Source organism: Pseudomonas imperatae, from assembly GCF_057128625.1.
Window position 1 is genome coordinate 56,721 of the sequence record NZ_JBSKHP010000022.1, and the last position, 55,807, is coordinate 112,527.

Below are 55,807 nucleotides of genomic sequence, written 5' to 3' on the forward strand. Positions count from 1 at the left end.
CAAGAGCGGCGGCAACCCGCTGTTCATCCAGCAGTTGGTGCGCACCTTGCTGGAAGAAAAACGCCTGGTGCCCCGGCCTGGCGGGCTCGGCTGGGCCTGGGACCAGCAGGCGCTGGAGGCCTGCCCGCTGGCCGACAACGTCGTCGACCTGCTGCTCACGCGCATGGCCCGCCTGCCGCGCCGCAGCCGTTGGCTGCTGGGGCTGCTGGCGCTGATCGGCACCCGCGCCGACCTGGCGCACATCGCCCACCTGGGCCGCCTGGCGCCGGCGCGCACGCGGCTGGCGCTGGCCCCGGCGCTGCAGGCCGGGCTGTTGCTGGGCGACGGCGAGGGCTGGTGCTTCAGCCACGACCGCGTGCGCGACACCGCCTACCACGCTATCGCTCCGCGCCTGCGCGCCTTGCAACACACGCGCCTGGCGCACCTGCTGATCCAGGCCATGGACGACAGCCGCGCGCCGGGCTACCTGTTCCGCATCGCCCTGCATATCCAGCAGTGCGCCCACGAACAGCTGCAGGAGGCCGACCTGCGGGTGTTCGTCGACGCCCTGCTGCGGGCGGCGCAGCGGGCCCGCGACAGCTCGACCTTGCCCTTCGCCCTGCAGTACCTGCGCCTGGCCCGCGAGCTGGCTGGCTGCCCGCGTTGGGTGCAGGCCCCGCAGCAGCGCGACGCCATGGACATGCTGTACGCCCAGTGCCTGATGAACAGCGCCGATTACGCCGGCGCCCATGCCTGCATCGACCAGATCCTCGATCGCGCCGACTCGCTGACCCAGGTGTCGGCCCTGTATGTGCTGAAGATCGAGGCGCTGTCGCTGGCCGACAACTACGCCGCCAGCCTGCACACCGGGCGCGCCGGCCTGGCGCTGTTCGGCATCGAATTCAGCGGCCATGACCGCGACCAGCTGCGCCTGCAGGTCAGCCAGGCCTTGGGCGACCGGCCGATCGACGCCTTGCTCGCGCACCAGGCGGTGAACAACTCCTTCATCGCCGCCGCCCTGGAGCTGATGGCGGCGATGATCATCCCGGCCATTCACGTGGAGCGCGAGCTGGCCTTGCCGCTGCTGGCGCGCATGCTGCAGATGACCGTGCGCCACGGCGTCAGCCCAGCGTCGGTGCCGGGCCTGGCCTGGTTCGGCGTGCTGCTGGCCGATGAATACGGCGCCTATGCAGAGGGCCAGCACTACGTCGAGGTGGCGGTGCGCCTGGAGCAGGCCCTGGGCCTGGGCAGCGGGCAAGTCTCCACGCAGCTGGCCTTGGGCCGCACCAGCGCCTGGACACGCTCGCTGGCGTTCTCGTTGGAGTGCGGCGAGCAGGCGTTCGCCGCTGGCCGCCGCGAGGGGCGGGCGGCGCTGAGCTGCTACGCGTGCCACCACATGGTCAGCATCCTGCTGGTGATGGGCGGCCCGCTTGCGCGCGTGGCCCAGCGCCTGGACGCAGCCCTGGGCGTGGCCGACGCTGCCGGTTTCGCCGACAGCCGCCTGCTGCTTGAAATCCAGCAGGCCTACGTGCGCGGCCTGCGGGATGCCGACAGCCCGGCGCACGGCGACCCGCTGCTGCCCTGGCAGGCCCGGGTCGAGGCCAGCAGCATGCTGCCCATCGGCTTCTTCTACTGGCTGTACCGCGGCCTGCTGGCCTTCACCCAGGGCCGCCATGAAGCCGCCCGCGACGATCTGGCACGCGCGGCCCAGCTCAAGGGCTGCATGGCCGCCCATGTGCACCTGGCGGACCTGGCGTGCTACTCGGCACTCAACCACGCCGCCCTGGCGGCCAGTGCCCACAGCCCGCTGGCGGCCATCCAGGGCCTGCAGCCGCCGTTGCACGAGCTGCGGCGCTGGGCGCAGCTCAACCCCCAGGCGTTCCTGGGCCGCGAACTGCTGGTGGAAGCCGAGATCGCCCGCCTGCAGGGCGACCTGCTGCGCGCCCTGCAGCTGCTGGAGGCGGCCATCGAGCAGGCGGCTGCCAGTGGCTGCGTGCCGGTGCTGGCCCTGGCGCACGAGCGCGCCGCCAACTGTCACCAGGCGCTGGGCCTGGCCAGCGCTGCCCGCAGCCACCGTTTCAGCGCCCGTGACGCCTACCAGCGCTGGGGTGCGTCAGGCAAGGTCGCGGCCCTGGAGGCCGCGCACCTGTACCTCAACAACAAGCCGCTGGACGCTCGCGCGTCCATCGACATGCTCAACGGCCAGCAGTACCTGGACCTGGTCTCGGTGACCAAGGCGTCCCAGGCGCTGTCGCGGGAAATCGTCTTCGAGCGCCTGGTGGAGACCCTGCTGGCCAACACCATCGTCCACGCCGGCGCGCGCAATGGCGCGTTGATCCTGGTGGAAGGCGGCGACCTGCTCAGTGTGGCCAGCGGCGCAACCGCCGAGGCCGGCGTGCGCGTGACCCTGCGCCAGCAGCCGGTGCAGCCGCGCAGCCTGCCGCTGTCGTTGCTGTACACGGTGATGCGCACCGGCCGTACGGTGGCGCTGGAGCAGGCCGGCGGCGACGCCGAGTTCGCCGACGACCCGTACTTTGCCGTGCAGGCCGCCGGCGCCGTGCTGTGCCTGCCGCTGCTCAAGCAGGGCGAGGTGATTGGCCTGCTGTACCTGGAGAACGCCCTGGCCTGCGGCGTGTTCAGCCACCCGCGGGTGGCGATGATCGAGTTGCTGGCGGCGCAGGCGGCCATCTCGTTGGAAACCGCGCGCCTGTATGCCCAGGTGCTGGAAGAGAACGCCCGGCGCCGCGACACCGAGGCGCAGTTGCGCACCAGCCAGGCGTTGTTGGCCATCGGCCAGAAAATCATTCGTTCCGGCTCGTTCCGCTGGGACGTTACCAGCGACCAATCGCAATGGTCGGATGAACTGTTCGCCGTGTGGGGGCTGCCGGTCGCGGCCACCGCCCCGGCGCCCGAGGTGCTGGCGCGCCGGGTGCACGCGGACGACGCCGAGCGTTTCAACGCCCAGTTGCTGTGGGCGCGGCAGACGCGCCTGCCGCTGCGCATGGCCTTCCGCATCACCCTGGACGATGGCGCCGTGCGCCACCTGGAGGCCCACGCCGAGCCTGCCGAGGACGGCGTGTACGTGGGCGTGACCACCGACGTCAGCGAGCGCCGTGCCACCGAGGCCGCGCTGCGCAGCGCCCGCGCCGAGCTGGCCCAGGTGCGCCAGAGCACGGTGATGGGCGAGCTGGCCGCCAGCATCGCCCACGAGATCAACCAGCCGCTGGCGTCCATCGTCACCAACGCCAGCGCCAGCGTGCGCTGGCTGCAGCGCGAGGTGCCGCAGGTGGGCGAGGCCCTGGAAGGCCTGCGCGACATTGCCCGTGACGGCCGCCGCGCTGCCGATATCATCCGTGCCTTGCAGGCGTTGGCGCGCCAGGAACCGGCCAGCCGCAGCTGGCTGTTGATCGACGAGCTGATCACCCAGGTGCTGCGCCTGCTGGCGGTGGAAACCGACGCCCAGCAGGTCACGGTGCACACCGCCTTGCAGGCGGCCGGGGTGCAGGTGCAGGTGGATGGCGTGCAGTTGCAGCAGGTGCTCTACAACCTGGTGGCCAACGCCGTGGAGGCCATGGCCAGCGTGCCGGCTGCCGCGCGGCGCCTGCAGGTGACGTCCAACGTACCGGTGGCCGGGCAGCTGGTGGTCATGGTGGAGGACAGCGGGCCGGGCATCAGCGTCGAAGATGAGGGCAAGGTGTTCAGCGCGTTCTTTACCACCAAGGCCAACGGCATGGGCATGGGGTTGGCCATCTGCCGTTCGATCATGGATGCCCAGGGCGGCACCCTGCACCTGCACCGGGGGCGGCAGGGGCAGACGGTGTTCGTGTTTACCTTGCCGTGTGCCGGCCTGGCGTGATGGCGGCGTGGAGCCCATCGCGACCAAGGTCGGCTCCTACGCCGGACAGGGGTAGGAGCCGACCTTGGTCGCGATGCAGGCGCTGCGTTACCCGCGGGCGAACGCCAGCAGGTCCTGGTTCAGCTGGTCCTTGTGGGTGAAATACACCGCATGCGGGGCGCCGGGGTAAACCTTCAGCTGCGCGCCGCGCACCAGCTCGGCCGCGGCCTTGCCGGTCACCTCGAAGCTCACCACCGCGTCGCCGTCGCCATGGATGACCAGGGTGGGGATGGTGATGCTGCGCAGGTCAGCGCGGAAGTCGGTCTCAGAGAACGCTGCCACGCAGTCATAGGTGCCCTTGAAACCGGCCTGCAGGGCCAGGAACTGGGTCCAGTCGAGCATCGGCTTGCCGACCTTGTTGGCGGGCTTGTCGCTGCCGGTGAACACCGGGCCGAAGGCGTCGAGGAAGCCGGCGCGGTCGTTCAACAGGCCGGCACGAATGCCGTCGAAAATCGCCGGGTCCATGCCCTCGGGGTGGTCGTCGCGGCGGCTCATCAGCGGCGTCACCGCGCTCACCAGCACCGCCTTGGCGATGCGCTGGCTGCCGTGGCGGCCCAGGTAGCGCGCCACTTCGCCGCCGCCCATGGAAAAGCCCACCAGGATGGCGTTGCTGATGTCCAGCTCGTCCAGCAACTGCTCCAGGTCATCGGCAAAGGTGTCGTAGTCATAGCCGGTCCACGGCTGGCTGGAACGGCCGAAACCACGACGGTCGTGGGCGATGACGCGGAAGCCGTTGGCCGCCAGGAAGTTCATCTGGTAGTCCCACATGTCGGCGTTCAGCGGCCAGCCGTGGCTGAGCACGATCGGTTGCCCGGTGCCCCAATCCTTGTAGTAGAGCTGCGTGCCGTCGGTGGTGGTCAAGTAAGCCATGTGCGAACGCCTCGGTAGGGGTATGGAATGGCCAACGCTAACGGGTCTGCCGGGGTAATTCCTTGGCCGAACCTTAATCGTTCTTAATTCAGAACATTTAAGGTGGCGGCAAGGACGTTGCGCGCACGCGCGGGGAGACTGGCAGCCTGGACCGTAGAAGGAATTCTTGCCCATGAACGCCCGTACCCATATCCCTGGTGGCCCGCTGGACCCGGTGACCCTCGACCTGCTGTTGACCCTGGCCGCTACCCTGGCCGACGCCGATACGCCGCAGCCCGAAGCCCTGCACCAGCATTCCAGTGCCCTGTGTGCGCACCTGCTGGTGCACTACGGCGACAGCGCCCCCGAGCCCCAGCGCCTGGCGCTGTCGCCCTGGCAGGCGCGGCGCGCCAAGCAGCTGATGCTGGAGCAGCTGGGCGGCAGCCCGTCGATCGCCGACATTGCCAGCGCCTGCTCGCTGTCGCGCAGCCATTTTTCCCGCGCGTTCAAGAAGACCACCGGGCAGTCGCCCCGGGACTGGCTGCAACAGGCGCGGCTGGAGCGGGCCAAGGCGTTGCTGGCCGACAAGGCCCTGTCCATCGCCCAGGTGGGCCTGGACTGCGGGTTCGCCGACCAGTCGCACTTCACCCGGGTGTTCACCCGGGCGACCGGCACCACGCCGTTCGCGTGGCGCCGGGCGCTGCCGCGTCAGGCGCTTACCAACTGAACTTGAGCTCCACGCCCAGGTAATTGCTGTCATGCCCACCGGCGTCGCGCAGGGTCTGCCCGGCGTCGTAGTGCACCGCTTCCACCGCACCGGCCAGGTTGGCGGTGAAGGCGTAGTCGGTGCGCAGTTGGGCATAGGCGCCAGTCCAGCGCTGGCCGGTGCCGGCGGTGTTGGCCACGGCAATAGTGGGCTGGGTGTACACCGCATCCTCGGTGGTCTGGCGCCACAGCAGGCCGATGGCAGTCTGCACGCTCAGGCCCGGTAGCGGCTTGACCGTCAGCGATGGCTTGACGTGGATCAGGTTGCTGTAGCCGGTGTAGCCCGCCAGGGTGAAGTAGTAGCCGTTGGGGAACAGCGGGTTGAAGGTGCCCACGCGGCCGTCGCCGGGGTGGCTGTCACCCGAGGCAACGTCCAGTTGCAGGCCCAGGCGCGGCGTCCAGGGCGTGCTGGCGAAGGTGTAGCCCACGCGGCTGCCGCCAGCCCAGGCGCGGATGTCCTTGCCGCCCACGCTGCCACCCTGGTACATGCCCTCCAGGTCCCAGTCCACCTGCGCGGCGGTGCCGGCGTAGCGGGCGTCGAAGATGGAACGGTTTTCACGGCCCGACGCGTCCAGGTACTGGGCCTCGTCGCGCTGGTACAGCGCGTAGTAGGCGGACAGTTCCTGGCTGCCGTTGACCAGCCGCTCCACCCGCAGCATGTCGAAGCGCACGGCCTGGCTGGAGGTGTCGTCGAAGTCCTGGTCGTCGCGGTACTGCACCGGGTGGCTGGCGATGCCGATGAAACGCCACTGCGCGGTTTCCCAGTCGGCCCACAGGGCGTCGAACGACTGGCGCACGTTGGGGCCGTCGCGCGAGGAGACGAAACGCTGCAGGTCGAAGGCAAAGTCCTGGCGACCAACGCGGGTTTTCAGGGTGCCACTGTCGTAGGCGTTGATGTATTCCAGGAACGCCAGGCGCAGGTCCAGGCGGTTCTGGTCGGCACCGCCAATGGTGGTCTTGTCGTAGGCGCGCACGTCCTCGAGCTGGGTGAACAGCCGCCAGTGCTCGTTGAAGTGCAGGTCGGCGTGCACCTGGAAGCGTTGCAGCAGGTAGTTGTCGCGCTTCACGCCCTTGGTGCCGAAGCCGTTGGCATCGTTCATTTCCAGGCGTTCGCGCAGGGTGGCCCCCAGGGACAGCCAGGCGCTGTCCCCCAGGGCAATGTACTTGAGGTCATCCAGTGGCTGGGTGCGCAGGGCCGGCGAGGCCAGCGCCGACCAGTCCTCCTGCCAGCGGTTGGCCTTGATGGCGGGGCGCGTGTCGTCGGCGGCAGCCAGCAGCGGCAGCAGCGCCAGCGACAGGCCGACGATTGGCCGCCTCACTGCTTGGCCAGGGCTTGGTGGATTTCAGCCACGTAGCCGCCCGGGAACTGCACCATGGCCGCCTGGCGGCCGTCGCTGCTGGCCGGTTGCACCAGCACGCTGGCGCCGCTGCCGGTGGCCTTCTGCAGGGTGGCGTTGAGGTCGGCGACTTCGTAGCCGGTGGTTTCGTGGCCGTAGGGGAAGGGCAGGTGGCCGTCGGTGACCAGCACGGTCATGCGGCCGAAGTCCGAGGTGATGCGCACGCGCTCGTAGGTGCCCTTGTCGCGGCCGATTTCGGCGCCCGGGGCGTGCTTGTCGTCCGCCACCACCTTGCCATGGGAGAAGGTGGTGAAGGCCTTGATGAAGGCGGGGGCGCGGTCTGCTGATACGTACACGCGGTTTTCCGGTACGTACTGGAACGCTGTGTAGTTGGGCGCGGTGTTGTGCCAGTAGAGCTGCATGTTCACGCCGCCCGGCCACTGCACCACGGCGTCGCGGCCGATGGGGTCGGGGAACGGCGCGACAATCACGTCGGCGCCGGCCTGGCGCGCCAGCTTGACGGCCTGGTCCATGTCCTTGACCAGGTAGCCGTTGCGCTCATGGCCGAACGGGTGCGGGATGGGCGTCTTGAAGCCGAACAGCGACACCGTGCCGGACGGCGTCTGCAGCAGCTGCGAGGTGGTGCTGCTGGGCGTGGGCGTGACGTCGGCCACCACCTGCGGGGTGCTCTTGCCGCCAAAGGTGGCGGTGAAGCTTTGCACGAAGGCATCGACGTCGGCGGGCGCCACGTACACGTGGCTGGTGTCGTACTGCGGGCCGACCGCAGGGCCGGTGGCGGCCAGCGCCGACAGCGGCGTGGCGATGGCGAGCATGAGCAGGGTATGACGCATGACAAACTCCAGAGAGGGGTAAGCGGATGGCGTCAGGGTGGCGGGTGGGGTAGATGAATAATTGAATGGGTGTGCTTTTGTGGCGCTGCAACCTGTAGCAGCGGCCCCAGGCCGCGTCCGATACGTTGTTGTGGGAGCTGGCTTGCCAGCGAGCTGTTGAGGCCCTAAAAACTCGCTGGCAAGCCAGCTCCCACAAAGACAGTTTCTGCTACGGAAATCCGTGTTTGGTTACTAAAAAACTGTAGGAAATGCCCTACAACTTCAGCGATAATCGTCCTACAGCTCGAAAAATGGCGCTTGCCGTGCTGGGTTTGAGTGGCTAATCTCGCTCCGCCGTTGCTTGTCAGCGGTCGGGTTTAGTAGCCCGTCAATCCAGATTTTCACGCTGCCAGCCTGCGGTTGCAGGCCTTGTCATGGCGGCTGTGCACAGGGCACTTCGGTGCGCTGGGTCCCTGGGTTCCCGGTCTACTAACCTGTCGTCACAGCCGCCACCCTTCGTTTAGTAGCGAAGGCTGTCGGCTCCCAGCAACCCAGGAGCTGTACCATGACCCCAGTTACCCCCGACCCACCCGACCTCACCACCGCCTTCCACCCCTTCGCCCCCAGCGAAGGCGAAATGCCCATCCTCGCCGTGCGCGAAGGCATGCCCCTGGAAGAGGTGCTCATCCACGCCTCCGGCTACCTCCGCAGCGCCAGCGCAGGCGCGTCCGAAATGGTCGAGAACTGTCCGCAGCACCTGCGCCCCCTGGCACGCAACATCGAGCACCTGGCGGAAATCGCCCGGGCGTTGGTGGAGGCCTCGATAACCGGCTTGCCAAAACAACCCTGACCCGTAGCAGCTGCCGCAGGCTGCGTCCGAAGCCAACGCGTGCGACGTGGGGCCGGGACGCGGCCTTCGGCCGCTGCTACAGGGGGTGTAGGGCTTGGGCGTGGTGCATGGCCAGGTGGCCGGTCTTGTCGCTTTTCACTTCGTATTGCGGTTCGGCTTTGGAGGCGGGGCGGTGTTTGCCCATGAACTCCACGTCGCGAACGTGCACCTTCACCACCTTGCCGTGAATTTCACCGGCTTCGGCGTTCCAGCGTACGGCGTCGCCTGCCTTGAATGCTTTCATTGCCTGTTCTCCAGATATTGCTAGGCCTGGTCGTATGACCCCTATGGCACGCGAATAGCACAATCATTCAAAACGCCGGCCCACAGTTATGCTTCACTATCGGGTCGCCAACCCCCAGCCCGTCAGGAGCCCGCCGCCCATGAACCGCAACGACCTGCGCCACGTCGACATGAACCTGCTGGTGCTGTTCGAAGCGCTGATGTTCGAACGCAACCTGACGCGCGTCGCTGAAAAGCACTTCATCGGCCAGCCGGCGGTGAGCGCCGCGCTGGGCCGGCTGCGGGACCTGTTCGATGACCCGTTGCTGATTCGCAACGGCCGCAGCATGGAGCCGACGCTGCGCGCGCTGGCGATCCTGGAAGAGCTGCGCCCGGCGCTGGACACCATTTCCGGCGCGGTCAGCCGTGCCAAGGATTTCGACCCCAGCACCAGCTGCGCCACCTTCCGCATCGGCCTGTCGGACGACGCCGAGTTCGGCCTGTTCCCGCCATTGCTGGCGCAGCTGCGCGAGGAGGCGCCGGGGATCATCATCGTCGTGCGCCGGGCCAACTACCTCTTGCTGCCGGCCATGCTCGCCAGCGGCGAAATTTCGGTGGGGGTGAGCTACACCACCGACCTGCCGGCCAACGCCAAGCGCCGCAAGCTGCGCGATATCGGCTGCAAGGTGCTGCGTGGCGACAGCGCGCCAGGGCCCTTGACCCTGGATGATTACTGCCAGCGGCCCCACGCCATGGTGTCGTTCTCGGGCGACCTGAGCGGCAACATCGACATGGACCTGGCCAAGGTCGGCCGCAGCCGCCGGGTGGTGCTGGGGGTGCCGCAGTTTCATGGCCTGCGGGCGCTGCTCAAGGGCAGCGACCTGATTGCCACGGTGCCCGACTACGCCGCCTGCGCGCTGGTGGAAGACGGCGTGCTGCGCGCCGACGAGCCGCCGTTCCCGATCGTGCCGGCGGAGCTGTCGATGGTGTGGAGCGGGGTGCACGACAACGACCCGGCCGAGCGCTGGTTGCGCGCCCATATCAGCCGAGTAATGGCGGCGCCGTTGCCATGAAGCACCCCGTACCGTAGCCGCTGCCGAAGGCTGCGCTGGCAGGTATGAACCCAGGAAATCTCCAGTGGGGCACGGGGCCAGCGCAGCCTGGCGGCAGCGGCTACGCGAAGGGCACACCCGTTCAAAACACAGCACGTCCGTGCAATAGGTCCGGCCGCAGGGCGCTCACTATAGGCGCTCCTGATCACCCGCCAAGGACCCTCGATGAGCCAGCGCCGCCATGACCCCACCGACCTTGCACTGCTGTGGCTGCGCGTGTGCGCCGCGGTGTTTTTGCTCAAGGTGCATGGCCTGCCCAAGCTGCTCGACTTCCACGCGCAACTGCAGCTGATCGAAGACCCGTTCCAGCTGGGCGCCGTGCCCACCCTGTGCCTGGCCATTTTCGCCGAGGTGCTGTGCCCGCTGCTGATCATCGCCGGCGTGCTGACCCGCCTGGCCTGCCTGCCGGTGCTGGCGGTGCTGCTGGTGGCGCTGGTGTTCGTGCACCCCGAATGGACCCTTGAACAGGGCCAGTTCGCCTGGCTGCTGCTGATTCTGTTTACCACGATTCTGATTGGCGGCCCCGGCCGGCTGGCGGTGGGCCTGCGCCTGCCCGCACCGCTGCGCTACGCCTGATTTTTCTTCCTTTCCAGGAGCTGCAATGAACGCCGAGCTGATTCTTCTCAATGGCAAGTTCCACACCGTCGACCGCCAGAACCCCACGGCCAGCGCCGTGGCCATCAAGGACGGGCGCTTCGTGGCCGTGGGCAGCGACGCCCAGGCCATGGCCTTCCGCGGCGCGGGCACCCAGGTCATCGATCTTAAAGGCCGCACCGTCATTCCGGGCCTCAACGACTCGCACCTGCACCTGATTCGCGGCGGCCTGAACTACAACCTGGAACTGCGCTGGGAAGGCGTGCCGTCGGTGGCCGACGCCCTGCGCATGCTCAAGGAGCAGGCCGACCGCACGCCCACGCCGCAATGGGTGCGTGTGGTGGGCGGCTGGAACGAATTCCAGTTCGCTGAAAAACGCATGCCCACCCTGCAGGAGCTGAACCAGGCCGCGCCCGACACCCCGGTGTTCGTGCTGCACCTGTATGACCGCGCCTTGCTCAACCGCGCGGCCCTGCGCGTGGTGGGCTACACCCGCGACACGCCGAACCCGCCCGGTGGCGAGATCCAGCGCGACGCCAACGGCGACCCTACCGGCATGCTGATTGCCCGGCCCAACGCCATGATCCTCTACGCCACCCTGGCCAAGGGGCCGAAGCTGCCGCTGGAATACCAGGTGAACTCCACCCGCCAGTTCATGCGCGAGCTGAACCGCCTGGGCCTGACCAGCGTGATCGACGCCGGCGGCGGTTTCCAGAACTACCCCGATGACTACCAGGTGATCGAGCAACTGGCCAAGGACGACCAGCTAACCGTGCGCATCGCCTACAACCTGTTCACCCAGAAGCCCAAGGAAGAGCTCACCGACTTCAAGAACTGGACCTCCAGCGTCAAGCTGCACCAGGGCGACGACTACCTGCGCCACAACGGCGCCGGCGAGATGCTGGTGTTCTCCGCCGCCGACTTCGAGGACTTCCTGGAGCCGCGCCCGGACCTGCCGCAAACCATGGAAGAAGAGCTGGAACCGGTGGTGCGCCACCTGGTGGAACAGCGCTGGCCGTTCCGCCTGCACGCCACCTATGACGAGTCGATCTCGCGCATGCTCGACGTGTTCGAGAAGGTCAACCGCGACATCCCGTTCAACGGCCTGCCGTGGTTCTTCGACCACGCCGAGACCATCTCGCCGAAGAACATCGAGCGCGTGCGCGCCCTCAACGGCGGCATCGCCATTCAGGACCGCATGGCGTTCCAGGGCGAGTATTTCGTCGACCGCTATGGCCAGCAGGCCGCCGAAGCCACGCCACCGATCAAGCGCATGCTGGCCGAGGGCGTACCGGTGGGCGCCGGCACCGATGCCACGCGGGTGTCCAGCTACAATCCTTGGACTTCGCTGTACTGGATGGTCAGCGGCCGCACCGTCGGCGGCCTGGCCTTGCAGCCTGAGGGCCTGCCACGTGAGACCGCGCTGGAGCTGTTCACCCACGGCAGCGCCTGGTTCTCGTCCGAACAGGGCAACAAGGGCCAGATCAAGATCGGCCAGCTGGCCGACCTGGCGGCGCTGTCGGCCGACTTCTTCGCGGTAGAAGAGGAGGCGATCAAATGGCTGGAGTCGGTGCTGACCGTGGTCGGCGGCAAAGTCGTGCACGCCGACGCCGAATTCTGCGACCTGGCGCCACCGCGCCTGCCGGTGGTGCCCGAGTGGTCGCCGGTGGTCAAGGTGCCGGGCCACTGGCGCCCGCAAGCGCCCATGGCGCAACAGGTGCACCACTGCAGCGGCCCGTGCGCGGTGCACGCCCATGGCCACGACCGGGCGCGCCAGTCCAACGCGCCAATCAGCGACTTCCAGGGCTTCTGGGGTGCGCTGGGCTGTTCCTGCTTCTCGTTCTGAATCCGTCAAACCACACGTTAGGAGTTCGTCATGAGCAACGCCCCTGTCTACAACCGCCTGAACAAAGATGACGCCGTAGTACTGCTGGTCGACCACCAGACCGGCCTGATCTCGCTGGTGCAGGATTTCTCGCCCAACGAGTTCAAGAACAACGTGCTGGCCCTGGCCGACTGCGCCAAGTTCTTCAACCTGCCGACCATCCTCACCACCAGCTTCGAAAACGGCCCGAACGGCCCACTGGTGCCCGAGCTGAAAGAGATGTTCCCGGACGCGCCGTACATCCCGCGCCCTGGCCAGATCAACGCCTGGGACAACGCCGACTTCGTCCAGGCCATCAAGGCCACCGGCCGCAAGCAGCTGATCATCGCCGGTGTGGTGACTGACGTGTGCGTGGCGTTCCCGACCCTGTCGGCACTGGCCGAAGGCTTTGACGTGTTCGTGGTGACCGACGCCTCGGGTACCTTCAACGACACCGTGCAACAGGCCGCCTGGGCACGCATGAGCGCCGCCGGTGCGCAGCTGATGAACTGGTTCGCCGTGGCCTGCGAGCTGCACCGCGACTGGCGCAACGACATCGAAGGCCTGGGCAACCTGCTGTCCCAGCGCCTGCCCAACTACCGCAACCTGATGAACAGCTACGTGGCGCTGACCGCCAAGAAGTAACACAAAGCCCCGTAGCAGCGGCCGCAGGCCGCGTCCCAGCCATTGAGTGAGACGCGGCCTGCGGCCGCTGCTACAGGGTTGCGCTTGCGATTATTGCTGGACAGGGTACTGTCGCCTGCTTGAGCACAGGCAATTGGCCCCTGGACATGAAACACGTTGCAATCGCGCTATACCCCGACTTCCTGCTGCTGGACATGGCCGGCCCGGTGGAGGTGTTCTCCATCGCCAACCGCTACCTGGCGCCTTGCCAGCACTACCGGATTTCCACCTTTGCCACGGCCCAGCGCAGCGTGCGCGCTTCCAGTGGCATTACCGTGCAGGCCGATCACCTGATCGAGCAGGCCTGCGCCGACGTCGACCTGCTGCTGGTGCCCGGCGGCCCCGGCGCCTACAACGCTCAGCACCCCGAGCTGGTGGCCTGGCTGCGCGCCGCCGCACAGACGGTGCAGGGCTATGGCTCGATCTGCACCGGCGCGTTCATTCTCGGCCACGCCGGCCTGCTCGACGACCACCGCGTCACCACCCACTGGCACTACACCGAACGGCTGATCAAGGCCTTCCCCAAGGCGCAGGTGGGCACCGAGGACATCTACATCCACGACCGCAAGCTGATCTCCTCGGGCGGGGTGACCGCGGGCATCGACCTGGCGCTGTCAGTGGTGGCCCATGACCACGGGCGCAAGGTGGCGCTGGACGTGGCCAAGGTGCTGCTGGTGCTGATGCGTCGCCAGGGCGACCAGGCGCAGTTCAGCCCGTTGGTGGCCGAGGTGGCCGCCCAGGACTCGCCGGTGACCCGCGTGCAGCACTACATCCTCGACCACCTGGAGCAGCCGCTGACCCTCGAACGCCTGGCCGAGGCGGCCGCGTTGAGCCCGCGCCACCTGAGCCGGGTGTTCACCCGCGACGTGGGCATGACGCCCATGGCGTTCATCCAGAACGCGCGCATCGACCGTGCGCGCAACCTGCTGGAAAGCACCGAGTTGCCCCTCAAGACCGTGGCGTTCAAGAGCGGTTTTGGCAGCGTGCGGCACATGCGCCTGCTGTTCAGCGAGCGGTTGGGGCGCAGCCCGGCGGAGTACCGCGCGCAGTTCAACTAACACTCGGATGGCCGGATAGGGCACCCGAATGACCGTCCTGCGCCCCTTGTCGTCGTACCACTGTCGGCAATGCCTGCCAAGATACTACCCAACCAGTACATAACGCGCGGGAGGCGGGCATGGGCGACATGGGGGTAATGGACGAGATCGCGCAGGCGCTGCGCGACAGCATGAGCCCCAGTGACCGGCTGGCCGGCTGGACCTTCCGCTGGACGGTACAGGACGGGCGTATCACCTGCAGCCAATGCCAGGCGTCGCAGTCGGCGAACCACCCGTGCGAGGCGTTCAGCCACCGGCCCGGGTGCGGGGCGCGCCGCGAGCAGGGCCCGTGGCAGGAGTTGGCGGGGTTGTTGGGGCGGTTGGCGGGGCAATGAACCCCGCCCAATGGCTCACGCCTCGCGCTGTTCGCGGGCCTGGCGCTCGGCCTTTTCCTTGCGATGGTTCTTCAGGTCCAGGCGCGCACCCCAGGCCATCACGGCGACGCCGATGAGCAGTAGCAGGACAAGTTGGCTGGTCGGCATGTGAATCTCCCTTGGAAAAAATCCCATTGGAACCCGTGGCCTGCGCTAAAACCAAACAGTTCACGGTTACATAATGTTTCGGCGTGCCCCGCGCCGGTGCAACTGGACGCCTGGGTACTGGCGCTCTTACACTGCGCCAGCCCCCCCTTGGTAGCCACAGGCGCACGCCATGACCATGCCCGAACAGCCCGCGCGCCGGCGTTTCCGTGATTCCGTCCAGCCCATTCCGGCGCACCTGCGCCCGGCGTTCGAAGCCTACGTGCTGGAGCATTACCGCAGCTTTCTGCTAGCCATCAACCTGATCGCCGCTGGCGCCTATTATTCCTACGTGTTTGCCGACGCTATCCTGATCCCGGACATGGCATGGGCCTCGGTGGTCACCCGCACCACGCTGGTGGCGGTGGGCCTGGTGAACATTTTCCTGGTGTTCCGTTTCAGCCGGAACCTGTTGCTGCTGGACCTGCTGATGCCGGTGCACGACCTGATCTGCGCGGTGGCCTGGTTCGAGCTGCTCAAGCGCAGCCATTCCCCCGACGTGCCGACGTTCCTTTACGCCTCGGTGATCTTCGTGCTGCTGTGCAACCTGGGTGTGCGCGTGTCGTTCAAGGGCACGCTGTGGATTTCCCTGGCCATCAGCGCGGTGGTGGTGGGCAACGTGGCGTTGCTGCACCCCGGCGATCCCAAGGCGCTGCTGGTGTTCGTGGTGGTGTACCTGCCGGTGCTGCTGTTCAGCCTGTTCATTGCCTGGACCAACATCACCAGCGTGCGCCGGGCCTTCCTGGCCGACCAGGAAGAGCGCTGGCAGCAGGCGCAACTCTACGACCTCAACCAGCGCCTGCAGGCCCTGGCCATCACTGACGCGCTGACCCGGGTGGGCAACCGCCGTGCCTTCGACCAGCACCTGAGCGAGCGCTGGGCGCTGATGGAACAGGTGGGGCAACGGTTCGGGTTGCTGCTGGTGGACATCGACTATTTCAAGCCCTTCAACGACCACTACGGCCACCAGGCCGGCGACCGCTGCCTGGCGGAGGTGGCGCGGGTGATGGCGGCGAGCGTGGGGCAGGGGCAGCTGTTCCGTTATGGCGGCGAAGAGTTCGCGATTCTGCTGCCGCTGGAAGGGCAGCCGCAGTTGCTGCTGGCTGCCGAGCGGCTGGCCAATGAGGTGCGGGGCTTGAAGATACTGCACCAGCATCGGCCTGATGGCCATGGGGTGCTGACGGTGAGCATCGGCGCGGCGCTGAGCGAGAATCCCGAGGCGGTGCAGCCCCAGGATCTGTTCGCGTTGTGTGACCGGTTGTTGTATCAGGCCAAGCAAGAGGGGCGTAACCGCTGCGCAGTGGCCTGATGACGCGGAGCTTTTGTGGGAGCTGGCTTGCCAGCGAGCTGTTGAGGCCCTAAAAGATCGCTGGCAAGCCAGCTCCCACAAAAAGCAGTCCCTGCTAACCGGTCTACGGATTAACCCAATTCTGCGGCCGCTCCCCGTTCAACGCCGCCAGCAGGTTATCCACCGCGCACCGCGCCATCGCCTCCCGCGTTTCATGGGTAGCCGAACCGATATGCGGGGTAGCCACCACGTTGTCCAGCTGCAGCAGCGGCGAGTTCGGGTCCACCGGCTCGCGCTCGAACACGTCCAGGCCGGCGGCGCGGATCTGGCCGGTTTGCAGGGCGTGGATCATGGCCTGTTCGTCCACTACCTTGCCGCGCGAGATGTTGACGAAGATGCTGTCAGGCCCCATCAGCTCGAACTCGCGGGCGCCGATCAGGCCGGTGGTCTCGGCGGTCAGCGGTAGGGTCAGGCAGATGAAGTCGGCTTCGCGCAGCAGTTCGTCGAGGCTGCAATGGCGGGCGCCGAAGCGCTGGTCCACGGCGGGCTTGGGCGAGTGGCTGTGGTAGATCACCGGCATGTTGAAGCCGAAATGCCCGCGCTGGGCCAACGCTTCGCCGATGCGGCCCATGCCGACGATGCCCAGGGTCTTGCCGTGCACGTCGGTGCCGAACTGCCTGGGGCCGACGCTGGCGGTCCACTGGCCGTTGCGCACCACGTTGGCCAGCTCCACTACGCGCCGGGCGGTGGCCAATATCAGCGCAAAGCCGGTGTCGGCGGTGGTCTCGGTGAGCACGTCGGGGGTGTTGGTAAGCTTCACGCCACGGCGGCTGAGGTCGGCGATGTCGTAGTTGTCGACGCCCACCGACACGCTGGAGACGGCTTCGAGATTGGGCGCCAGGTCCAGCAAGGCAGCGTCCAGTTTCAGGCTGGCGCCCAGCAGGCCGTGGGCCTGGGGCAGGGCTTCGCGCAGGCGCGCCAGGCCGTCGCTGGCCGGGTCTTCGATGTAGGTCACGTCCACCTGGTCGCCGAGGCGGGCGAGCAGGGCGGGGGACAGTTTCTTGTACAGCACCACGTGCTTTTTCATCAGGAACTCTCGACGTCAGGAATGGTGGGCAGTGAGGGGGCGGGTGCGGGCCACGACCTTGTCGCAGCCACCGGGGGCCAGCAATATCGTCAGCACCGCCGACAGCACCAGCGCGCCGCTCATCAGCAGGTACGAGGCACCGGGGTTGCCGGTTTCGCTGTTGAGGTAGCCCACAAGGTAGGAGCCAGCGAACGAGCCCAGGGCGCCCATGCTGTTGATCAGCGCCATGGCGCCGCCGGCGACGTTGGCAGGCAGCACTTCGGGGACGATGGCGAAGAACGGCCCGTAAGGGGCGTACATGCAAGCGCCGGCCAGCACCAGCAGGCCGTAGGACCACCAGAAGTGCTCGCTGCCCAGGGCATAGGAGCCATAGAACGCCAGGGCCGCCAGCAGCAGCGGTGGCCACACGAAGCGTTTGCGCCGCTGGATGCGGTCCGAGCCCCAGCTCACCGCCAGCATGGCAATGACCGCAGCCAGGTACGGCAGCGCCGACAGCCAGCCGGCCTCGACCATGTCCATTTCCTGGCCCTGCTTGAGGATGGACGGCAGCCACAGCACGAAGCCGTACACACCAATGCTCCAGCAGAAGAACTGCACCGACAGGATGATGACCTTGGGCGAGCGGAACGCCTCGGCGTAGTTTTTTACCGGCTTGATGCCTTGCTGCTCGGCGGCCAGGGTCTGCTGCAGGTCCTGCTTCTGCTGGCCGCTGAGCCAGGTGGCGTCGGCCGGTTTTTCATCGGCCAGGCGCCACCAGATGAACGCCCAGGCGATGGCCGGCAGGCCTTCGACGATGAACATCCAGCGCCAACTGTAGTGCTGCACCAGGTAGCCGGACACCACCGACATCCACAGCATGGTCACCGGGTTGCCGAGGATCAGGAAGGTATTGGCGCGCGAGCGCTCGGCGCGGGTGAACCAGTAACACAGGTACACCAGCATGGCCGGCATCACCACGGCCTCGACCACGCCGAGCATGAAGCGGATGGCGATCAGCCAATAGGCGTTCTCCACCATGCCGGTGAGGCTGGCCAGGGCGCCCCAGGCGATCAGGCTGGCGAAGATCAGCTTCTTCACGCTGCGCTTTTCGGCGTAGATGGCGCCGGGCACCTGGAAGAAGAAATAGCCGAGGAAGAACAGCGCGCCCAGCAGGGACGACAGCCCCGGCGTCATGGCCAGGTCCTTGGCCATGCCGGAGGCAGCGGCAAAGCCATAGTTGGCCCGGTCCAGGTAGGCCAGGCTGTAGGTGATGAACACGATGGGCATGATCACCCACCAACGGCGCGGCGCCAGTTTCAGCGGTTGCATGGCAAGGCTCCTGAGCATTTTGTTGTTGTCGCAACAGGGTTGTTCGAGTGGATCAGGCGCGGCGCAGGGCCGCGGCTTCCAGCAATTGGTCGCGGCTGGGCAGGCCCTCCATGTCGCCCTGGCTTTGCACGGCGCGGCTGCCGATCCAGTTGCCGCGGTCGGTGGCCTGCTCGAGGGGCAGGCCTTCCAGCAGCGCGCTGATCACGCCCACCGCGAAGCCGTCGCCGGCGCCCACGGTGTCCACCACCTTGGCCACCTTGTGCGCGGCCACGAAGCCTTCGCCCAGGGCCGTGCGGTAATAGGCGCCTTCCGCGCCCAGCTTGATGGCCACCGCTTCCGCGCCGTGGTCCAGGTAGAACGCGGCGATGTCACCCGGGGTTTCATAGCCGGTCAGCAGGCGCCCTTCGGCCAGGCCCGGCAGCACCCAATCGGCGTGGCTGGCCAGGGCGTTGACCTCGCTGATCATGCGCGTCTGGCTGGGCCACAACGACGGCCGCAGGTTGGGGTCGAAGGACACGCTGCGGCCAGCACCGCGCATGGTCTGCATCAGGTGGCTGGACAGCTCTTGGGCGCTGGCCGACAACGCCGGCGGAATACCGGTGGCGTGCAGGTGGCGGGCGCCGAGCAGTTCATCGTTGAGGTCGGCGACGCTGAGGTGGCTGGCGGCCGAGCCGCGGCGGAAATACTCCACCACCGGGTCCTGGCCGTCGTCCTCGCGGGACTTGAACTGGAAACCGGTGGGGTGCGCATTGTCCACGGCCACGTGGCGGCAGTCCAGGCCTTCGCGCTGCAGGGTGTCGACCACGAAGCGGCCCAGGGAGTCATTGCCCACGCGGCTCAGCCAGCTGACCTTGAAACCCAGGCGCGACAGGCCGATGGCGACGTTGCTGTCGGCCCCGGCAATGCGCTTGTGGAAGTGCGAGACGGCGGCCAGGTCGCCGGTCTGTTCGGCCACCAGCATGGCCATGGTTTCACCAAAACACAGGATATCAGCCATGGGCGACGCTCCCTGCCTGCGGTTGGCCCAAGTGGGCGAGGGTGGCCACGTGGCCACGGGTTACTTGCAGTAGATCCTCGCCTTGCAGCGGAAATTCCGCAGCGCGCATCACTCCGGGCGTCATGCGCCGCAACAATTGTTCCCACAGCTCCAGGTCACGCGGGTGCGGCGGTATGGCCACCAGCTTGCCGGCGCTGGTGCGTTCCACGGCCTTGCAGTGCACGTACTCCACGTACTGCGCCAGTTGCACGGCGGCGCTGAACACCGATTGGTCCTGCCACTGCCAGTTGCCGATGTCGAAGGTCATGCCCACCGGCACCTTGTGCTCGCGGGCGCGGGTGAAGAAACGCGCCAGCGGGTCGATGCGCCCGCCCTGGGTGGTCTGGTCGTTCTCCACCAGCAGGCGCACCGGCTGGTCGGCCAGCAGTTGCTTGAGGGCAGTGAAGTCGTTGTGCGGGGCGAAGAAGCCCAGGGACACCTTCAGCCACTTCGAGCCGCAGGCCGCGGCGTTGGCCAGGGCGGTGACCAGCGCCGGGTCCGGCTCGGTGCGGCCTGCCTGCCACAGCTCCATGGGGCACGAATACACGCTTTCCAGGCCCTGGGCCTCGGCGGCCTGGCGCAACTGGTCGGCTTCGAGGGTGGTGAACAGTTCTTCACGCCATTCGATGACGTTGGCGCCGGCCTGCTTGAGCAGGGCGGCGAAGGGCACCTGGCCCTGTTCGCGAACCAGGGTGGCGCCGTAGCTGGACAGGCTGATGGACACGGGGTAGAGATTCATTGTTATTGGGCCTCTGAAACCGGTTACATTTCGATCAATAAAAAGGTATGCGGAAGACCCCGGCGTGGGGCCGGTGGTTCAGTTATTGGTGGGGATTGGCGCGATATTGAAAATAAAGAGACGGCACATGGCCTGGTTTCCTTCTTCGATATTGTTGTTGTTTTAGCGTTACTGAAATCGGTTTCAGTAGTAATTAGAAAACACCTTCCACGCGCGCACGTCAAGCCCCTGCGCGCGCTCGTAGCAGCTGCCGCCAGGCTGCGTCAGGGGCGGGCGCGGTGCCCGGGACGCGGCCTGCGGCCGCTGCTACAGGGGTTTCAGGGTTGCTTTGGGGGCGTCGAACCGCGCACCACCAGCTCGGCGGCGAAATCAAAGCGCTGCGCCGGCCCCGCATCGCCGCGCAGCCGCTCCAGCAGGCACTCGAACGCACGCACGCCAATGGCATGGGTAGGCTGCGCCAGGGCCGTGATGCCGCTGCCCACCAGCGGGTACCAGTCCAGGTCGTCCAGGGCAATCAGGCCGACGTCGTCGAACAGGTCGCAGCCCAGCGTGCGCAACGCCTGGGCGGCGGCCAGTGCGGCCAGGCCGTTGGCACAGAACAGCGCCTTGGGGCCGTGGTCGTTGCTGGCAAGAAAGTCGCGCAGGCGGGCTTCAAGTGCTTCGCCGGTCTGCAGCCTGCAGCCGCGCAGTTGCTTATCCTGCACCACCAGCGCATCGAACGCGCTGATGCGCTCGTTGCGCGAGCTGGTGCCGTCCTGGGGCTCGCTGACCAGCGCCAGGTCGCGGTACCCACGGGCCTTCAGGTGCACCAGGCCCATGCGCATGGCGCCGGCGTTGTCCAGGCCGGTCATGTCGCTGTGGAAGGCTTCCAGCTTGCGGTCCACCAGCACCATGGGCAGCTCGCTCTGCAGCTCGCGCAGCTCGTCCATGTGCTTGCCCAGGGTGTTCACGATCAGCCCCTCGATGTTGTAGCTGCGCAGCGCCTGCAGCTGCTGCAGTTCCTGTTCGCCATCGCGGTCGGTGTTGCACACCACCAGGCTGTAGCCATGGCGGCGGCAGGCGGTTTCCACACCGTGCATCACGGCAATCGAATAGGGGTTGCGGATGTCGGCCATCAGCATGCCGATCAGCCGGGTGCGCCCGCGCTTGAGGCCGCGGGCCATCTGGTTGGGGCGGTAGCCCAGCTCGCCGATGGCTTTTTCGATGCGCAGGGCGATGGCGTCCGAGAGCAGGGCTTTGTCGTCGCCGATGAAGCGCGACACGCTGGCTTTCGACACCCCGGCGCGGCGGGCGACGTCGAGCATGGTGACGCGGTGGCGGGGCGGGGTGGTGGGGCTGCTCACGGGCCTTGTTCCTTGTTGGCATGATTGCCGCCAGGGGCGAGGCAGGCTGACATGAACTCAGCACGGGCGCAGCGCACACCTTGAGGGGCGGGGCCTCAAGTGTACCGTTTATCGGCAGGCGGGGCGAAGTTCGAACTGCGCCCCGCAGGCAACTTGTAACAATCGGCCCCGCAGGGCCGATCAGGCAACCGCCATCTTGCTGATTAGAAGCTATAGCGCAACCCCAGGTTTGCGCCCCACGGCTGCTCGATGTTCTTGCCGTTGCTGTAGTCCAGGTCCACGTGCAGTTGCAGGTGCTTGTTCATGGATACCGCGACGCCGGTGCCGACTTCGCCGCGTGAGCCGGACAGGTCGTTGTTGAAGCCATTGCCGTTGACCTGCACGCGGTTGCTCTGGGCAAATTCATGGGCCAATGCCACCCGCACATAAGGCTGCACCATGCCGTTGTCCAGCGCGATGGTGCGCCCAAGGGTAGTACCGACCTTGCCCAGCAGGGAATGGGTCATGTCGCCTTCGGCACGCATGCCGTTGTCCATGGTGTAGTCGCGGCCACTGATTGCCACGCCGGCCAGTTGGGCATAAGGCTCCACGAAGTAGTCATCAGCCACGGCAATGTGCCGTCCGAACTCCAGCGACGTGCCCACGCCGCTGTTGTCGTAGTTGCCCTTGGCGCGCGTGCCATCGCTCATGCGGACCGTGGCGTCGTTCTGGAAGCGGTTGAACTTCAACACACCGTCGAAATAGTAGCCGTTGTCCGGGTTCAGCCAGGTCGCGTAGGCGCCCAGGTAGTAGCTGTCGACGCTGCCGGAGGTGCCGTGGTTGAGGTCCAGGCTGGAGTCGCTGTAACCGCCCATCAGGCCGACCAACCAATTGCCATCGCCCATCGGCAAGGGAGCATCGGCGCCAAACGACAGGCCTTGCTGGGTTTGCTTGTAGCTGACGTCGGTGCTGGTGGTGACGTTGTATTTGTTGCCGTAGGCGCGCATCCAGAAACCGGGCTGGGCACCGTTGTAGCGCAGCTCGCCCATGCGTGACCGCAAGGTCGACAACTCGCCGTACCAGACGGTGGGCGCCGTGTTGAAGAGGGCCAATACCGTCGCGGTTTCAGGGCTGATCGTCTTGGTACTGGTATCCAGGAACCAGTCAGTGCCGCGCTGCATCAGCTCATAGGAATAGGTGCCCATGTCCACGGGGCCACCCAACAGGCTGAACTGGGCCGTGGAACCAGTGCCGGTGTGTACGACCTGCAGGCTGTTGTCGGCGGCGGGGTCTTCGCCGCGGGCACTGACCAATAGTTTGTAATCGCCTGTGGCAGTGCCGCTGACGTCGACGAAGCTGGCCAGCTCGCGGGCGAAGTCCACGCTCAGCTGGAAGGTGCCGGTGCCCGATAATGAAGCCAGGGACAGTCGATAAAATTGACCCGCGTCACCCAGGGCCACGGTGCCATCCGCCAAGGCAAGCGTGCCGACGCTGCTGTCGCCGGTGACTTGCCAGGTCGAGTCGCTGAGGTTGGCGCTGGCGATGTTGGTCAGGGTGCCCTTGAGGCTCGAACCGTCAGTCATCACCACGCTGGCCTGGCTGGAGGTGTCGGCCGTGAGATCGCCCACCACAGTGCTCCGGGCCAGGTTGACCTGGAGGTTGCCGCCGTTGCTGGCGACGCCGGTCCCGATCCAATCGCTGCCGGTGAGTTGTGCCTGCGCCGCCATGCCATTGGCGCTGATGGTGCCGTTCAGGGCGCTGGCGTCCAGTGCCAGGCTGGCAACATTAAGCAGGTTGCCGTTGACCTGCGAATCAGTCGCGTGCACGGTAGTGGTCGTGGCGCCATCGTTGCTGATGTTGCCGTTGAGCACGCTGCTGGCAAGGGTCAGGCTGTCGACGTTGAGCAGGTTGCCGTTGATCTGCGAATCAGTCGCGTGCACGGTAGTGGTCGTGGCGCCGTCGTTGCTGATGTTGCCGTTGAGCACGCTGCTGGCAAGGGTCAGGCTGTCGACGTTGAGCAGGTTACCGGTCAGTTGTGAACCGGACATTTGCACCGAGGTGCTGCCGGTGCCATCGGAGGTCACGTTCCCTTCCATCAGGCTGCTGGCCAGGTTTAGCGCTACGGTGCTTGCGCCGCTGGCGTCGACGTTGCCGAGCAGTTGGCTGCCGCCGCCTGCATTCACGACCACAGAGCTGCCTGCCGTGGCACTGATATCGCCGGTGACCAGCCCCTGGTTCAGCGTGAACACCGCTGCCGTGTTCGCATCGGAGAGGGAAATATTCCCTTTGATATGCGCGTTGTCCACCGCAACGCTGGCAGTGGAGCCCGAGTCCATCAACATGGCGATGCCAGCATCGCTGGTGAGCAGGCTGCCGTTGCGCAGCACGATGTTCGCCGAAGCCGATCCGCCTAGAAGCCCCCCCATCGTTATTCCGGCGCCGCTCGTGGTGGTCACGGTAGAGTCATCGATGACCAGGGTGGTAGGGATGGCGGGAATCCCCAGTATCATAATGCCATTGGCCGCCCCGGTAACCACTGTGCCGGCACTGAGGTTGATGGTGCCGCCCGAGACCAGCAACAAGCCGGCGTCGAACTCCGGGTTGATGCTGCCACCCCTGGCCGTCACCTGTGTATTGACCAGGTCCAATGTCGTGGCAGCCCCTGCAACGCGAATGCCCATCTGGCCGGTGACCTCGCTATCTATCAGCGTCAACTGTGCGCCCCGGTCAGCATTGACTGCATATTGAAGCGCACTTTGAATCGTGGAATTACGGACCGTGGCGACGCTGTCGTATTGAACATCAAGCGCTGCAAAGTAGCCGAACGAGCCATCGTTAACCATGCTCACACCATTGGCAATGACGGTGCTGCCATCCGCCGCCCTGGCGCCAGCCCGAAGCAGGAGCGTCCCGGGCGTCAGGTTAAGGGTGCTACCCTCGATGGCATACGCGCCTTCTAGCTGACGGCCGTTGGTGGTCAATGTGGAGCCTTTCTGCATCTGATAAATATCGTAATCGGCCCTGATGGTCATCTCTTTGTCGACATTGAAAAATAGGATGGTGGCCTGGGCTCCCGTGGAGTAACTGGTCAGTGCCAGCAGCAGTGCGCCTGCCAAGTTTTGGGTCTTGAAACTTGAGGGTGAATGGGCGTTGCCGGGAACTTGTCCCGTACAAGATTTTTCATTCATTTGATTGGCTCCATTGATTCGTGTGGGCACGTGTTAGAAGCTCAATACGATAAGGTTTCACGTTTGGCATGGTTGTAGGCATGCTGACTTTTCCATGTAGGAAAGTTCTACATTGCCTTTAGGTAAGTCCGCACAAGTCTTGGTGTAAACTTGTGCGGAACTTTACTTCAGGCAGCGGGTGATATTTAACGACTGTAAAGCGGCAATTACGGCGTTGGCACGCAGGTATTGCCGCCGCCGTCGAGGTTTACCATCACCAGGTTGATAACGCCGCTACTGCCCGTTTGCCCTGCATTATCGATGTTGTACTTGACTTCAATACGCAGCATGGTCGAAGCACGCAGGAGGTCGGAGAACACCACTGGGTAGCTGAAGCCGTTGACGACATCACCCAGCGTTGCTTCGTATGGCGGGGTTGGGACTGTTTCGGTCGCCCCCGCAGTGCCGCCGGAGTCGAGTACGTCATAAACCTGGAAGGTTGCAGTAAACTTCGCGCCGACACCCCACTTCCCGTTTGCAGGCGGAATGCTCAGGCCAAACCCTTCCCAATACCTGTCGTTGCAGCGCACGATATAGGTAGAAAACGGCGTGGCACTCGGGAATTGTTCAATAGGGCGGCCTGTGACACTCGGCAGCGGCAAGTCGACAATGCCCCCCAGCTGCGAATCGACCAATGTGGCGCGAGACTGCTGGTAGCCGTCGGCCGGGTCGTCGGTGATGACCTTGTAATACACGAGAACCGACGGCCCGAATGTCCCTTCTAGAATGAACTGCCATGGAATGTCAAAGGTGATGACTTGGCCAACAGCGGCATTCGTGATGGGTTGAACATCAACGGGCTCGTCAATGCCAGGCCACATCAGTGCCAGAAAGTGCGCGTTTGCTGTAAACCCAGCAATCAGCGCTACGTCTGCGGTGGCGTCTTCGCCCTCATCGCCGGGCAACAATTTGTTGTCGTCCGCAGCATTCTGCCAGCTGGCGCTCTTGACGCGTACCCGGTTCAACCGGCTGTTTTCCGGGCCGGGTTCGCCAGGCGGGAAGTCAGGGCCGGGTGCCGCCAGGTCATAGTCCACACGGATAGTGTTGGTGAAGGTGCCGACATTGGATTGGTTCCGGACTACCTTGACCCTGACGGCGATATTGGTGCCGTCCTGGCCGCCACTCGATACCACACTGTATGGCAGGGGAATCAGCGCGCTATCCGTCACGAGGGGATAAACGAAGGCGGGGGTCGTCATGTTATCCCAGTACACTTGGGCCTGGTCGCCTGTAATGAATGGGGAATAGACCGGCAGCTTCAATCCGGCTTGCAGATACAGGTCTTCGCGAGTCAACAGGGTGCCGGTGCTCGCTTTTTCCAGGGTCAGTAGTTCGCCGTGGAAATCGGGCAGGGGGGTCAACAGCACTTGCAGTTTTGGTTGCAGCGCGGTCATCTGGGCGTTGTCATTGCCTGCCCGGTCGAAAACTTGATACCACAGCACGAACGTGCCTTCGAGTTGCGCCCTGATGAGCGTAGCGGGAACCGTGACAGTAATGGGCAGCGTGGGGTCTGTGATGATCTGCGTATCGACAATGATGCCAGCGTCGTCTTTGGTGCCGAGCGCTGTCACCCGGGTCCAGTGGAATTCAATTCGATCATCCCGGGCGATGTCCAACCAACGCTGCACATTACCCGTGATGCCATTATGTTGGGTAAGGTATTCGTCGGTAATCCCATCCAGCACCTCCTGGGGGAACACCACCGGCGCGAGCGAGTTGCCGAAATTGGGACGGTCGTGATCGATGGTAATGGTGTATGGCGCGGTCACATCGTCGCCAGTGACGAAGTTTTCTACTTTGCCAATAAATGTATGAACGCCGCTGGTGCGCAGAGCGGTCTGGCTGAGGACCACCACCTGATCCTCCACTGGCCTGCCAGCCGGAATGGTGACGCGTGTCACCACGGTGTCGTTTCCGTCCCAGGTGCCGGAGATAGTGCTTGCCACGGTGGGATGGGAAACATAAGGAATGATGATGGGCAGGTCCTGGTGGGTTTTTTCAGCGCTCAGCAGGTTGAAATGGTCACCAGGCAGTTGCGGGTCGGGAAGGTTGGGGAGCACCCCTTCCACGATGGGCGGCAATACCTGGTTAATACCAGGCTGCCGAGCGGTCGCCAACTCGATGCGCCGCTTTTCTGCCTGAAGCTTGGCTTTCCAGCTGGCAATATTTTCTTTATGGGTGGGGGTGGATGACGACATAGGTCGAACTCCGTATCAGTCAGTGCATTAAGGCTATTGGCAAACGCTGCTTCCAAAGCCGATGGCGCGGTGTGGTGCACACCTACTGATACCCATTCAATGCTCATTTCTGGGGGGTGCCTACTGATAGAAATGACAGGTAGGCGCCATGGCCCGACCGACGGTCAATTGGCCCGCGCCCGGCAGCAACCCCACTCATCCGAACTGTTAGTTCTGACAGTAGCGAGCCATATGGCACGGCACGCCTAATCGGTAATACAAGCACTGGCGGCTTGCCATGGCTTACCCACCGATGAGGAATTGTGATGACAATCACCCCACCTTCTGGCCCCAGCACCCCAGTACGTCTGCCTGACGTATTTCCCCCACCCAGGGCCCAAGCGGTGCTGCCAGACCTGCCCGGGGCGTTGGAACATAACCTGTTGCCCATCAGCGCCCTGACCGCCCCTCTGGTCGTGGAGTTCGACCAATGGGCCCTTGCGCCCGTGAACCCGAGTGATCCTCCTGCGCAGGTGTTCTACTACTGGAATGACGCCGAATTGGGCAGCAAGACATTCAGCTACCCCTTCGACCCTGGCCAGCTGTTTTTCGAAGTGCCCGTGGCTGCCCTGCAGGAGGGCATTCACAGGCTCAAGTACCGGATAACCTCCTTCTTGGCCGATGACGACTCGAAGATTGCAGAGGTGACCATCGACCGTAGTGCGCCGTACGGCAATTCCACCCCGTTGGCGCCGCGGTTGCCCGTGGATGTCGGCGCCGGAGGCATTGACGACGCTTATCTGGCCAGCCACGGCGACCAGGTACTGATCACTGTCGACGCCTATCTCGATTGCAAGCCTTATGATGTGATCGAACTGTTCTGGCGCAATCTTTCCCCACTGCCAGGGGATGAGGCAGTGGCGGCCAGGCTGGTGGTACCGCAGGGGGCTGGCATCGGGCCGTTCGAGGTGGTGGTACTCGGCGATGTGGTTCGCGCGCGCCGCAACGGCGCAAAATCGCTGAAGTATTACATTCGGGATCGGGCGGGCAACGCCAGCGTTGACTCGAGGGAAACGTACGTGAGCGTCAATGTCACGGCGCCGCCCAGCCTGGCGCCGCCGCGGGTGCCCGCCCTCGATGATGGCCTGGTCACCCGTTCAGACGTCATCGTTAACCCCGGCGTGGAAGTGCTGATTGACGCGTATGATTACCAGGTCGGTGATTTCATCAGCGTCGATTGGGGCGGGCAGGTCATGGTACAGCTCCCCGTGGAGCCCACCCCTTCGTTTCCCCTGCGCCGGCTGATTCCCTGGGATGTGCTGGCGGTCGGCGATCATTTCGAACGGCCTCACGACGTCGACGTAACCTATACCGTGGTGCGTGGCGCGCATCGCTGGACATCGCTGGAACTTGAGGTGGCGGTTGACTTCAGTGTTGCCGGGCCGCCCAACCCGGCCATCGATCCGATCAATTCGCGCCTCCCGCTGGTGACGGTGAAAGGCGTCACCGGCGACAACGTCATCACCCTTGCCGACGCCAACCAGCCGGTGCGCGTGGAAGTGCTGCTGTACGCAAACCCGCAGCCCGACGAGGAACTTGACCTGTTCTGGGGTGGGCTGGTGGGGGACGGACCGGTGGCGACCTACATCGTGCAAGCCGGCGACGTGGCGGGCAAGCTGATCGTCTTCGAGGTGCCCTGGGCGGACGTGCTGGCGGCTGGCGGCGGCCTGGAGGTGCCGGTGCGTTACACCACCTTCAACGGCATCAACGGCCAGCAGTGCCGGGACACCTTGTGCCGCGTGGAGGTTGCCGTAGAGGACCGTACCTTGCCAATGCCGTTCTACCCGGACCCCAACCCTGCCACGTTCGCTGCCGACCCTGAGGAGACCTGGAACCCGATCATCGCCAATTACAATTGCGCGGCCCACCCATGGCGCGGCCTGGTCATCAAGATTCCGGCCAGTGACCGTTTCGTCACCGACAGCCGGATTGTGCTGAACTGGCGGGGTTACTCCACCTCCAACCTGGCAGAAAGCTCGTTCCTGCCTGGAACCCAGTATCAGGAGGAGCGCGTTATCACCGCAGCAACGCAAAAACAGGAGGTTACCTTCACGATTCTCCCGGCTGATTTTCGCCGTTGCATCTTGGCTACCAGCTACCGGGGGCAGGGCGAGGGCCAGAGCACCTTCGGCTCCGGCTACGCTTTCTACACGCTGTACTCACCGGGCCAGCCCGCCACTTACAACGAGCATAAGCAATCCTATTGCCGCATTGACCTGATACGGTCCGGGGCCCATTGCCCTTGCAGTTGGGACGGCTACCCCACGGAAGAGGAGGATTGGTGCCTGGACTGTGACCCTGTCACCGACGAGACGTGTACGCCGCAACCTTGAGCGGCGCCGGTTTCAGTTGAGCAACCCAGCGGCGATGTTGATGGAAAAACCCAGTATCGCCGTATTGAACAGAAACCCGATCAACGAGTGCCCCAGCACCACCCGCCGCAACGCGCGGGTGGCTACCCCCACGTCGGAGGTTTGCACGGCCACGCTGATGGTGAAGGAGAAATACAGGAAATCCCAATAGTCTGGCTCGGTCTCGCCATCGGCAAAGCGCAGGGGCGCGTCCTTGGCTTTCGCCAGGTAGAACAGCCGCGCGTAGTGCAGGGCGAAGATGATGCCGGTCATCAGCCACGAGCCGATCACCGTCAATGCCGTCAGCGCGTAGTGCAGGCCGCGCACGCCGGTGCTCAGTTGCTTGCCACCGGCCAGCAGGAACCCAATGGCGGCCAGGCTGGCGATGGCGGCGATGCACACGGTCACCAGCACCAGGCCGGCGTTTTCGTCCTCCTGCTGGGCGGTTTGCTGGACTTTCTGTGCGTCGGCGTGGGTGGCCAGCCAGGTCATCAGTAGCAGGTAGCACCACACGCCGCAGTTCCAGCCGATGATCACCCGCATCACCGGGTCGGCGGGGGCCAGCAGCCCGGCGGCAATGCCCAGGGCGGCGGAGGATGACAGGCGAGGGTGGGTGCGGGGCAGGCTGGGCAGGGCCATGGCAATCCTTTGAATGAGTGGTACATGGACTGTAGCCGCTGCCGCCAGGCTGCGCTGGCCCTGGGGCACGCTGAAGATTTTCTGGGTAATCAAGGGCCAGCGCAGCCTGCGGCAGCGGCTACACGGTGTGGAGGCAGTAAGGAGTTGGGCAAAACGCGGTCCGCCATACACTTTTTTTCAAGACTTGTCACCTGTCAGAACTACCAGTAGTCAAGGTTTCATTTAACCGGTTCAATGTAGGACCAGTCCTACAAGGAAAGTGCGCGATGACCACAGACTCTCCCAACGAGCCCGTGCTACTGCAGGGCATGATGAGCCAGGCGCGCCTGATGCGGCATACCCGGGTGCAACGGCGGCCCAGCAACGATGCACTGTTTGACCGCCAACCCGGCCCACAGTGCCCGGGCGGTGAACCAAGGCCCGAGCTGCCTCGTTGAGGCCTTGCGCCTTCTACCAGTAACGCGCACCGGTGTTCCGGCGTTCAATGGCGGCCAACGACTGCTACCGGAACACCTTCAACATGGACATCATCACTTTCATCCTCGTGGGCCTGTTCACTGGCGTCATGGGCGGCTGGGCCGCCTTCACCTTCGGCACCAAGACCGGCAAGGTGATCGCCGGCTCCGCCAGCCTGGGCGCGGTGGCCCTGGAGACGGATTCGGCCTTGCAGGGTTTCATGGGCTATGGGCACGAATCGGGCGAGCTGGTGTTCACCCTTGGCGGCGCCTACGTGGTGGGTTTTTTCGCCACCATCGCGCTGTTGACCCAACTACTGCTCAAGCAGGACTCCCGGTACCGCATCACCCTGATCGACGTGGTGTTTGGCAACAACAAGGCGCTGGACGCCTACCACGACGCCAAGCGTCACGAACTGGAGACGCTGCTCAAGCGTGAACTCAATATCGAGGCGCTGACCGCCGAGCGGGCGTTGCTCGACCAGCGCCAGGCGCAGCTGGACGTGCAACAGCGGTTGCTGGCCGTCGAGCTTGAGGAGGCGCAAGCGCTGCTGCAGGCCCGCGATGGCGTGGCCAAAGGGCGCCTGGCCATGCCGTTGCCGTTGCAGCACAAGCAACTGATCCATCCCGATTTCCTCGAACTGTTGCCCCGGCAGGTGTTCAAGGTGTGCCGCTTCCACCATGCCTTGCTCGCGGAGACCGACCGTTTCCTGGCCGGTGGCACGGGCGGCTTCGACACCTACCTGCTGGCTGTCGCCGGGCACCTGGCCACCCACCTGTTCGGCCAGGCCGTGCAGGTGGGCATGGAGGAGGTGCGCGTGCACTTTCGTCAGCTGGACCCTGCCGACAAGGTCTACAAACCCTACGTGGTGCACGGCGGTACCGAACTGGAAGTGAGCGGCGTGCACATCGACGACGGCCTGATCAGGGCCTCGCGCGAATCACGGCGCAGCCTGGTGTATTCGGCCAACAAGCGCCTGGCCATCAGCAGCGGCGCCAATTTCCTGTGGCAGGACTACCTGGTGCATGTGTTCGAGGCCATCAAGGTGGCGGGGTTGCCGCGCTACAGCCTGGGCATTTCGATCCGCCATCGGGCGGCGCATTCCAGCGTGTTGTACCTGTTCAGCTTCATCCAGCTGGAGCAGGTGATCCAGCATGAGATGGTGCGGGCGCACAGCCATTCCTTGGCGGAATCGGCTGCATAAAAAACATGAATTTTATTTATGGGTTGGCGGGGGTTATTTTTATCTGCACCTGAAAGGAGATAACACCATGGACACCCCCACCCACGAACAGCACTGGCAACGCAACCTCGCCGTGTGCGTGTTTGGCGCCTTCACCACCATCGTCGCCATGACCCTGCTGTTGCCGTTCTTGCCCATCTATGTCGAGCACCTGGGCGTCAGCGACCCGGCCGCCGTGGTGCAATGGTCGGGCATTGCCTTCGGCGCCACCTTCCTCTCGGCAGCGCTCACCGCGCCGTTGTGGGGCCGCCTGGGCGACCGCTACGGGCGCAAGCTGATGCTGATTCGCGCCAGCCTGGGTATGGCCATTGCCATGTCGCTGATCGGCCTGGCGGAGAATATCTGGCAGTTGGTGCTGCTGCGCTTGCTGGCGGGCTTGTTGGGCGGCTACGCCTCGGGCGCGACCATCCTGGTGGCCACGCAAACCCCCAAGGCGCGCTCGGGCTGGGCGTTGGGCATCCTGTCGTCGGGCATCATGGCCGGCAGCCTGGCGGGGCCGTTGATGGGTGGGTTGTTGCCGCCGCTGGTGGGTATCCGCAACACCTTCTTCCTCGCCGGTGCGGTGATTTTCGTGACCTTCCTGGGCACCGCCTTCCTGCTCAAGGAAGCGCCACGGCCCAAGCGTGCACCAGTGGCCAAGGGCGCGCCGAAACCCACCGCCGGGGTAAACATGAAGCCGGTGTGGGCGATGTTCGTGGTGGCGTGCCTGGTGATGTTCTCGAACATGTCCATCGAACCGATCATCACCGTGTACCTGATGCAATTGGGCGCGGCCAACGTGACGCTGGTGGCCGGGGTAGTGATGTCGGCGGCGGCGCTGGGCAGCATTCTCTCGGCGTCGCGCCTGGGCAAGCTGGCGGACCGGGTAGGGCACTGGAAGGTGGTGATTGGCTGCCTGGTGGCGGCCGCGGTGTTGCTGATTCCCCAGGCCCTGGTCACCGAGCCGTGGCAGTTGGTGGTGTTGCGCCTGTTGATGGGCCTGGCGTTGGGTGGCTTGTTGCCGTGCATTGCCGCCATCATCCGCCACTCGGTGCCCGAAGGCATTGCGGGGCGCATGCTCGGCTATTCCACCTCCAGCCAGTACGTGGGGCAGGTGTTGGGGCCGCTGGCCGGTGGCTACCTGGGTGGCCACGTGGGCATGCGCGTGGTGTTCGTGGTGACCTGCGTGCTGATGGCGGTGGGGGCGGTGGTGACCGCCCTGGCGCGCCCGCGGCCGCAGGTGTCAGAAGGACATGGCGACGGCGAAGAACACCCCGCAGGCCACTACCACGTAAAGTGAAAACCTGACCAGCTCCTTGACTCCGAACTCTTCCATTGTCTCGACTCCTGCATCGCTGTTCTGATGGCTGAACTATGCGCTGCAGGGGTCGAAGGACACCAGATTCAGAAACGCGAGAAAAAACCGGATCAGATGGCGCGGCCCGGACGCGGCCTTACGGCCGCTGCTACGGACATTTTTGCGCCATCAGGCAATGGTATCCACCACCCCGCCATCCACGCGCAACGCAGCCCCGGTAGTGGCCGAGGCTTGGGGCGAGGCGATGTACACCGCCATGTTCGCCACCTCTTCCATGCTCGCTGCGCGCTGGATGATCGAGGTGGGGCGGTTTTTCATCACGAACGCCGCGGCCGTTTCCTCCAACGAGGCGCCGCTGGCCGCCTGGTCGTCCTTGAGCATTTCCTGCAAGCCTTCCGACAGGGTAGGGCCGGGCAGGATGGCGTTCACCGTCACCCCGGTGCCGGCCATGCGCTTGGCCAGCCCGCGGGAGATGGACAGGTTGGAGGTCTTGGTGAAGCCGTAGTGGATCATGTCCGCCGGGATATTCAGCCCCGACTCGGACGAGATGAAGATGATCCGCCCCCAGCCGCGCTCGGCCATCTTCGGCGCATAGGCCCGCGACAGGCGCACGCCGGACATCACGTTGACCTGGAAGAAGCGTTCCCATTCCTCGTCGGGGGTGTCGAAGAAGTCCTGCAGGGCGAACACGCCCAGGTTGTTCACCAGGATGTCGACCTGGGGCACGCTGGCCACCGCCTGCCTGCAGCCTTCAGCCGTGGCCAGGTCGCCGGCTAGGCCCTGCACCTTGGCGCCGCTCACGGCCTGCTGCAGCTTGGCCACTGCAGCGTCCACGACGTCGGCCTTGCGACCGTTGATGATTACGTGGGCGCCGGCCTGGGCCAGGCCCTTGGCGATGGCGAAGCCGATACCCTGGGTGGAGCCGGTGACGAGCGCGGTCTTGCCGTTCAAATCGATATGCATGGCGGGTCTCCCGTTGGATGAGTCAGACAGCATAGGTGCAAGTATCGAGACCGGCTGTGCCGGCTGGCGTTCCGCCTATACTGCAATTCCCTTCCCGTGTTCCTCTCAGGAGTCACGCCATGAACCTGCGCACCTGCCTGTTGCCCATCGCCCTGCTCAGCGCCGCCCTGGCCAGTGCCCCGCTGTGGGCCAGTGGCGGCGACGACTCGCCGCCCAAGCCCAACTGCCCCAAGGGCAAGGTCTGGGACAGCAAAAGCAAAAGCTGCGTGATGCAACAGAGCAGCGCCGCCAGCGATGCAGACCGCACCGACTATGCCTACCGCCTGGCCAAGGACGGGCGTTACGAAGAGGCCATCGCCTTGCTCGACACGCTCAAGCAGCCCAACACCGCCAAGGCGCTCAACTACCGCGGCTACGCCACGCGCAAGCTGGGGCGCACCGACGAGGGCATCGGTTACTACCTGCAGTCGGTGCAGCTCGACCCGCGTTATGCCCAGGTGCGTGAGTACCTGGGCGAGGCCTACGTGATCAAGGGGCGGCTGGACCTGGCCAAGGAGCAGTTGGCGACCATCAAGTCCATTTGCAGCACCACCTGCGAGGAGTACCAGGATTTGGCCGAGGCGATCGAGGGGGCTTCGAAGACCTGATGGCGCGATACCGCGGTGTCGGCGGACGCGGCCTGGGGCCGCTGCTACGGGGCTAGCGCTCGAACATCCGTGGGTCGTACATGAAGTCATAGACCTGCACGACCTGCACCTGGCTGATGGCGGGGTGCCTGGGGTTGAGCAGCACATTGCGTTCCAGTGCCAGTACGGCCGAGGGCACGATCAGCCCCAGGTACGTGCCCTCGCGCAGCCAGGCGCTGCCGAACGCCATGCTCGGCCGGTCGGCGGGCAGGGTATTCCAGCCAGCGGGCAGCTCATGGCCGCCAGGCTCGAGGTATAGGGCGGGGTCATCCGGCAGTTCGAAGCAGGTAATCTTCATGGCCATGCCCGGCTCGCCGTTGGCGTGCACGAAGGTTTCCAGGCAACAAATGCCAGGTGTCAGGCCCATGTACACGGCGGGCAGGTCCTGGTCGTTCCAGCGGCCGCCAGCGATGGCAGCACCTTGGCCGGACAGATCAGTTGCACGACGGGCTTTGGCGATGCGCCAACCGCGCATCAGGCCACGCCCCCCCATTCCAGTGCATGCAGCACGCGCAGCACCTGGCGGGCACCGATTTCGGTTTCGCACAGCATGATCGGGGCCTCGTTGCCGAGGGCCTTGTTGGCAGTGGCCATCCATTGCGCCGCTGCTGGCTTGGCTTCGAACACTTCCTGGGCCAGTTGCGATACCGCGGCAATGCGGTCCAGCCGCTCGGAAGCCACCGGGTCCAGCGGTTTGTGTTCTCGACGGCGACGTTCCAGCGTGGAAATCGAGGCGTTCATGAGCGTTTCCAACTGCCGCTCCGCAAGGTCGAAGGTCACGCGGATGGCCATGGACAAGTCGGCGGCGAAGCCTTCCTTGATCTGTACCAGGCGTTGGGCGTCCAGCAGCGAAGCGCGGGCGTTACTGAATGCCCAGAATTGCTCGGTGACCTGCTCTCGCGGGCTACCCTTGCTACGTGGCGTGTGGCGCGAGGGAAGGGCAGGATTCATTTTGCATCCTTCATTTGAAGAAAATATTCGGTCAGGTGAAGTCTATGCGCTTTCAGTCACGGTGACTACCGTGGTGCGGCGGACGCGGCTTGCGGCCGCTGCTACGGGGTGTAGAGGATCTTGCCCATGCTGATGCGGGGTTCAACGGCGTAGCCTAGACGCTCATAGAAGCCCGCCACCGCGTCGTTGCCGGCGGTGATCTGCAGGTTGATCTTCAGGCAGCCCAACGCGGCCAGGGCGGTTTCGGCATGGCGCACCAGGGCGGCGCCAATGCCGTGCTGCTGCCAGGCCGGGTGTACCGCCACCGAATATAGCCAGCCGCGGTGGCCGTCGTAGCCGGCCATGGTGGTGCCCACCACCCGGCCATCCTGCACCGCCACGAACAGCAGGTCATCCACCGCCAGCTTGCGTTCCAGCGCAAGCTCAGGGCGGTTGTGGGCCGTGGGGTAGGCGAACACGTCGCGCCACAGGGCTATCACGGCGTCGCGGTGCAGGTTGTCGTCGTAGGTGATGATCTGGGCCATGGCCGGTCCTTGGAGTGGGCGAAAGCATGGATTCTAATGGCCCGCCAGCTACGCTCAAGGGAAATCTTGCCGAGCGCCGCTGCCATGAAAACCCTGATGTTGCTGTGCTGCCTGGCACTGGCCAGTTGCAGCGGCGTGGACGTACACACCTACCGCGACCAGCAGCCGACGCTGGACCTTGCGACCTTTTTCGCTGGCCGCACCGAGGCCTGGGGCATTTTCCAGAAGCGCTCCGGCGAGGTGGCCAAGCGCATGCACGTGGTGGTCGACGGCCGCCTGCAGGGCGACGCGCTGATACTGCATGAGGCGTTCACCTACAGCGACGGCACCCGGCAGGTGCGTGAATGGACCCTGCGCCCCGACGGCCCCGGGCGCTGGCGCGGCACCGCTGGCGATGTGATCGGCGAGGCCACGGGGGAGGTCTCGGGCAACACCCTGCACTGGCAGTACGACCTCAACCTGGTGGTGGACGGCAAGACCTGGCAGGTGCATTTCGATGACTGGATGTACCTGTTGGACGCGCACACCCTGGCCAACCGTTCGACCATGAGCAAGCTGGGCATCGAGCTGGGCCAGGTGTCGCTGTTTTTCCGCAAACCTTAGGCGGCGCGCAACGTCCTGACGATGGCCAGAGCATTGGCAGTCAGGCGCAGATCGCCCAGCTGCTGGCGGTTTTGCCAGCGGCACTCGGCGATCTCGTTCTGCGGCGTGGCTTCGGCGCTGTCGGCGATACGTGCCTCGAACAGGTGATGCAGGGTGTCGTCGCTTTCATAAGCGCCCAGGAACACCAGGTCCACCACCTGCAAGCCGGTTTCCTCGCGCAGCTCACGCACGGCGGCCGCGGCGGGGCTCTCGTCTTTTTCAATCTTGCCGCCGGGCAGGTTCCAGCGGGATTTGGCCTTGCGCACGTAAAGAATCCGGTCTTCACGGCGGCAAATCAAGGTAGCGCGCTCTTTCATGGTGCAGGTTTCCGCGATACTGCAACGCGATGCGCTGGAACAGGCATCTACGCTGTCACAAAAATGTCATGTCCTTGACGCAAGCATTAACAATGCCAACCCAATGTGACATTGATTCGTTCGCCCGCCGCAGGTTCCGACGGCTGGACAACAAATATTCCATTGATTTACGGTGCGCCTGCCAGGGAAAGGAACTTGCCGGTCGGCGCCTGTCACATAAATTGCAGGCATTGCCCGGTAAAGTGTAGAAAAACAACAATAAGGAGGCTGCCCATGAGCTGCTTGATATGCGCGGGAAGCGCAGAAGATCTGCAGTGCGAAGGCGCGTGGGAAGAACGTCATTGCCCCGAATGCGGGCGTTATCGCATGTCACATGAGCTGGTGCTGACCCTGATGGAGCAGGGCCAGATATTCGACGTGCACAAGATGCGGGCCTGGCTGCAGGACCGCCGGCACCAGTGCGAGGTGCCTAGCGTGGAGATTCACGAGGCCCTGCTGGTGCCCTAGGGGGTCAGCGCAGCGGCCGGAAGAACGCGCGGATGTCCTCGGCCAGCGCATAAGGGCACTCCATGGCGGCGAAATGCCCGCCGCGGTGCAGGTGCGTCCAACGTTGCACGTTGTAGCAGCGCTGCACCCAGCTGCGCGGCGGCATGGGCAGTTCCGCCGGGAACTGCGCCACGCCCAGGGGTGGCAGCACGCGCTGGCCGGGGCTGAACTGCAGCGGTTTGCGCCGGCTTTCCAGGTACAGGCGGAAGGTGGCGCCGATGCCGCCGGTAAACCAGTACAGGGCGATGTTGGTCAGCAGCGCGTCCAGGCCGAAGGCCCGTTCCACGTCGCCCTGGCAGTCGCTCCAGGCCTGGAATTTTTCCAGTATCCACGCCGCAAGGCCTGCGGGCGAGTCGTTGAGGCCCACCGCCAGGCTTTGCGGGCGGGTGCCCTGGATTTGCCCATAGGCGCCGTGCATCTGCGCCCAGGCGCTGGCCTGGTCGAGAAAGCGCCGTTCCTCGTCGCTGGCGGGTGGCTGGTCTGGGCCCAGGGGCGGGCGGTAGGAGCCGGGGATGAAGTTCAGGTGCAGGCCCTTGACCCGCACCGGGTAGCGGTAGGCCAGCCAGGTGGAGACGCTGGCGCCCCAGTCGCCGCCTTGGGCGCCAAAGGTGTCGTAGCCCAGGGCGGTCATCAGTTGTGCCCACAGGCCGGCGATCTCGAACGGGCCGGTGCCCTTGGCGCTGGGCGCGGGCGAGAAGCCGTAGCCGGGCAGCGAGGGCACCACCACGTGGAAGGCGTCGGCGGCGTCGCCGCCATGGCTGGCGGGGTCGGCCAGCAGCGGCAGGATGGCTTCCATTTCCACGAACGAGCCGGGCCAGCCGTGGGTCAGCACCAGCGGCAACGGCGCCGGGCCCTGGCCGCGCTGGTGCAGGAAATGAATGCGTTGCCCAGGCATGTGCGCCATGAACTGCGGCAGGCGGTTGAGCCGCGCCTCCTGGGCGCGCCAGTCGAAACCGTCGCGCCAGTACTCTACCAGGCGGTGCAGGGTGGCGCTGTCGGTGCCTTCGCTCCAGCCATTGCCTTCCACGCCGGCAGCCCAGCGGGTGGCCCCCAGGCGCTGGTGCAAATCATCAAGTGCCGTCTGCTCGATGGCAATCTTGAAGGGCTCAATCCTCATCCGTCCTACTCCCTGAACGCCGGCGGTGGCCTAGGATGATAAATGACCTGACGGTTTTGTGCAGGTTCCGTGGTTAGACGAACGTCGCACGCCCCGTAGCAGTGGCCGCCAGGCCGCGTCCCGCCACACCACCGCATCAGAAGTGGTAATACACCCCCACGGTCAGGTTCTGCGGGTCGTCCCCTGCCTGTTCCACCGGCGTCCCCTCGTAGGTCACCGAGGCGTTGCGCTGGTTGCTGATCATGCCCACGTGCACGTAGCTGGCGAAACGCGGGGTGAAGAAGTGGTCCCAGCCGATCATCGCGCCATAGGCATCCTTGGCGCCGAACTCCACCGTGCGCTTGACCAGCAGCAGGCGGCCCAGGTCGCGCTTGCCCAGGGGCTTGATGAAGCCGGCGGTGAGCACCGTGGTGCTCGGCGTGCCGCTTTCATCCACGTCCTGGCGCTGCCAGGTGAGGCTGCTGGAGAAGGGCCCGAAGTCGTAGAACGCCGACAGGCTCTTGTAGTAGTTGGCGGTTTGTTTGAGGCTGCCGTTGTCTTCCCAGGGGTCGCTGAGGTAGCGGTTGAACGAGGCCAGCAGGATCAGGCGCTTGTCGGTGTACTGCAGCTTGGCGCCGCCGCCGCGCAGGGTGCGGCCCGCACTGGCGTGGTCGTCCAGGCCCAGGCTGGCGGCGGTGCCGATGCTCCAGCCATGGAAGGTGGGGGTGGTATAGGCCACGGTGTGCTTGGGCCGCAGGTCCAGGTAGTAGGCGCCCTTGCCGGCGGCGGGCACCGCCAGGTAGGTGTAGGGCGAGCCGTAGCTGGCCAGGAACGGGTCGGCGTAGGTGGGCGTGCCCATGCCGTAGGTCTTGCCGATTTCCAGCTTGCCGTAGGCTTTGCTGCGCAGCGCCGCCACGGCCAGGCGCAGGGTGCCGATGCTGCTCCAGTCCTGGCCCACGGTGTTGCCGTTGACGTTGAAGCCTTCCTCCACGTCCATTTCCAGCACGGTGTCGGTGGCCACCGGGGTGCGCGCGTACACCCCCAGCTTGTTGGTCCAGGCGCCACCGCCGCCCAGCTGGGTGCCGGTGGAGTGGCCGGAATCGTGGTAGCTGGCGAAGGCGTCCAGGGTGCCGTAGGCCTTGAGCTTGCTGTCGAACCCGCTGTCGATGGCGTAGTAGCCAAAGCCGGGGGCGATCATGGCGATACCGGGAAAACCGTCTGCCTGGGCCTGTGGCGCCAAGGCCAGGCCTTGGGCAAAGACGGCCAGGGACGCGGCGGTAGCATAACCTTTGTTCATCGACAGCTCCTTGGGAAGACCGGGGAACTGCAGGGTCGATGAAGGCGGGCCGGGGCGGGAATGGTTTATTGGTTCAGGCCATGCGCTTTGCTCAAGGGCCACGCGGCGGGCACGCAAATGCGCGGGCAGGGTGCCCCGACCAGGGCAGCGCAGGCTGCAAGGGGCTGGCCGTCAAGCGGGTGGGCGCGCCATTTTGCACCATTGCGTGCAGTGCCCTGGTGCACGCTGGCAAGTGCGGGGCAGGTCAAGGCCGGGCGCGGCGGCGGCCTTGAACGTGGGTCAAGGCCTTGCCCAATATGCAGGGTGGGGGTGTGTTTGCGACGTCGCTTACAGGCAATCGCGCACGGCTTTGTTCAGCGCGCCACGGCCCAGGGTCAGGGGCTCGCGCTGGTACCAGGAGACTTCGCTGCCGTTGGAGGTCTTGTAGATCTCCAGGATCTCGTCGGCGGCCAGCTTGCTGCTCACCACCAGGCGGTAGTGGCGGCTGTTGCCCGAGGATTCGGTGTCGGGGCGCAGCGCCTGCCATTTGGGGGCGATGCATTCACCCACTTCCTGTGGCGACTTGAGGCTGGTGAAGGTCTTGTTGGGGGAGTTGGGGGTGGCGCAGCCGGCCACGCACACAACGGCGAAGAGAGACAGTAAAGGTAGGCGCATTGAACGTTATCCTGGAACACGGACGTGGCCGCGGGGTGGCGTGCTGGCAGGCACGCAACGGTCAATTATATCGAGGAAATCCGATATGGGGGGATTTTTGCGGGTTGTTCAGGGGGGCGACAGGGGGCCTCTTTGGTTGTAGGGGTGGGGGGGAACGCAGCCTGCGGCAGCTGCTACGGGTGTGCGTAGCAACGGCCGCGTTTGGGAATCAGCGCGGCACGCGCACCCAGCCCTCCATCAGCACCCGCGCGCTGCGGCTCATGATGGCCTTGAGTACCTTCCATTCGCCATTGACCCGCTCGGCCTGGGCGCCCACCCGCAAGGTGCCGGAGGGGTGGCCGAAGCGCACGCTCTGGGGCGCGCCACCGCCGGCGGCGAGGTTCACCAGGGTGCCGGGGATGGCCGCAGCGGTGCCGATGGCCACGGCCGCGGTGCCCATCATGGCATGGTGCAGCTTGCCCATGGACAGCGCGCGCACCAGCAGGTCGACGTCACCTGCACCTACCGCCTTGCCGCTGGAGGCGGTGTAGGCGGCGGGCCCGGCGACGAAGGCCACCTTGGGCGTGTGCTGGCGCGTGGCGGCCTCGTCCAGGTGCGAAATCAGGCCCATGCGCAGGGCGCCGTGGGCGCGGATGGCCTCGAAGCGTGCCAAGGCCTTGGTGTCACCGTTGATGGCGTCCTGCAGTTCGGTGCCGGTGTAGCCGATGTCGGTGGCGTTGAGGAAGATGGTGGGGATGCCGGCGTTGATCAGCGTTGCCTTGAAGGTGCCGATGCCGGGCACCTCCAGGTCGTCCACCAGCTGGCCGGTGGGGAACATGGCGCCTGCGCCGCCTTCTTCCTCGGCCGCCGGGTCCATGAACTCCAGCTGCACTTCGGCGGCGGGGAAGGTCACGCCGTCCAGCTCGAAGTCGCCGGTTTCCTGCACCGCGCCGTCGGTGATGGGCACGTGGGCGATGATGGTCTTGGCGATGTTGACCTGCCAGATGCGCACGGTGGCCACGCCGTTGCGCGGGATGCGCTCGGCGGCGACCAGGCCGTTGCTGATGGCGAACGAGCCGACGGCGGCCGAGAGGTTGCCGCAGTTGCCGGTCCAGTCAATGAACGCCGCGTCGATGGCCACCTGGCCGAACAGGTAGTCCACGTCGTGGCCAGGCCGCGTGCTCTGGCTGAGGATCACCGTCTTGCTGGTGCTGGAGGTGGCGCCGCCCATGCCATCGATCTGCTTGCCGTAGGGGTCGGGGCTGCCGATCACGCGCAGCAGCAGCGCGTCGCGGGCCGGGCCCGGTTGGCGGGCATCTGCGGGCAGGTCATCAAGCTTGAAGAACACGCCCTTGCTGGTGCCGCCACGCATGTAGGTGGCGGGAATGCGGATTTGTGCGGGGTAGCTCATGGCATCGCTCCTCAGGCCGCAGGGGCTTGTTCGAGGAAGTCCTGGGCGAAGCGTTGCAGCACGCCCCCGGCTTCGTAGATGGACACTTCTTCGGCGGTGTCCAGGCGGCAGGTTACTGGCACCTCCAGGCGCTCGCCGTTGGCGCGGTGGATCACCAGGGTCAAGGTGGCGCGTGGGGTGCGTGCGCCGACCACGTCATAGGTCTCGTTGCCGTCGATGGCCAGGGTGTGGCGGTTGGTGCCCGGCAGGAACTCCAGCGGCAGCACGCCCATGCCCACCAGGTTGGTGCGGTGGATGCGCTCGAAGCCTTCGGCGGCAATCGCTTCCACGCCCGCCAGGCGCACGCCTTTGGCGGCCCAGTCGCGTGACGAGCCCTGGCCGTAGTCGGCGCCGGCGATGATGATCAGCGGCTGCTTGCGGTTCATGTAGGTCTCGATGGCTTCCCACATGCGCATCACCTGGCCCTCGGGTTCCACGCGGGCCAGGGAACCCTGCTTGACCTGGCCGTTTTCCTTGACCATTTCATTGAACAGTTTGGGGTTGGCGAAGGTGGCGCGCTGGGCGGTCAGGTGGTCGCCGCGGTGGGTGGCGTAGCTGTTGAAGTCTTCCTCGGGCAAGCCCATTTTCGCCAGGTACTCGCCGGCGGCGCTGTCGAGCATGATGGCGTTTGACGGCGAAAGGTGGTCGGTAGTGATGTTGTCCGGCAGCACCGCCAGCGGGCGCATGCCCTTGAGCGGCCGGGCCCCGGCCAGGGCGCCTTCCCAGTAGGGCGGGCGACGAATGTAGGTGCTCATGGGGCGCCAGTCGTACAGCGGGCTGACCTTGGGCCCGGTGTCCTCGTGGATGGCGAACATGGGGATGTACACCTGGCGGAACTGTTCGGGCTTCACCGAGGATTTGACCAGGGCGTCTATTTCGGCGTCGCTGGGCCAGATGTCCTTGAGGCGGATTTCCGCGCCGTCAGGGCCGTGGCCCAGCACGTCTTTCTCGATGTCGAAGCGGATGGTACCGGCGATGGCGTAGGCCACCACCAGCGGCGGCGAGGCCAGGAACGCCTGCTTGGCGTAGGGGTGGATGCGCCCGTCGAAATTGCGGTTGCCCGAGAGCACGGCGGTGGCGTACAGGTCGCGGTCGATGATCTCCTGCTGGATGGCCGGGTCCAGGGCGCCGGACATGCCGTTGCAGGTGGTGCAGGCGAACGCCACCACGCCGAAGCCCAGTTGTTCCAGTTCCGGCAGCAGGCCGCCTTCTTCCAGGTACAGCTTGACGGTTTTCGAGCCGGGGGCCAGCGAGGTCTTCACCCACGGCTTGCGGGTCAGGCCCAGGCGGTTGGCGTTGCGCGCCAGCAGGCCTGCGGCGATCACGTTGCGCGGGTTGCTGGTGTTGGTGCAGCTGGTGATGGCGGCGATGATCACCGCGCCGTCGGGCATCTGCCCCGGCGTCTCGGTCCAGGGGGCGGCGATGCCTTTGGCGGCCAGGTCGCTGGTGGCCAGGCGCGCGTGGGGGTTGCTGGGGCCGGCCATGTTGCGCACCACGGTGCTCAGGTCGAAGCTCAAGGTGCGCTCGTATTCGGCAGTGGCCAGGCTGTCGGCCCATAGGCCGGTCAGCTTGGCGTATTCCTCCACTAGCTGCACCTGCTGGTCTTCGCGGCCGGTGAGCTTGAGGTAGTCGATGGTCTGCTGGTCGATGTAGAACATCGCCGCGGTGGCACCGTATTCGGGGGCCATGTTGGAAATGGTGGCGCGGTCGCCCAGGGTCAGCCTGGCCGCGCCTGCGCCGTGGAATTCCAGCCAGGCGCCGACCACTTTCTGCTGGCGCAGGAACTGGGTCAGGGCCAGCACCATGTCGGTGGCGGTGATGCCCGGCTGCAGCTGGCCGGTGAGCTCGACGCCGATGATGTCGGGCAGGCGCATCCACGAGGCGCGGCCGAGCATCACGCTCTCGGCTTCCAGGCCGCCGACGCCGATGGCGATCACGCCCAGCGCGTCGACGTGGGGGGTGTGGCTGTCGGTGCCCACGCAGGTGTCGGGGAAGGCGACGCCGTCACGCACCTGGATCACCGGGGACATTTTCTCCAGGTTGATCTGGTGCATGATGCCGTTGCCGGGCGGGATCACGTCGACGTTCTTGAAGGCTTTCTTGGTCCAGTCGATGAAGTGGAAGCGGTCTTCGTTGCGGCGGTCTTCGATGGCGCGGTTCTGCTCGAACGCCTGCGGGTCGAAGCCTGCGCGCTCCACGGCCAGGGAGTGGTCGACGATCAGCTGGGTGGGTACCACCGGGTTGACCTGCGCCGGGTCGCCGCCCTGGCTGGCAATGGCGTCGCGCAGGCCGGCGAGGTCCACCAGGGCGGTCTGGCCGAGGATGTCGTGGCACACCACGCGGGCCGGGAACCAGGGGAAGTCGAGGTCGCGCGCACGGTTGATCAGTTGGCTCAGGGAGGCGGTCAGCGTGGCCGGGTCGCAGCGGCGCACCAGATTTTCCGCCAGCACGCGGGACACGTAGGGCAGGGTGGCGTAGGCGCCGGGCTTGATCGCGTCGATGGCGGCGCGGGTGTCGAAATAGTCCAGGGCGGTGCCTGGCAGGTTCTTGCGGTATTGAGTGTTCATGGTAGTGGGCTCATTCACGGTGTCGGTCACACAATCGCGAGGGCGAGCACTCATCCGTAGGAGCCGGCCTTGGCCGCGATGGCGATATTGCGGCCCCCATCGCGGCCAAGGCCGGCTCCTACGGTCGGTGTTTGCACCCCTGGTTTTGCGTTATCGGTGCTCTATTGGCACGTACTTGCGCTGTTCCACGCCCACATACTCGGCGCTGGGGCGAATAATGCGGTTGTTGGCACGCTGCTCGAACACATGCGCCGCCCAGCCGGTCAGCCGCGAACAGACGAAAATCGGCGTGAACAGTTCGGTGGGAATGCCCATGAAGTGGTACGCCGAGGCGTGGTAGAAGTCGGCGTTGGGGAACAGCTTCTTCTGCTCCCACATGGTCTTGTCGATGGCTTCGGACACCGGGTAGATCACCGTGTCGCCCACCTCGGCCGCGAGCTTTTGCGACCAGCCCTTGATCACTTCGTTGCGCGGGTCGCTGTCCTTGTAGATGGCATGGCCGAAGCCCATGATCTTGTCCTTGCGCTCCAGCATGCCCAGGGTGCCGCGCACGGCTTCCTCGGGGTTCTTGAACTTCTCGATCATGGCCATGGCCGCCTCGTTGGCGCCGCCGTGCAGCGGGCCGCGCAGGCTGCCGATGGCGGCAGTCACGCAGGAATGCAGGTCCGAGAGGGTAGAGGCACACACCCGCGCGGTGAAGGTCGAGGCGTTGAATTCATGCTCGGCGTAGAGGATCAGCGACACGTTCATCACCTTGCGGTGCAGCTCGCTGGGCGCCTTGCCGTGCAGCAGGTGCAGGAAGTGCCCGGCCACGTCCGGTTCGTCACTGGTGCAGTTGATACGCACGCCGTGGTGGCTGAAGCGGTACCAGTAGCACATGATCGCCGGGAAGGCCGCCAGCAGGCGGTCGGTGGCGTCGTGCTGCTGGGCGAAGGTCTTTTCCGGTTCCAGGTTGCCCAGGAACGAGCAGCCGGTGCGCATCACGTCCATGGGGTGGGCGTTGGCGGGGATGCGTTCCAGCACTTCCTTCAGCGCCTTGGGCAGGTCGCGCAGGGTGCTGAGCTTGTGCTGGTAGTGGTCCAGGTCCTGGTGGTTGGGCAGCTCGCCGTACAGCAGCAGGTAGGCCACTTCCTCGAAGGTGGCGTGCTCGGCCAGTTCGCGCACGTCGTAGCCACGGTAGGTCAGGCCGGCGCCGGCCTGGCCGACGGTGGACAGGGCGGTCTGCCCGGCCACCTGGCCACGCAGGCCGGCACCACTCAATACTTTTGCTTCGGCCATGGTTGTCTCCATTCTTGAATTTATTGTCTGGAATGTGGGAGCTGGCTTGCCAGCGAGTTTGTGGGGCCCCGAAAAGCTCGCTGGCAAGCCAGCTCCCACAGGTGTTTCTTAACCTTTTTTCTGGGCGAACAGGGCGTCCAGCTTCTGCTCGAACACGTGGTAGTCGATGGCGTCGTACAGCTCCATGCGAGTCTGCATGGTGTCGATGACATTTTGCTGCGTGCCGTCGCGGCGGATGGCGCCGTAGACGTGCTCGGCGGCCTTGTTCATGGCGCGGAACGCCGACAACGGGTACAGCACCAGCGACACGTCCACCGACGCCAGCTGCTCGGTGGTATAGAGCGGCGTGGCGCCAAACTCGGTGATGTTGGCCAGGATCGGCGCGCGCACGCGGTCGGCGAATTGCTTGTACATGGCCAGTTCGGTGATGGCCTCGGGGAAGATCATGTCGGCGCCGGCCTCGATGCAGGCTTCGGCGCGCTCAAGGGCCGCGTCCAGGCCTTCCACGGCCAGGGCGTCGGTGCGCGCCATGATCACGAAGCTGTCGTCGGTGCGGGCGTCCACGGCCGCCTTGATGCGGTCGACCATCTCCTGCTGGCTGACGATCTCTTTATTGGGCCGGTGGCCGCAGCGCTTGGCGCCCACCTGGTCTTCGATGTGGATGGCGGCAGCGCCGAACTTGATCATCGACTTGACCGTGCGCGCCACGTTGAACGCCGAGGAGCCGAAGCCGGTGTCGACGTCCACCAGCAGCGGCAGGTCGCAGACGTCGGTGATGCGGCGCACGTCGGTGAGCACGTCGTCCAGGCCGCTGATGCCCAGGTCCGGCAGGCCCAGGGAGCCCGCTGCCACGCCGCCACCGGACAGGTAGATGGCCTTGAAGCCGGCGCGCTTGGCCAGCAGGGCGTGGTTGGCGTTGATGGCGCCCACCACTTGCAGCGGATGTTCGCTGGCCACGGCGTCGCGGAAGCGTTGGCCGGGACTGTTCTTATTGTTCATGACTCACCTCTCAGGCTGGGTGGATGCGTCCGCGTAGTGACGCTCGATATTGCGCCGCGATGCGCCGATGTGCCGGCGCATCAGCAATTCGGCCAATTCGCCATCGCGGTCGGCGATGGCATCAAGAATGCGGTGGTGCTCGGCAAACGCCTGGCGCGGGCGGTTGGGCGTGGCCGAGAACTGAATGCGGTACATGCGCACCAGCTGGTACAGCTCGCCACAGAGCATCTGCACCAGGGTGCGGTTGCCGCTGCCCTGGATGATGCGGTAGTGGAAGTCGAAGTCGCCTTCCTGCTGGTAGTAGCCCACGCCGGCCTGAAACGCGGCGTCGCGCTCGTGGGTGTGCAGCACTTGGCGCAGCTCTTCGATTTCGGCCTCGGTCATGCGCTCGGCGGCCAGGCGGCAGGCCATGCCTTCCAGCGATTCGCGAATTTCGTACAGTTCGATCAGCTCGGCATGGCTGAGCGACACCACCCGCGCACCCACGTGGGGAATACGCACCAGCAGCCGCTGGCCTTCCAGGCGGTGGATGGCCTCGCGCAGTGGCCCGCGGCTGATGCCGTAGGTGCGCGCCAGCTCCGGCTCGGAGATCTTGCTGCCGGGGGCGATGTCGCCCTTGACGATGGCGGCCTGGATACGCCGGAAGACGTTTTCGGAAAGCGTTTCGGAGTCTTCGGTGGCGAGGGTGGTAGGCATATTGTCGACACACTGTGTTCTGATAGGGTCGAAAATAGCCATATGCGCGGATCAAGTCAAAGAAAAAACAGTTATTGTCGACAATGGTCCAATAGCTCGATGTCTGTAGCAGCTGCCGCGAGGCGGCGTCCGGCTGCCCCCGGTAATGCCTGCATTGGCGCGGTGAAGGCTGACGCCGCCTGCGGCAGCTGCTACAGGGGGGCTGGGTTGCGCAAGAAATGGGGTTTTTTCCAGGGGCGGGGCGCTTAGAATGGCCGCTCGACCGATTGGAACCGCCGCCATGCACTACGCCTGCAAATTCCTCGAATCCCCCGTGGGCCTGCTGACCCTGGTCGCCCGTGGCCCCAAGCTGGCGGCCATTCTGTGGGAAGACGACCGCCCCAACCGCGTGCGCCTGGGCGAGTTGCAGGAGCAGGGTGACCACCCGATGCTGGTGCGCACCGCCACGCAGTTGCAGGAATATTTCGCCGGCGAGCGCCAGCAGTTCGACCTGGCGCTGGACTTTGCCGGCACCGACTTCCAGGTGCAGGTGTGGCACGCGTTGCTGGCCATTCCGTTCGGCGAAACGCGCAGCTATCTGGACATTGCCACCCAGCTGGGCAACCCCAAGGCCGTGCGCGCGGTGGGCGCTGCCAATGGCCGCAACCCCATTTCCATCGTCGCGCCGTGCCACCGGGTCATCGGCAGTTCGGGCAGCCTCACTGGCTTTGCCGGCGGCTTGCCGGCCAAGCAGTTTCTGCTCAACCTGGAGCGTCGGGACCTGCTGTCGGTGTGCTGAAGGCTGCCACCAGCGCCTCCACCACCACGTTGACCCGCGCCGTGTGGCGCAGGTCGGCGTGGCTCACCAGCCACACGTCATAAGGCTGCGCACGGACCCGCTGCGGCCACACCCGTACCAGCCCGTCGCGCTCGCCGGCCAGCACCGGCAGCTCGCTCAGGCCCAGCCCGGCCGCCACGGCCTGGCGCACCAGCAGGCTGGTGCTGGCGCTGCAACTGATCTGCGCGCCATGGGCCGGCTCGTCCAGCAGGGTGCTGGCGCGGCCGGCTTCCACATAGGGCTGCCAGGCCACCTGGGCGTGGCCGGCAAAACCGTTGCCCGGCTCCGGCAGGCCGTGGCGCTGCACGTAGTCGGCCGAGGCGAACAACCCCACCGGCCAGGCCGCCAGGCGCCGCACCAGCAGGTCGGGGTTGTCCGGCTTGACCGTGCGGATGGCCAGGTCGGCCTCGCGCCGCGCCAGGTTGAGCATCTGCGTCGAGGCCTTCACATCCACCTGCACCTGCGGGTGCTGCAGGCGCAGGCGGGCGAGGGCAGGGATGACAAAGTCCACCGCCAGCGAGTCGGTGGTGGCCAGGCGCACCTGGCCGCTGGGCAGGTCGTCCAGGCCCTGGATGCGCCGCTGCAGGTCGTGGGCGGAGTGCTCCATCTGCACTGCCGCGCTGTAGGCCGCCTCACCAGGCGAGGTCAGCCGGTAACCGTCGGAGCTGCGCAGGAACAAGGTTGCGGCCAGGGCCTCCTCCAGGGCGGCGATGCGCCGGCCCACGGTGGCCTGGTCCACGCCCAGCTGGCGCGCAGCACCGCGCAGGGTGCGCTCGCGGCACAGGGCCAGGAAGAAGCGCGTGTCGTCCCAGTTCATGCTCACTCCGCTGATGCATTTATGCATTCGATAGATGGATAATCGCTGCATTATTGCATCTTCCTGCGGCGCTATGATGAACGCCTTGCCGTTGGTGGTTGTCACTGCCAATAGCCCACTTCATCGGAGCACCACCATGCCTGCCATCCAACTGCCGTCCACCATGACCTACATCGAGATCACCCAGCCCGGTGGCCCCGAAGTGCTGCAACCGCGCCAGGGCCCGCTGCCCGTGGCCAAGCCCCATGAGCTGCTGATCAAGGTGCACGCTGCTGGCGTCAACCGCCCCGACGCCTTGCAGCGCGCCGGCCAGTATCCCATGCAGCCGGGCATGAACCCGCTGCCGGGGCTGGAAGTGGCCGGCGAGGTGGTGGGCCTGGGCGCGGACGTGCAGGGCTTTGCCCTGGGTGACAAGGTATGTGCGCTGACCAACGGCGGCGGCTACGCCGAGTACTGCACCGTGCCCGCCACCCAGGCACTGGCGGTGCCGCCCGGCATGGACATGATCACCGCCGCGGCCATTCCGGAAACCTTCTTCACCGTGTGGGCCAACCTGTTCGACATGGCCCACCTGGACGCCACCCAGAGCGTGCTGATTCACGGCGGCACCAGCGGCATTGGCACCACCGCGCTGGCCCTGTGCAAGGCGCTGGGCATCAAGGCGTTTGCCACCGCCGGCACGGCAGAGAAATGCGCGCAGGTGCAGGCCCTGGGCGGCGAACCGATCAATTACCGCGAGCAGGATTTCGCCCAGGTGATTGCCGAGCGCACCGCAGGCAAGGGCGTGGACGTGATCCTGGACATCATGGGCGGCGCGTATTTCGAGCAGAACATTGCCGCCCTGGCCCGTCGCGGGCGCCTGGTGGTGATTGGTTTCCTGGGCGGCGCCAAGGTCAAGGAGGTGAACTTGCTGGCGATCATGGCCAAGCAGGCCGTGGTCACCGGGTCGCTGCTACGCTCGCGCAGCACGGAAGAGAAGGCGGTGATCGCCGCCGGGTTGGAGCGTCACGTGTGGCCGTTGCTGGCCGAAGGCAAGTCGCTGCCGGTGCTGGACCAGGTGTTTCCCCTGTCCGACGCCGCGGGTGCCCACCGGCGCATGGAAGGCGGGGATCACATCGGCAAGATTGTGTTGCAGGTGGTTTGATCCGGTAAGCCAAGGCAGCCGGCCTTGCGGGGCCGGCTGCCGTCGAGCCTTACAGCGCCATGTCGGCCGCTGGGTTGCTCGCCGCTTTAGCCGGCGCGGCCTGTGGCTGCGGGGCCGCAGTCAGGTCGATGGCCGGTGGCGGGTTCAGTTGCAGCACCTGGCTGGTGTAGGTCCATTCCTGCATCACGGCTTCAGGATGGTCGTTCAGCTTGGTGCCGTAGCTGGGCACGATCTGACGCAGTTTGTCCTGCCAGGCCGGGGTGGCGACCTTGTCCTTGAACACCTTCTCCAGCACGCTGAGCATGATTGGCGCGGCGGTCGAGGCACCTGGCGAGGCGCCCAGCAGGCCGGCGATGGTGCCGTCCTGGGACGCGACGATCTCGGTGCCCAGCTTCAGCACGCCGCCCTTGTCGGCATCACGCTTGATGATCTGCACGCGCTGGCCGGCTTGCCACAGGCGCCAGTCTTCTTTCTTCGCTTTCGGGAAGTATTCCTTCAGGGCGTTGAAGCGGTCGTCATCCGACAGCATCAGTTGGCCGGCCAGGTATTCCACCAGCGGGTACTGTTCGATACCGACCTTGGTCATCGGCCACACGTTGTGCGTGGTGGTGCTGGTCAGCAGGTCGAAGTACGAGCCGTTCTTCAGGAACTTGGTGGAGAAGGTGGCGAACGGGCCAAACAGGATCACGCGCTTGCCGTCCAGCACGCGGGTGTCCAGGTGCGGTACCGACATGGGCGGTGCGCCCACCGAGGCGATGCCGTAGGCCTTGGCCATGTGCTGCTCGGCAACGCTGGCGTTGTCGGTGACCAGGAACGAGCCGCCCACCGGGAAGCCGGCGTATTCACGCGCTTCGGGGATGCCCGACTTCTGCAGCAGGTGCAGGGCACCGCCGCCGGCGCCGATGAACAGGAACTTGGCGTCGGTGACCGATTCGGTGCCGTCTTTCAAGTTCTTGTAGGTCACGCGCCACGAACCGTCGTCGTTGCGGGAAATGTCTTCAACTTCGCTGGACAGCTTCAAGTCGAAGTTGGACTTGGTCTGCAAGTAGCCGACGAACTGGCGAGTGATTTCACCAAAGTTCACGTCAGTACCAATCGGGGTCCAGGTAGCGGCGACTTTCTGTTTCGGGTCGCGGCCGTCCATCATCAACGGCACCCACTGCTTGATCTGCTCCGGGTCTTCCGAGTACTGCATCGGGCGGAACAGCGGGCTGGCCTGCAGGGCGTCGTAGCGCTTCTTCAGGTACTTGATGTTGTCGTCGCCCCACAGGAAGCTCATGTGTGGGGTGGAGTTGATGAACGAGTGCGGGTTCTTCAGCACGTCATTCTTGACCTGCCACGACCAGAACTGGCGCGATACCTGGAAGGATTCGTTGATTTCAACGGCCTTGGAGATATCGATCTTGCCGTCCTTGCCTTCCGGCGTGTAGTTCAATTCGGCCAGGGCCGAGTGACCGGTACCGGCGTTGTTCCAGCCGTTGGAACTTTCCTCGGCGACGCCGTCCAGGCGTTCGACCATTTCCATCGACCAGCCCGGCTCCAGTTCATTGAGCCAGATACCCAGCGTGGAACTCATGATGCCGCCGCCTACCAGCAGCACATCAACTTTCTTCGGCTCGGCGCCATGGGCCGGCAGCAGCGTCATGGACAACGCCAGACCCAGGAGGGTCCTGTTCATTTTCTTCAACATCAATAACCCCTGATTTAAAAAACTCAATCCGCGTCCCGCTCTTTTTGGCGAAATAACCGGGGCAGTGAGTACTGAAAAAGATAGGGAGCTATCTTTTCCGTAGTCATGTCCCTCCGGAGCCGATTTCTTGTTAATTATTGGCGACAGCTACTAGGGGGCATTCTTTATGGGGGTGCCTAAAGGCACCTGTATTGCTATCTAGATTGCTAGAAGTTTTTCGCGGTTGCGGCACTTCGTCGCGGGGGGATAATACCTTAGTCGTATGAAAAATGTTTCATGAAATGGCGTAAATGCCATCATTGACCGTTTTTGTGGGAGCTGGCTTGCCAGCGAGCTTTAGGGGCCCAACAGCTCGCTGGCAAGCCAGCTCCCACGGATACGTTTATCGTTACGGGTTCTGGTAGAGCCAGGCTTCGAACTCGGCGGCGGGCATGGGCCGGGCGATCAGGTAGCCCTGGCCCACGTCGCAGCCGGCCTGGCGGACGAAATCGTACTGCTCCGGAGTCTCGATGCCTTCGGCGGTCACGCTGAACTTCAGCGCGTGGCCCAGCTGGATGATCGCGCGGGTAATGGCCACGTGGGTGGCGGAGTGGGGCAGTTCCTGGATAAAGGCGCGGTCGATCTTGAGGTTGTCCACCGGTAGCAGATGCAGGTATGCCAGCGAGGAATAGCCGGTGCCGAAGTCGTCCACCGCGGTGGTCACGCCCATGCCCTGCAGGCGCCCCAGCACGCTGCGCGCCAGCTGGCGGCTTTCCAGGAACAGGCTCTCGGTGACCTCCACTTCCAGCAGCCGCGCGGGCAGTTGATAACGCTGCAGGGCGCGGCTGACGGTATCGACAAAATCGCTGCGCTCGATCTGCGGCACCGCCACGTTGACGGCGACGTGGCCGTTGAAGCAACCCTCGTCGCGCCACTGGCGCAGGTGTGCGCACACCTGGTCCAGCAGCCACTCGCCCATGGGCACGATCAGCCCGGTGCGCTCGGCCAGGGGGATGAAGTCGGCGGGGGCGACCAGGCCGGCCACCGGGTCGCGCCAGCGCATCAGGGCCTCGGCGCCCATCACCTGGCCATCGGCCAGGCTCAGCTTGGGCTGGTACCACACCTCCAGCTCGCTGTTCTCCAGCGCCCGGCGCAAGGCATGCTCCAGGCTCACGCGCTCCTGCATGTGCTGGGTCATGTGCCGCTGGTAGAAGCGGTAGTCGTTGCGCCCGGCTTCCTTGGCCGCGTACATGGCGGTGTCGGCGTGGCGCAGCAGGGTATCGGCGCAGCTGCCGTCTGCCGGGTACAGCGCCACGCCGATGCTGGCGGTGATCAGCGCGGTGCTGCCGTCCAGGTCGAACGGTGGGCGCAGGCTGTCGAGCAGGGCCTGCAGGCGGCCGATCACTTCTTCCTCCTGGCGCTCGACCGGCAGCACAAAGGCGAACTCGTCGCCGCCCAGCCGTGCCACCAGGTCGCCGGGGCGCAGGGCGCGCTGGAAGCGCAGGGTGGCTTCGTGCAGCAGGCGGTCGCCAGTGGGGTGGCCGAGGGTGTCGTTGACGGTCTTGAAGCCGTCCAGGTCCAGCACCAGCACGGCCAGCTGGCGCCCGCGGCTGGCGGCCTGGCGAATGCCCTCGCCCAGCCGTTCATGGAACAGCACGCGGTTGGCAAGCCCGGTAGTGACGTCGAAATGCGCCAGGCGCTCCAGGGCTTCCTGGGTCTGCTTGAGGCGGGTGATGTCGTTGGAGATGCCCAGCACCCCCAGCAACTGGCCGTCGGGGGTGCGCAGCGGGCACTTGGTGGTCAGGTACGTGCGCGGTTCGCCGCGCTTGTGGTGGATGTCCTCGAAGCGCTGGGCCTGGCCGCTGAACAGCACCGTGGCGTCGTCCAGGTTCTGCTGGCGGGCGTCGCTGGGCACCATGAAATCGTCGCGGCGGCGGCCCACCAGTTCGGCCTCCTGGTGGTCCACGGCGTCTTCGTACAGCTGGTTGCACAGCACCAGGCGGCCTTGGCTGTCGAACATGTAGATCAACGATGGGGCGTTGTCGACAATCGCCTGCAACAGGGTTTTCTGCCGCAGCAACTCGGCTTCCGCCTGGCGTCGCTGGGAAATGTCACGCACCACGGCGAAGGTCACCGGTTCACCGTCCAGGTCCAGCACGCTCAGGGTTACCTCGGCGGGGAACAGGCTGCCGTCCAGGCGCCGGTGCGTCCATTCGAAGCGCTGCACGCCCTTGGCGGTGGCAGCGGCCAGCACCGCGTCGGCGCGCTCCACCGACGGCGTGCCGTCCTCCTGCAGGGGCGGCGACAGGTCCAGGGGGCTGATGTTGCGAAACGCTGCAGCGTCGCTGAAGCCGAAGGTGGCGAGCATGGCGGCGTTGGCCTGGCTGCTGAAGCCATGCTGGTCGAGGATCCACACCGCGTCCGGCGAGCACTCGAACAGGCGCCGGAAACGGTCCTCGCTCAGCGCAAGCGAAGCGCGTACCCGGGCATGGTCTTCGATCTGGCGCTTGAGCTCCAGGTTGCGCCGGCGAATCAGGCGCTGGCTGATGCCCACCTGCACGGCCAGCACCCCCAGCAGCACGATGGCCGCCAGGCACAGCCAGGTCAGCGGGGCCTGCCAGGCCTGCTGCCATTGCGCGCGGCCGGTCATGGCCAGCAGGCCGGCCAGCAGGGCTGCGGTCAGCGCCAGGTAGCGGGTGCCCGGGCAACGCAGGAAGTCATTGAGGGTTTTCTGGGTCATCGATGCCTGCCGAATCAAGAGCGTCGACGTCCTGTCTTGCGCAACGCCGACATGGCGTTTGAACCGGGTATCGGATAAAACCGGGCAAAGTTGAGGGGCGGGCAGGGCCACCTGACGAGCTGCAGGGCGGTCTGCACGGCCATGGGACGGGCACCGTGCAAAATGCATGAGGTTCGACCTGCAAAAACGCGGTTTTTACTACCTCTGGGTAGTTGGCCCGAACCCTGCAACGGTCATGGCAAGAATAATCGGGGCGTCACCCCGAGGAGGTTGCCGTGAGTATCATCTGTTTGATCAAAGGTTGCGAATGGGCCACTTATCCCGCACAACAACTGGGTTCGGCGCTGATGACCTGCGAGCGCTGCGAACGCTGCGGCGCCTTGCGTTACCACCGTTCGCTAGTCAATTGAATGACAGCAACATGAAAGCTCTGACAGCTTGAGCGCGGTGCGGTGAATTCCGCCCCGTGCGGCGCTACTCTCCAGAACTTCATTGCCTGATTCTGGATACCTTCGCCCATGCTTGCCCCCACCGACGGCCTGCCCCGGCAGCACCGTACCCCCGCCGTCATCGCCATCTCCCTGGCCGTCGGCATGGCCACTCTCGACACGGCCATCGTCAACACCGCGCTACCCACCCTGGCCAGCGGCATCGGCACCGATTCCGCCTCGGTCATCTGGGTGGTTAACGCCTATCAGCTGGCCATGGTCGCCACCATCCTGCCGTTCGCCTCGCTGGGCGAAGTGCTCGGCCACCGCCGCGTGTACCTGGGCGGGCTGCTGGTATTCCTGCTGTCGTCGCTGGTGTGCGGCCTGGCCTGGTCGCTGTCGTCCCTGGCCATCGCCCGGGTAGTGCAGGGCCTGGGCGCGGCAGCGATCATGAGCGTCAACACCGCGTTGTTGCGCTTCATCTACCCGTCGAAAATGCTTGGCCGCGGCATGGGCTACAACTCCCTGGTGGTAGGCCTGGCGTTCACCCTCGGGCCTACCGCGGCCTCGGCGATCCTCTCGGTGGCCAGCTGGCACTGGCTGTTCCTGATCAACGTGCCCCTGGGCGTGCTGGCAGCGTTGTTAGCCCAGCGCCACCTGCCGGACATCGCACCCGCCGGCC

General features: G+C 65.4%; 50 protein-coding genes (2 of these 50 only partly in view). 21 read left to right on the forward strand and 29 right to left on the reverse strand.

All coding sequences use genetic code 11. The features are described 5' to 3' along the window. Nucleotides 1-3,835, forward strand: the 3' portion of a protein-coding gene (locus tag ACWKWX_RS24015) for a trifunctional serine/threonine-protein kinase/ATP-binding protein/sensor histidine kinase (RefSeq protein ID WP_483829114.1). The gene continues 1,661 nt to the left of window position 1, outside the view; 3,835 of the gene's 5,496 nt are visible here — the last part of the coding sequence; its start codon lies beyond the left edge, outside the window; its stop codon occupies nt 3,833-3,835. An 87-nt stretch (nt 3,836-3,922) separates the two neighbouring features. Here the strand turns inward: ACWKWX_RS24015 and ACWKWX_RS24020 are convergent, their stop codons facing one another. Beyond that, entirely contained in the window at nt 3,923-4,744 is an 822-nt protein-coding gene (locus ACWKWX_RS24020) for an alpha/beta fold hydrolase (RefSeq protein WP_416424705.1), read from the reverse strand. A 172-nt stretch (nt 4,745-4,916) separates the two neighbouring features. Here ACWKWX_RS24020 and ACWKWX_RS24025 point away from each other — a divergent pair, with 172 nt between their 5' ends. Next, nucleotides 4,917-5,450 carry a helix-turn-helix domain-containing protein gene (locus tag ACWKWX_RS24025; RefSeq protein ID WP_473002564.1) on the forward strand — a complete coding sequence of 178 codons (534 nt, stop codon included), beginning with the start codon at nt 4,917-4,919 and terminating at the stop codon, nt 5,448-5,450. Here ACWKWX_RS24025 and ACWKWX_RS24030 read toward each other — a convergent pair. Continuing rightward, complete coding sequence (locus tag ACWKWX_RS24030; RefSeq protein ID WP_483829115.1) at nt 5,440-6,807, reverse strand: alginate export family protein; 1,368 nt, start codon at nt 6,805-6,807, stop codon at nt 5,440-5,442. The two genes, ACWKWX_RS24025 and ACWKWX_RS24030, sit on opposite strands and share 11 nt — an antisense overlap. Further along, entirely contained in the window at nt 6,804-7,676 is an 873-nt protein-coding gene (locus ACWKWX_RS24035) for a glyoxalase (protein WP_483829116.1), read from the reverse strand. Before ACWKWX_RS24035 ends, ACWKWX_RS24030 begins: the two co-directional genes overlap by 4 nt. Nucleotides 7,677-8,220: 544 nt before the next feature. Here ACWKWX_RS24035 and ACWKWX_RS24040 point away from each other — a divergent pair. Beyond that, nucleotides 8,221-8,505 (forward strand): DUF6124 family protein, encoded by a 285-nt coding sequence (locus tag ACWKWX_RS24040; RefSeq protein ID WP_483829117.1) that lies wholly within the window; start codon nt 8,221-8,223, stop codon nt 8,503-8,505. Nucleotides 8,506-8,581: 76 nt separating this feature from the next. On the opposite strand, the gene ACWKWX_RS24045 is transcribed toward ACWKWX_RS24040, so the two are convergent. Next, on the reverse strand, nt 8,582-8,788 hold the full coding sequence (locus ACWKWX_RS24045) for a hypervirulence associated TUDOR domain-containing protein (RefSeq protein ID WP_483829118.1): 207 nt from the start codon (nt 8,786-8,788) through the stop codon (nt 8,582-8,584). A gap of 139 nt (nt 8,789-8,927) precedes the next feature. On the opposite strand from ACWKWX_RS24045, the gene ACWKWX_RS24050 reads away from it, so the two are divergent. The 6 genes from ACWKWX_RS24050 (at nt 8,928) to ACWKWX_RS24075 (ending at nt 14,452) form a co-directional block, all read left to right on the forward strand. Continuing rightward, nucleotides 8,928-9,839, forward strand: a complete 912-nt coding sequence (locus tag ACWKWX_RS24050; protein WP_416424699.1) for a LysR family transcriptional regulator — start codon at nt 8,928-8,930, stop codon at nt 9,837-9,839. 204 nt (nt 9,840-10,043) lie between these two features. Next, the gene (locus ACWKWX_RS24055) at nt 10,044-10,454 is read left to right on the forward strand and encodes a DoxX family protein (RefSeq protein WP_483829119.1); all 411 of its coding nucleotides are present in this window, start codon (nt 10,044-10,046) and stop codon (nt 10,452-10,454) included. Between the two features lie 25 nt (nt 10,455-10,479). Further along, complete coding sequence (locus tag ACWKWX_RS24060; protein ID WP_473002557.1) at nt 10,480-12,318, forward strand: amidohydrolase; 1,839 nt, start codon at nt 10,480-10,482, stop codon at nt 12,316-12,318. A 30-nt stretch (nt 12,319-12,348) separates the two neighbouring features. Continuing rightward, nucleotides 12,349-12,981 (forward strand): isochorismate family cysteine hydrolase YcaC, encoded by a 633-nt coding sequence (gene ycaC, locus ACWKWX_RS24065; RefSeq protein ID WP_027980710.1) that lies wholly within the window; start codon nt 12,349-12,351, stop codon nt 12,979-12,981. A gap of 146 nt (nt 12,982-13,127) precedes the next feature. After that, entirely contained in the window at nt 13,128-14,078 is a 951-nt protein-coding gene (locus ACWKWX_RS24070) for a GlxA family transcriptional regulator (RefSeq protein ID WP_483829120.1), read from the forward strand. A 119-nt stretch (nt 14,079-14,197) separates the two neighbouring features. Continuing rightward, on the forward strand, nt 14,198-14,452 hold the full coding sequence (locus tag ACWKWX_RS24075; protein WP_483829121.1) for a hypothetical protein: 255 nt from the start codon (nt 14,198-14,200) through the stop codon (nt 14,450-14,452). 15 nt (nt 14,453-14,467) lie between these two features. Here the strand turns inward: ACWKWX_RS24075 and ACWKWX_RS24080 are convergent, their stop codons facing one another. Next, the gene (locus ACWKWX_RS24080) at nt 14,468-14,599 is read right to left on the reverse strand and encodes a hypothetical protein (RefSeq protein WP_416424694.1); all 132 of its coding nucleotides are present in this window, start codon (nt 14,597-14,599) and stop codon (nt 14,468-14,470) included. Nucleotides 14,600-14,768: 169 nt separating this feature from the next. On the opposite strand from ACWKWX_RS24080, the gene ACWKWX_RS24085 reads away from it, so the two are divergent. After that, the gene (locus ACWKWX_RS24085; protein WP_473002552.1) at nt 14,769-15,944 is read left to right on the forward strand and encodes a GGDEF domain-containing protein; all 1,176 of its coding nucleotides are present in this window, start codon (nt 14,769-14,771) and stop codon (nt 15,942-15,944) included. Nucleotides 15,945-16,047: 103 nt separating this feature from the next. Here the strand turns inward: ACWKWX_RS24085 and ACWKWX_RS24090 are convergent, their stop codons facing one another. The 7 genes from ACWKWX_RS24090 to ACWKWX_RS24120 all read right to left on the reverse strand — a co-directional run bounded on the left by ACWKWX_RS24090 (nt 16,048) and on the right by ACWKWX_RS24120 (nt 26,840). Then, on the reverse strand, nt 16,048-17,010 hold the full coding sequence (locus ACWKWX_RS24090) for a 2-hydroxyacid dehydrogenase (RefSeq protein ID WP_483829122.1): 963 nt from the start codon (nt 17,008-17,010) through the stop codon (nt 16,048-16,050). A 15-nt stretch (nt 17,011-17,025) separates the two neighbouring features. Then, nucleotides 17,026-18,318 carry an MFS transporter gene (locus ACWKWX_RS24095; protein ID WP_483829123.1) on the reverse strand — a complete coding sequence of 431 codons (1,293 nt, stop codon included), beginning with the start codon at nt 18,316-18,318 and terminating at the stop codon, nt 17,026-17,028. Nucleotides 18,319-18,370: 52 nt separating this feature from the next. Next, nucleotides 18,371-19,315 carry a sugar kinase gene (locus ACWKWX_RS24100; RefSeq protein WP_483829124.1) on the reverse strand — a complete coding sequence of 315 codons (945 nt, stop codon included), beginning with the start codon at nt 19,313-19,315 and terminating at the stop codon, nt 18,371-18,373. Beyond that, nucleotides 19,308-20,093 (reverse strand): sugar phosphate isomerase/epimerase family protein, encoded by a 786-nt coding sequence (locus ACWKWX_RS24105; RefSeq protein ID WP_483829125.1) that lies wholly within the window; start codon nt 20,091-20,093, stop codon nt 19,308-19,310. The genes ACWKWX_RS24100 and ACWKWX_RS24105 overlap by 8 nt, the downstream gene beginning before the upstream one ends. Before the next feature lie 317 nt (nt 20,094-20,410). Continuing rightward, entirely contained in the window at nt 20,411-21,436 is a 1,026-nt protein-coding gene (locus ACWKWX_RS24110; protein WP_483829126.1) for a LacI family DNA-binding transcriptional regulator, read from the reverse strand. A 203-nt stretch (nt 21,437-21,639) separates the two neighbouring features. Further along, nucleotides 21,640-24,129 (reverse strand): autotransporter outer membrane beta-barrel domain-containing protein, encoded by a 2,490-nt coding sequence (locus tag ACWKWX_RS24115; protein ID WP_483829127.1) that lies wholly within the window; start codon nt 24,127-24,129, stop codon nt 21,640-21,642. Nucleotides 24,130-24,809: 680 nt separating this feature from the next. Next, nucleotides 24,810-26,840 (reverse strand): hypothetical protein, encoded by a 2,031-nt coding sequence (locus ACWKWX_RS24120; RefSeq protein WP_483829128.1) that lies wholly within the window; start codon nt 26,838-26,840, stop codon nt 24,810-24,812. A 383-nt stretch (nt 26,841-27,223) separates the two neighbouring features. Between ACWKWX_RS24120 and ACWKWX_RS24125 the strand changes: the two genes are divergently transcribed. After that, on the forward strand, nt 27,224-29,212 hold the full coding sequence (locus tag ACWKWX_RS24125; protein WP_483829129.1) for a hypothetical protein: 1,989 nt from the start codon (nt 27,224-27,226) through the stop codon (nt 29,210-29,212). 12 nt (nt 29,213-29,224) lie between these two features. On the opposite strand, the gene ACWKWX_RS24130 is transcribed toward ACWKWX_RS24125, so the two are convergent. Further along, nucleotides 29,225-29,863, reverse strand: coding sequence for a DUF1345 domain-containing protein (locus ACWKWX_RS24130; protein ID WP_483829147.1), 639 nt, complete (start codon nt 29,861-29,863; stop codon nt 29,225-29,227). Between the two features lie 272 nt (nt 29,864-30,135). Between ACWKWX_RS24130 and ACWKWX_RS24135 the strand changes: the two genes are divergently transcribed. The 3 genes from ACWKWX_RS24135 (at nt 30,136) to ACWKWX_RS24145 (ending at nt 32,847) form a co-directional block, all read left to right on the forward strand. After that, on the forward strand, nt 30,136-30,306 hold the full coding sequence (locus ACWKWX_RS24135; RefSeq protein ID WP_483829130.1) for a hypothetical protein: 171 nt from the start codon (nt 30,136-30,138) through the stop codon (nt 30,304-30,306). Between the two features lie 83 nt (nt 30,307-30,389). Then, nucleotides 30,390-31,529: a hypothetical protein gene (locus ACWKWX_RS24140; protein ID WP_483829131.1), complete on the forward strand. Its 1,140-nt coding sequence runs from the start codon at nt 30,390-30,392 to the stop codon at nt 31,527-31,529. A 67-nt stretch (nt 31,530-31,596) separates the two neighbouring features. Next, the gene (locus tag ACWKWX_RS24145; RefSeq protein ID WP_483829132.1) at nt 31,597-32,847 is read left to right on the forward strand and encodes an MFS transporter; all 1,251 of its coding nucleotides are present in this window, start codon (nt 31,597-31,599) and stop codon (nt 32,845-32,847) included. Between the two features lie 186 nt (nt 32,848-33,033). Here the strand turns inward: ACWKWX_RS24145 and ACWKWX_RS24150 are convergent, their stop codons facing one another. After that, nucleotides 33,034-33,828 carry an SDR family NAD(P)-dependent oxidoreductase gene (locus ACWKWX_RS24150; protein ID WP_473002536.1) on the reverse strand — a complete coding sequence of 265 codons (795 nt, stop codon included), beginning with the start codon at nt 33,826-33,828 and terminating at the stop codon, nt 33,034-33,036. Between the two features lie 119 nt (nt 33,829-33,947). Here ACWKWX_RS24150 and ACWKWX_RS24155 point away from each other — a divergent pair, with 119 nt between their 5' ends. After that, on the forward strand, nt 33,948-34,475 hold the full coding sequence (locus tag ACWKWX_RS24155) for a tetratricopeptide repeat protein (RefSeq protein WP_476299091.1): 528 nt from the start codon (nt 33,948-33,950) through the stop codon (nt 34,473-34,475). A gap of 52 nt (nt 34,476-34,527) precedes the next feature. Here the strand turns inward: ACWKWX_RS24155 and ACWKWX_RS24160 are convergent, their stop codons facing one another. The 3 genes from ACWKWX_RS24160 to ACWKWX_RS24170 form a co-directional block, all read right to left on the reverse strand. Continuing rightward, nucleotides 34,528-34,989 carry an RES family NAD+ phosphorylase gene (locus ACWKWX_RS24160; protein WP_483829133.1) on the reverse strand — a complete coding sequence of 154 codons (462 nt, stop codon included), beginning with the start codon at nt 34,987-34,989 and terminating at the stop codon, nt 34,528-34,530. Beyond that, complete coding sequence (gene parS, locus ACWKWX_RS24165; protein WP_476299088.1) at nt 34,989-35,465, reverse strand: type II RES/Xre toxin-antitoxin system antitoxin; 477 nt, start codon at nt 35,463-35,465, stop codon at nt 34,989-34,991. The genes ACWKWX_RS24160 and parS overlap by 1 nt, the downstream gene beginning before the upstream one ends. A gap of 101 nt (nt 35,466-35,566) precedes the next feature. Further along, entirely contained in the window at nt 35,567-35,989 is a 423-nt protein-coding gene (locus ACWKWX_RS24170; RefSeq protein ID WP_483829134.1) for a GNAT family acetyltransferase, read from the reverse strand. An 84-nt stretch (nt 35,990-36,073) separates the two neighbouring features. On the opposite strand from ACWKWX_RS24170, the gene ACWKWX_RS24175 reads away from it, so the two are divergent. Next, nucleotides 36,074-36,592 carry a DUF3833 domain-containing protein gene (locus ACWKWX_RS24175; RefSeq protein ID WP_483829135.1) on the forward strand — a complete coding sequence of 173 codons (519 nt, stop codon included), beginning with the start codon at nt 36,074-36,076 and terminating at the stop codon, nt 36,590-36,592. Here the strand turns inward: ACWKWX_RS24175 and ACWKWX_RS24180 are convergent. Further along, the gene (locus tag ACWKWX_RS24180; protein WP_483829136.1) at nt 36,589-36,948 is read right to left on the reverse strand and encodes an NUDIX hydrolase; all 360 of its coding nucleotides are present in this window, start codon (nt 36,946-36,948) and stop codon (nt 36,589-36,591) included. The two genes, ACWKWX_RS24175 and ACWKWX_RS24180, sit on opposite strands and share 4 nt — an antisense overlap. A gap of 366 nt (nt 36,949-37,314) precedes the next feature. Between ACWKWX_RS24180 and ACWKWX_RS24185 the strand changes: the two genes are divergently transcribed. Then, a complete protein-coding gene (locus ACWKWX_RS24185) occupies nt 37,315-37,455 on the forward strand; it encodes a hypothetical protein (protein ID WP_476299080.1) in 141 nt (46 codons plus the stop codon). Nucleotides 37,456-37,459: 4 nt separating this feature from the next. Here the strand turns inward: ACWKWX_RS24185 and ACWKWX_RS24190 are convergent, their stop codons facing one another. The 8 genes from ACWKWX_RS24190 to ACWKWX_RS24225 all read right to left on the reverse strand — a co-directional run bounded on the left by ACWKWX_RS24190 (nt 37,460) and on the right by ACWKWX_RS24225 (nt 47,510). Beyond that, nucleotides 37,460-38,611: an epoxide hydrolase family protein gene (locus ACWKWX_RS24190; RefSeq protein WP_473002528.1), complete on the reverse strand. Its 1,152-nt coding sequence runs from the start codon at nt 38,609-38,611 to the stop codon at nt 37,460-37,462. A gap of 136 nt (nt 38,612-38,747) precedes the next feature. Further along, complete coding sequence (locus ACWKWX_RS24195; RefSeq protein WP_483829137.1) at nt 38,748-39,887, reverse strand: porin; 1,140 nt, start codon at nt 39,885-39,887, stop codon at nt 38,748-38,750. A 327-nt stretch (nt 39,888-40,214) separates the two neighbouring features. After that, entirely contained in the window at nt 40,215-40,541 is a 327-nt protein-coding gene (locus ACWKWX_RS24200) for a hypothetical protein (protein WP_416424670.1), read from the reverse strand. Nucleotides 40,542-40,749: 208 nt separating this feature from the next. Further along, nucleotides 40,750-41,931, reverse strand: coding sequence for a 2-methylaconitate cis-trans isomerase PrpF (prpF, locus tag ACWKWX_RS24205; RefSeq protein WP_483829138.1), 1,182 nt, complete (start codon nt 41,929-41,931; stop codon nt 40,750-40,752). An 11-nt stretch (nt 41,932-41,942) separates the two neighbouring features. Continuing rightward, on the reverse strand, nt 41,943-44,537 hold the full coding sequence (gene acnD / locus ACWKWX_RS24210) for a Fe/S-dependent 2-methylisocitrate dehydratase AcnD (RefSeq protein WP_483829139.1): 2,595 nt from the start codon (nt 44,535-44,537) through the stop codon (nt 41,943-41,945). A 150-nt stretch (nt 44,538-44,687) separates the two neighbouring features. Then, on the reverse strand, nt 44,688-45,815 hold the full coding sequence (prpC, locus tag ACWKWX_RS24215) for a bifunctional 2-methylcitrate synthase/citrate synthase (protein WP_416424667.1): 1,128 nt from the start codon (nt 45,813-45,815) through the stop codon (nt 44,688-44,690). Between the two features lie 108 nt (nt 45,816-45,923). Then, complete coding sequence (gene prpB, locus ACWKWX_RS24220; protein ID WP_473002522.1) at nt 45,924-46,814, reverse strand: methylisocitrate lyase; 891 nt, start codon at nt 46,812-46,814, stop codon at nt 45,924-45,926. Between the two features lie 3 nt (nt 46,815-46,817). After that, a complete protein-coding gene (locus tag ACWKWX_RS24225; protein ID WP_416424665.1) occupies nt 46,818-47,510 on the reverse strand; it encodes a GntR family transcriptional regulator in 693 nt (230 codons plus the stop codon). Nucleotides 47,511-47,790: 280 nt separating this feature from the next. Here ACWKWX_RS24225 and ACWKWX_RS24230 point away from each other — a divergent pair, with 280 nt between their 5' ends. Beyond that, a complete protein-coding gene (locus ACWKWX_RS24230; RefSeq protein ID WP_473002520.1) occupies nt 47,791-48,288 on the forward strand; it encodes a methylated-DNA--[protein]-cysteine S-methyltransferase in 498 nt (165 codons plus the stop codon). Here ACWKWX_RS24230 and ACWKWX_RS24235 read toward each other — a convergent pair. After that, nucleotides 48,251-49,144, reverse strand: coding sequence for a LysR family transcriptional regulator (locus ACWKWX_RS24235; RefSeq protein WP_483829140.1), 894 nt, complete (start codon nt 49,142-49,144; stop codon nt 48,251-48,253). The genes ACWKWX_RS24230 and ACWKWX_RS24235 overlap by 38 nt on opposite strands. A 145-nt stretch (nt 49,145-49,289) precedes the next feature. Here ACWKWX_RS24235 and ACWKWX_RS24240 point away from each other — a divergent pair, with 145 nt between their 5' ends. Continuing rightward, nucleotides 49,290-50,288: an NAD(P)H-quinone oxidoreductase gene (locus ACWKWX_RS24240; RefSeq protein WP_483829148.1), complete on the forward strand. Its 999-nt coding sequence runs from the start codon at nt 49,290-49,292 to the stop codon at nt 50,286-50,288. A 49-nt stretch (nt 50,289-50,337) separates the two neighbouring features. Here ACWKWX_RS24240 and mqo read toward each other — a convergent pair whose 3' ends face one another. Continuing rightward, entirely contained in the window at nt 50,338-51,978 is a 1,641-nt protein-coding gene (mqo, locus tag ACWKWX_RS24245) for a malate dehydrogenase (quinone) (RefSeq protein WP_416424663.1), read from the reverse strand. A 388-nt stretch (nt 51,979-52,366) separates the two neighbouring features. Then, nucleotides 52,367-54,697 carry a putative bifunctional diguanylate cyclase/phosphodiesterase gene (locus ACWKWX_RS24250; RefSeq protein WP_473002517.1) on the reverse strand — a complete coding sequence of 777 codons (2,331 nt, stop codon included), beginning with the start codon at nt 54,695-54,697 and terminating at the stop codon, nt 52,367-52,369. A gap of 275 nt (nt 54,698-54,972) precedes the next feature. Here ACWKWX_RS24250 and ACWKWX_RS24255 point away from each other — a divergent pair, with 275 nt between their 5' ends. Beyond that, entirely contained in the window at nt 54,973-55,107 is a 135-nt protein-coding gene (locus ACWKWX_RS24255) for a PSPA7_2676 family Cys-rich small protein (protein WP_416424661.1), read from the forward strand. A 108-nt stretch (nt 55,108-55,215) separates the two neighbouring features. Then, a protein-coding gene (locus ACWKWX_RS24260) for an MFS transporter (RefSeq protein ID WP_483829141.1) crosses the window boundary here: on the forward strand, nt 55,216-55,807 show its 5' end (the start). It continues 776 nt past the right edge of the window; the window shows 592 of its 1,368 coding nt (coding positions 1-592); its start codon is at nt 55,216-55,218; its stop codon lies off the right edge, out of view.

Excerpts from the sequence above, each read along its gene's own strand:
- ACWKWX_RS24020 (WP_416424705.1), bottom strand. The coding sequence starts at position 4,744 with ATGGCTTACTTGACCACCACCGACGGCACGCAGCTCTACTACAAGGAT.
- ACWKWX_RS24025 (WP_473002564.1), top strand. The coding sequence starts at position 4,917 with ATGAACGCCCGTACCCATATCCCTGGTGGCCCGCTGGACCCGGTGACC.
- ACWKWX_RS24035 (WP_483829116.1), bottom strand. The coding sequence starts at position 7,676 with ATGCGTCATACCCTGCTCATGCTCGCCATCGCCACGCCGCTGTCGGCG.
- ACWKWX_RS24040 (WP_483829117.1), top strand. The coding sequence starts at position 8,221 with ATGACCCCAGTTACCCCCGACCCACCCGACCTCACCACCGCCTTCCAC.
- ACWKWX_RS24045 (WP_483829118.1), bottom strand. The coding sequence starts at position 8,788 with ATGAAAGCATTCAAGGCAGGCGACGCCGTACGCTGGAACGCCGAAGCC.
- ACWKWX_RS24050 (WP_416424699.1), top strand. The coding sequence starts at position 8,928 with ATGAACCGCAACGACCTGCGCCACGTCGACATGAACCTGCTGGTGCTG.
- ACWKWX_RS24055 (WP_483829119.1), top strand. The coding sequence starts at position 10,044 with ATGAGCCAGCGCCGCCATGACCCCACCGACCTTGCACTGCTGTGGCTG.
- ACWKWX_RS24060 (WP_473002557.1), top strand. The coding sequence starts at position 10,480 with ATGAACGCCGAGCTGATTCTTCTCAATGGCAAGTTCCACACCGTCGAC.
- ycaC (WP_027980710.1), top strand. The coding sequence starts at position 12,349 with ATGAGCAACGCCCCTGTCTACAACCGCCTGAACAAAGATGACGCCGTA.
- ACWKWX_RS24070 (WP_483829120.1), top strand. The coding sequence starts at position 13,128 with ATGAAACACGTTGCAATCGCGCTATACCCCGACTTCCTGCTGCTGGAC.
- ACWKWX_RS24075 (WP_483829121.1), top strand. The coding sequence starts at position 14,198 with ATGGGCGACATGGGGGTAATGGACGAGATCGCGCAGGCGCTGCGCGAC.
- ACWKWX_RS24080 (WP_416424694.1), bottom strand. The coding sequence starts at position 14,599 with ATGCCGACCAGCCAACTTGTCCTGCTACTGCTCATCGGCGTCGCCGTG.
- ACWKWX_RS24085 (WP_473002552.1), top strand. The coding sequence starts at position 14,769 with ATGACCATGCCCGAACAGCCCGCGCGCCGGCGTTTCCGTGATTCCGTC.
- ACWKWX_RS24090 (WP_483829122.1), bottom strand. The coding sequence starts at position 17,010 with ATGAAAAAGCACGTGGTGCTGTACAAGAAACTGTCCCCCGCCCTGCTC.
- ACWKWX_RS24095 (WP_483829123.1), bottom strand. The coding sequence starts at position 18,318 with ATGCAACCGCTGAAACTGGCGCCGCGCCGTTGGTGGGTGATCATGCCC.
- ACWKWX_RS24100 (WP_483829124.1), bottom strand. The coding sequence starts at position 19,315 with ATGGCTGATATCCTGTGTTTTGGTGAAACCATGGCCATGCTGGTGGCC.
- ACWKWX_RS24105 (WP_483829125.1), bottom strand. The coding sequence starts at position 20,093 with ATGAATCTCTACCCCGTGTCCATCAGCCTGTCCAGCTACGGCGCCACC.
- ACWKWX_RS24120 (WP_483829128.1), bottom strand. The coding sequence starts at position 26,840 with ATGTCGTCATCCACCCCCACCCATAAAGAAAATATTGCCAGCTGGAAA.
- ACWKWX_RS24135 (WP_483829130.1), top strand. The coding sequence starts at position 30,136 with ATGACCACAGACTCTCCCAACGAGCCCGTGCTACTGCAGGGCATGATG.
- ACWKWX_RS24140 (WP_483829131.1), top strand. The coding sequence starts at position 30,390 with ATGGACATCATCACTTTCATCCTCGTGGGCCTGTTCACTGGCGTCATG.
- ACWKWX_RS24145 (WP_483829132.1), top strand. The coding sequence starts at position 31,597 with ATGGACACCCCCACCCACGAACAGCACTGGCAACGCAACCTCGCCGTG.
- ACWKWX_RS24150 (WP_473002536.1), bottom strand. The coding sequence starts at position 33,828 with ATGCATATCGATTTGAACGGCAAGACCGCGCTCGTCACCGGCTCCACC.
- ACWKWX_RS24155 (WP_476299091.1), top strand. The coding sequence starts at position 33,948 with ATGAACCTGCGCACCTGCCTGTTGCCCATCGCCCTGCTCAGCGCCGCC.
- ACWKWX_RS24160 (WP_483829133.1), bottom strand. The coding sequence starts at position 34,989 with ATGCGCGGTTGGCGCATCGCCAAAGCCCGTCGTGCAACTGATCTGTCC.
- parS (WP_476299088.1), bottom strand. The coding sequence starts at position 35,465 with ATGAATCCTGCCCTTCCCTCGCGCCACACGCCACGTAGCAAGGGTAGC.
- ACWKWX_RS24170 (WP_483829134.1), bottom strand. The coding sequence starts at position 35,989 with ATGGCCCAGATCATCACCTACGACGACAACCTGCACCGCGACGCCGTG.
- ACWKWX_RS24175 (WP_483829135.1), top strand. The coding sequence starts at position 36,074 with ATGAAAACCCTGATGTTGCTGTGCTGCCTGGCACTGGCCAGTTGCAGC.
- ACWKWX_RS24180 (WP_483829136.1), bottom strand. The coding sequence starts at position 36,948 with ATGAAAGAGCGCGCTACCTTGATTTGCCGCCGTGAAGACCGGATTCTT.
- ACWKWX_RS24185 (WP_476299080.1), top strand. The coding sequence starts at position 37,315 with ATGTCACATGAGCTGGTGCTGACCCTGATGGAGCAGGGCCAGATATTC.
- ACWKWX_RS24190 (WP_473002528.1), bottom strand. The coding sequence starts at position 38,611 with ATGAGGATTGAGCCCTTCAAGATTGCCATCGAGCAGACGGCACTTGAT.
- ACWKWX_RS24195 (WP_483829137.1), bottom strand. The coding sequence starts at position 39,887 with ATGAACAAAGGTTATGCTACCGCCGCGTCCCTGGCCGTCTTTGCCCAA.
- ACWKWX_RS24200 (WP_416424670.1), bottom strand. The coding sequence starts at position 40,541 with ATGCGCCTACCTTTACTGTCTCTCTTCGCCGTTGTGTGCGTGGCCGGC.
- prpF (WP_483829138.1), bottom strand. The coding sequence starts at position 41,931 with ATGAGCTACCCCGCACAAATCCGCATTCCCGCCACCTACATGCGTGGC.
- acnD (WP_483829139.1), bottom strand. The coding sequence starts at position 44,537 with ATGAACACTCAATACCGCAAGAACCTGCCAGGCACCGCCCTGGACTAT.
- prpC (WP_416424667.1), bottom strand. The coding sequence starts at position 45,815 with ATGGCCGAAGCAAAAGTATTGAGTGGTGCCGGCCTGCGTGGCCAGGTG.
- prpB (WP_473002522.1), bottom strand. The coding sequence starts at position 46,814 with ATGAACAATAAGAACAGTCCCGGCCAACGCTTCCGCGACGCCGTGGCC.
- ACWKWX_RS24225 (WP_416424665.1), bottom strand. The coding sequence starts at position 47,510 with ATGCCTACCACCCTCGCCACCGAAGACTCCGAAACGCTTTCCGAAAAC.
- ACWKWX_RS24230 (WP_473002520.1), top strand. The coding sequence starts at position 47,791 with ATGCACTACGCCTGCAAATTCCTCGAATCCCCCGTGGGCCTGCTGACC.
- ACWKWX_RS24235 (WP_483829140.1), bottom strand. The coding sequence starts at position 49,144 with ATGAACTGGGACGACACGCGCTTCTTCCTGGCCCTGTGCCGCGAGCGC.
- mqo (WP_416424663.1), bottom strand. The coding sequence starts at position 51,978 with ATGTTGAAGAAAATGAACAGGACCCTCCTGGGTCTGGCGTTGTCCATG.
- ACWKWX_RS24250 (WP_473002517.1), bottom strand. The coding sequence starts at position 54,697 with ATGACCCAGAAAACCCTCAATGACTTCCTGCGTTGCCCGGGCACCCGC.